Consider the following 50,627-nt stretch of genomic DNA (forward strand, 5'->3'; position numbering starts at 1 on the left):
AAAGCGAACCGTCTACCTGTACCAGTCCACAAACTTTTCCGTCAAGTACCGCGTCGCTAAGTTTAAAAAGGGCACCGTCTTTACAATTACAGGCAGCAAGTTGTCATTCACGGGCCTGCTGCGATTTAAGACAAAGAGCGGCCTCTATATCACGGCAAACAAGGATTATGTCAAGGTCTACTCAGTCGTTAAAAAGGCCACAAAAAAGATAGTCAAGAAGCCGTACATTGTTAAAAAAGGCGATTCGCTGTGGAAGATTGCTCAAGCAAAGAAAACTACGGTGAATAAGCTAAAAAGAGTAAACAAGCTGCACTCGGATGTTATCTATCCGGGTCAAAAGCTCAAATACTGAAAGGATGAGGAAAATCATTGAATTACATTAAAAAAATCTTTGTGAGTGTTTTTTGTCTGGCAATTATAGGAGTGCCTTTTTTCGTAATTGGTGATGGAAAGCTCGCAAAAGCAGCAGAAATTTCTCCGTTGATTACTTCTTATGCTCCTCAGGTCAAAAGTGCTGATACTAACGTTTCGTATGTTGATAATTCGGGAAATCGAAGAACAGCGATCATGCATCATCCGGGAGTAACGATGACGCAGCAGGAGCTGGATAATATGCGAGATCATGTGCGGGCGGGGGATGAACCATGGAGTTCAGCCTTTGCCAAATTTGCAGCAGATCCAAAGGCGTACAAAAATCCGCGAATTTATTATGAACCGGAAAATGATATTTTTATCCATATTCGTGGCCCATGGGCATATGAAAACTATCAAAATCCAAGTGAGTACGTAGGAGATCGAGCTAACATTGATGGAGCAACCGCCTTTAAACAGGCAATTATGTGGTATATTACTGGTGACGAGGCGTACCGTTCCAGTGCGATGTATATTATTAGATCATATTCAAAGATTCAGTCAGTGGCTCCTCATACGAACTTTCGTTTCGCCACATTGACTTACTTCTTAGCTGCAGCAGCCGATATTCTTCGTTATTCAGATACCCCCTCTCAGAACTTGAAGTGGACGTATAGCGATACGCAAAATCTCACACAAGCAATGAGTCTGCTAACGGTCACTTATGATCCACATACCTTTTTTATGAATCAACATAGTTTTTCAACCATGGGGACTATAGGGAAAGCCATTTTTACCAATGATTTAAAATTATATGAAGAGGCAGTTGAAGCAACAACCGTTAATTCTGCAGGTGATACGGGCGGAAGAAATGGATCGATAAAATATCAGATGCGTCTGATGACTAAAAATGAACAGACGGGTGAAGCATTAAATCCAGCGAATTATCATGTACAGGTCATAGAAATGGGACGTGATGTCGGCCATTCTTGGGATGATATTGGTGGACTGACAACACTTGCACAGACGATCTATGCACAGGGAACGAAAGTTGATCCGGAGACGGGGACTGTATCCACCAAACCAAATGCAGTTAATCCGTTTAACTTTTTAGATGATCGGTTATTGGCGGGAACCACTTACATGTTAAAGTACCATTTGGGATATGATGTTCTATGGACGCCGGCAGATAGCGGTAATGGTTATTATACAGCGATCAATTCTTCAGGAAGAGGAAGAATTGATCCATTCTTGGGTATTTTGTACAATTATTATAAATATATTGAGAAACAGGACATGACTCAAGAAAAATATAAATATTTAGCTACTGCTTATGAACAACACATGCCGGAGGGGACATCCAATGATTTTCCAGCTGCGGCAACCTTATTATTTACTCCAAATTCAGCTAGTCAATAACTGGTCAAAAGGGTAATGGTTGTTTTAAAGGAGCCTTATTACGGGCTCCTTTTTCATACATAAAAAATCCCACGCCCTCGCATGGGCAGGGGAAAGATTTGGTTATCTTGTCATCCTCCTCTATAAGCTATTAAACTCCCGTGTGATAATTTATCTTTGCAATGGTTTACCGCGTTAATGCGTGTTAATGTGCGGTTCGTGTGGCATAAGTTATGGTAATATTTTCATATAAAATGCAAGGGAGAAATGATTATGAAAAAAAGATTTAAAATTACTTTTTTAATAGGATTATTTTCACTAATGGCTTTTTTGACAATCCCGTCAATAACTTTTGCACAAGAAGACCCAAGTCAGATAAAGAGTCAAACCGGTGTTTCTACGACAAATGAGCAAGAATTAAGTTCAGTTAAAGAGTATCAAAACAAATTGATCGATGCTCTTAAAAAGAGTAATCCTAAAAATGACGATCAAGTTAATAGCGCTGAATTGTCATTTAAAATCGCAATATTATTTAGCACCAAGAGTGCTGAAAAATAAAGAACAGTCAATATTTGACGAAGGTGCATTGAGTAGAAAGAAAGCTGTTAGTTCACAAGGGATAGATCTTGATAAATATATATTAAAAAATGTAAAACTTGGAAATTTTCAATCTTACAAAATAAATGATAATGTATCAATTATTTTTACGGACGATTTGGGTTACTTTATTGAAGTAGCTAGTGAGGTTCCATCGTTACCCGTTACAAATAATGCTAGTCCGCTCTTTATTTCACTAGCATCGAGTTCGTATAAAAACACAAAAACGTATACCTATGGAATCACAAGATATGCCTATATTTTACACCAACCTCTCTATTCTGTTGGTGTGAAGGGTTATTTTTCGTATAATAAATCCAAAGTTAACGCGCATTTAGTTGATGGGTGGTATAAGAGGGCTACTGCTTCTATTTGGCAAGTAAGTGATTGGCATAAGGGATCACGAATTAATAGTGCAAAACATGGAGAAGTATACAGTGAAGGCAATTTTCATTTTGGAATAGAGTATGCAGGTATTGGACTAATTCTTGAAGAACAACATGTTAAGGTGTATATTAGGGCTGATAAAAAAGGAAAGCATTGGCATGGGTACAGCATGAAATAAGGAGTGAATAATCTTGAAGGGATTTCTTTTATCAAAGACGTACATTATAACGTTTGTTATTGTCACTTTTTTGTTCGCCTTACAGTTAGCGCAACCCCATTTAGTTAATTGGTTAGCACTTCTATTGGCAGCATTTGTTGTTTCGATTTTTGTCACACCAATTGTTAATTTTATTTTTAAGAAATGAAACGTTATTGCGATTGTACAATTAATTAAATAATAAAGAATACCCATCCACTGCCCCAAAGTGAATGAGTATTCTTTATGTTAATCTCACTACTGATCCCCTCGAAAATATTATTCATAATCTTCGTTGATCACGCAAATCGCACTTTTGCTGAAAATAGAGGTTACAACTACTATTAATATCAAAGGTCATTATAAATTTTGCTGAAACCTTTCTTTATTCATCGTTTTTTACTTATTGCTGTTTAGGAAAAGGGTTCACCACCTGGGTGACCGGGTGTACATACTTGAGTGATACGAAGATCGTTTAATAATGTGACTAATGTGTGAACATGAGATTTTTGTAGTTTACTAATTTTATAGGTTAATCAGACGGATACTTTGTCATATAATGTCGAACACTGTCGGAATCAGAGAATAACATGCGGGAGTGTGCGTGTTCACGCATCAAAACGTGCGGAATACCGCGTAAAATATTTCGGAGTCACGCATGAAAAATGCGGGTTCGTACAGCATAATTTATAGTAATATTTTCATATAAAATATACGAGGAGGACTGTATGCTTAAAAGCTTATTAATTAAATCAACTCTGGTATTAAGTGTTTTTGGTATCTCTGTAATTATTTTGGCACCAGCATCATCCACTTTCGGTTTCTCAAAATAAGCACGCTCAGTCGCAGACGGTCACCAGCAACCTTTCCAATTAATCGAAAGATGCTCAACAAAATACCTTGCAAATTACTAACCTTTCTTCAAAAAATATAAACGCACTAAAAAATTTAAATTCTGCTCCGGTCACCAAGTCGGTAAGAGTCGGCAACACTATTTACTCAGTTTCAACTACAGCTGACAGCAGCACCTCACCTTTATTCAGTGCACTCTATAAATCAAAAGGTGTTACCAAGATTACTCATGATGGAAGATATTCAACGATTTATCTCACAAAGCATGATGCCCAACTAGCTGTTGAAGGCGCAGGTATTGTAGTAGGTGGATATGTTGGTAGAGCACTGGGGGTGTTGCTTTTGGCTTTAGTGGGTTTAGGGACACGGGAGGCTATTAAGGGTGCTGTATGGATTAGATTGTTGACGATTCAGGGAACTGATGGCCTTTATCATACTGTGGTTGTTAAATGGGGCTGGCAATAATTCATTAATTTGTTCCATATTATTACGTGAACCAGTTAATTAAAAGTTAAGTTGCCGAGGTGACACTATGCGGAAATCTTTTTGGTTTCGGACGATTGCTATCGTAATATTGCTTTGTGTGTTGTTTTTAGTTCATGCATATACCCCACCATATTATGACCCCATCATCATTTTACTTGTTATATTGGGCATTCTTGTTGGAGTATTTGGCGACTATATAGATCGAAGGCACAAGTAAAACATGTGTATGGGCATTAAAAAGTTTTAAAATGTGTCTAAGCGTTCCTCAAAATGTAATATCAAAAGAAGATGCATAAAAATATCCGTCCCTCAACAAGGACGGGTATTTTTTTGTTAAAATAATTCCTGTGCTGTTGCACGGGGGAGAGGGATTAGTTTGATTTTACATCCATTATATCGTCAAAAGCATATCGTTCCTTTAATCTGTAAGCATCGAAAACAATCAGCAATTTATTAATCGAATTCAGCCGCTGCGGATAGCAAATTGTTTTTTTAATAAATCCATCCTCATAATAGGAAAGTTCTACAGGGCATCTTTTCTTGATCGCCTCCTGCAATGTACGCCCGATTTGTTCTAACTCATCTTCGGCTAAAAAAGGACGAAGTATTTTTTGTTCATTAAGTGCTTCTTCACGTATCCGTGCTATATGTTCCGGCAACATCATTCTCATGGATTCCCACCGCATATTACTTCCTTCGGTCAACTTGTTCATCCTAATCCTCCGTTCCGACTTGGTACCTGCTTTAACTTCTTGATTATGTGTTCGATTTCTTTCCGGTCATGACCAGTCCGCTGCTCCAAATCATTTAAGTTGATTGTTCGACCGAAGTTCTGGTTGTTTAAGATAATCCACCGAAGCTTTCGCTCAAAATCAGAGAGCATATGCATCACCCTTTACCAATAATTTACGAACATTTATTCTTATTATACATTGTTTTACAAATGAATGTTCAATATAATTTATGGAAAAAGGAGAGTGAAAAGCATGCATCCAGGGGACATTGTTGTGATCATTTATCAGGGCAGATCAGATAAATTTACGAAGAGACGTATTCGCGTCATTTCAGTTTCTGACCAATATATCCGGGCGTATTGTTTTTCATGCCGGCAGATCCGAACTTTTTCCAAAGCTCGCGTCTTTTCTTCGATGCGAGTAATTTCTGCCTAAAATATGGGGCAGAATTCGAGCATTAATGAATTTTGAATGGCTTTATAGAGACTTATAATTAATTATGAAATGTGTATAAAACAGTCATTTTGTTTAATCAATATGAACCAACTTTATACGTTTTCAGGCCTTCTAAGCCGTGAGTTATGGGTTAGAATCCCTTCTGGGACATAGTGGAAAGCCTTGATAGTTAAAGCCTTTTTGTTTTGCTTGTTTTTGTGTTGATGGTTGCGCAATAGCATTGCTGCAAAATCAGTTGCTTTCCTGAAATGTAATCATTGTACTACCTACCATTAAGGTGCTTTCTATCTGCAAGTTGTGGCAGTGAATGGACTTTATCAGACAGTTTTACTTTTATTCTTTTTTCGATCTATTCTATCCCAAATCTTATTCGTCACTGCGTACGCAATAACAGAAACGAATATAAACGTTGATTCATAAGGTCCAAGGTAAGGAAGAAAATAGGTTGCAATATAAATTATTATGAAAAGGATTGCCTAAAACACGAGGCGTTTTGAGGTGAACCGTTTTTTTTAATCATTAATCAATTGATCCATAGTTATCGCTCCGATCTAATAATTTATTTTACATCAAATCGTGGATGAATAATTAAGTAATCAATTAATTAAACAAGAAATTCAGTAAAATGTTAATAAAGACGAAATTGTGCGAAATCGTAGAGGATCAAAAACTTTTTTTATGGGAAGATTTCATTTCTGCATACAAACATAAAGAAATGTTTCGAATTCATATATCAAAGAATCAGATGATAATTCTTCAAATTTTGACAATGACTTTTTTGCGTTAACCGAAATGTTTCGGAGGAACACATGCTTTCTATAATACTTATTTATACACATGATCATAGGGCTTATCGCCCAATAAAGTGAATATAATAGACATAATTAGCTCTTTAGACGTGTGAATGTTACGATTGATTTATCGAATGGGGAAAATAGACTGGTTCTCAATAGGTGTAAAAATAGTATGGGCGGAGGAGCGGTTAACTCATGAGTCAGGAGTATCATTCGTTTATTGAATTGCTGAAGGATGCACATGATCGGTTAGATCGTGTGGAACGTGACTTGAGTCGTATCAATGAAGTCTGTGAACAGATTGAGCGTCGTAAACCCATGGAGTGTATAAAATAACCATTATTTCTTTCATCTTTTTTCCTTTTCAATGTCAAACATCACAGTAAAGTTATTTTTCTTTTTGTATACTAAAAAAAGTAGGTTTTCATTACTTATCGCTGTGTGAAGGAGAATTGTATGAAAACCGTGCTTTGACGATTAGATCGGGTAATCATGCAAACTCATGGATCCGGATTTTTTTTAAGATAACGAAAAGGGGTCATTTATGATGAAAAGAATCGTCACGTTGAACACGATGAATCTGAGAGAGTCAGCAAATCACGGCGGACACGGCGAATGCCAGACTTCTTGCCAATCCGCATGCAAAACATCTTGTGGTGTTGCCAATCAGCAATGTGCTGATCCGGCTAATCGATAAGAAAGAAAACTGTGTACCGCCCAACTGCTGATGCGGATGGGCGGCAATTTTTTGTGCGAAGGAGTCTGTCTGCATTATGATTCATCAATATAAATTAAACGGGTACAATATTGTTCTTGACACATATAGCGGATCGGTGCATGTTGTCGATGATCTCGCTTACGATGTGATTGCACTTTACGAAGATTCAAAACCTGAAGCCATTATTGCTCAAATGTTGAATAAATATGCAGTGCATGAAGATGTAACGGAAGAAAGTATTCGTGAAACGATCAGTGATGTTGCGAAACTGAAAAAGGATGGTCAGCTATACTCTGAAGATGAGTTTAAGGATCTGTCTTTTAATTTAAAGAAGAGAAAGACCTATGTAAAAGCGTTGTGCTTAAACGTTGCCCATACCTGCAACTTGACTTGTGATTATTGCTTTGCCAGTCAAGGTAAATATCATGGCGCGCGCGCGATCATGAGCTATGAAGTGGGCAAACGGGCGATTGATTTTTTGCTTGAGAATTGCGGCTTTCACCGTAATCTGGATGTCGACTTTTTTGGCGGCGAACCGCTGATGAATTGGAAAGTTGTGAAACAGATTGTTGCCTACGCACGAAGCAAAGAGGAGGAATACAACAAACATTTCCGCTTTACTTTGACGACGAACGGTCTGATGCTCAAGGACGAGGTCATTGACTTTCTGAATAAAGAAATGCACAATGTTGTTCTCAGTCTTGACGGACGTAAGGAAGTGCATGATCGGTTGCGCAAGACGATCACTGGGAAAGGAAGCTATGATTATATCGTTCCGAAATTCCAGAATTTCGTCAAGAAACGCGGGGACAAGGAATACTATGTGCGTGGAACCTTTACGCATAATAACGTCGATTTCACCAATGATATTTTTCATATGGCGGATCTTGGATTCGACCGTCTGTCGATGGAACCGGTAATCTGCGATCCGAAGGAACCTTATGCCTTGAAGGAAGAAGATCTGCCAATTATTTATGAGCAGTATGAGACGCTTGCAAAAGAAATGCTTAGGCGCGAAGAAGAGGGCAGGAGCTTTATCTTTTACCATTACATGCTTGATCTGTCGGAAGGGCCATGCATCCATAAACGGATCTCAGGCTGCGGTTCGGGTACAGAATATATGGCAGTCACGCCATGGGGCGAGTTGTTCCCGTGTCATCAATTTGTTGGTGATGAAGACTACAGCATGGGCAATATCTGGGACGGTGTGAAGACGCCGGAGATTCAAGATGAATTCAAGGAAACAAACTGCTATTCCAAACCGGAGTGTCAGGATTGCTGGGCAAAGCTTTACTGCAGCGGTGGCTGCCCGGCAAACTCGCTGCACGCGACGGGATCATTGACCGGAAATTTCGAATTCAGCTGTGACATTTTCCGTAAACGGATTGAATGTGCAATGATGATCAAGGTTGCTCAATCAATGAGAACAATGGATCAAGATAAAGAAGCTGTAAACAATTAAATAAAGAAAAGCTGCTCATCAAACGCGATGGGCAGCTTTTTTGATCCGCTTTTTTTATTATTTAAAGCAACTCAATTTGCATTTTGCGATTATTTATTAATTTGTACAACAGCCTTAGTGATTTTCTCTTGTATGCGTCCGTTCAGAACATCCGGAATAGTGTTAAGATCCAGCTCATGGGTAATCAGATCTTCCACATTCAGTTGCCCGCTGGACATAAGTTCAATCGCATCCTGCATGGCATGAGGATTGATAAAAGCACCTTTGATGGTCAATTCCTTAAAAAAGATGTCATAGGAGTTGACTTTGATGATATCGTCAGGTCGGGAAACACCGAACATAAGCACCTGACCACCGCGGTTTGCGGAAGCAATCGCCTGCTCCTGCGTTTTCGGCAAACCGACACATTCGATCACAAGATCGTAGGCTTCAGTATGCTCCACATTTTCCGGATTAAAAATTTCGTCAGCACCGATTCGTTTCAGTAATTCGACCTTTTTCGGATTGCGACCGCTGACTGCAATTTTCTTTAAGCCATTTGCTGCAAGCAGAGCAGTGAAAATCTGACCGATAAAGCCGTCACCAATAACCAGTGCAGTATAATGGGGTTTAATCACCAATTCATCAAGCCCGTGCACAGCGCAGCTGACCGGTTCAACCATCGCCGCAACCTTCAAGCTGAGGCTGTCCGGAATGCGATAGACATTTGTTTCCGGTACATTCACGAACTCAGCCATGCCGCCATGGCGCGTTACGCCGATTGCTTGATTGTGTTCACAAAGCTGCGGGCGGCCTTCATGACAATAGTGACAGAAACCGCAAGGAATATTCGGATCAAGGCCATTCTGTCGCCGACTCTCAGAGTGCTGTGTACTTCCAAACCAAGATCAGCGACAACACCGGAGATCTCATGACCGAGTACGACCGGCATATTTGCATCACCCGATCCTGGAAGGCCTTTATATAAGTGCTTGTCCGTACCGCAAATGCCAACATAACCTACCTTGACTTTAATTTCATGATTCTTAAGCGCAACATCGGGAAGATTTTGAAGTTCCAGACATTCCTTTTCTGTTAAAACGAGAGCTTTCATTACATGCAAACTCCTTTCTTAATCAAAAAAGCAAAAGATCATTCGTCAGAGCAAACAAGGCATCGTGGATTTACTCTTCATCCTCACTGTTTTGTTTTCGTCGATGCTGCTTTTTTCGCAGCAGGCCTAATTGAATAACAGAATCTTTCAGTACGGTTCGCGCTTGACTGACGGTATGTCTTACTTGTTTTTGTTTCAGTTCAAGCTCTTGATCTGAGTAGTGCGAAAGTTTCTTTTGAATTTCCACGGTATGAATATAACTGTCTTTAACGAAGTTGTAGGTGGATTTTCCAGCAAGATCGAAACCATGTCCAATTTTCTTGCTGGAAGGTTCTCTGCTGAAATCAGCAACCGAATCAATCAGTTTTTCGCTGAGCTTGTGATCCCAGAATGTAATCAGCGGACCGGCAAAGAATGAAATGATGATGGTTGCCAGACCAATTGGGCCGCCCATAATTAAAGCGGCAATCATGAAGACAAGATCCTGAACAATACGGCAATATTTATATTTGATGTGCAGACGTGTCGAAGCAATCGGCGCTAATGCATCATAGGGAGCAACTCCCAGATCTGCGGTCATGTACAAGGATGTTCCAAGTGTAAATAAAAGCAGTCCGAGCACCCCATTGACAATAGCGGTCAAAAGTGTCGGCTGATAGTGGAAGAGCGTTTCGTAGAGTGTTGAGAACCAATCGATCATAAAACCGGCAAAAACCATATTAAACACAGTACCAATACCGATTTTCTTGCGATCAAGCAATATGACGATAACAATAATGACAATGTTGGTAAGCAGTTGATACAAGCCCAGACCCATATGTACTTTGTTCGAAACGCCGATATTAAGCGCGGTGAACGGATCAAGACCAACGTTTCCCATTTTGCATAATGTTGCACCGGCAGCAAGAATGGCAACGCCTATAAGCGAAATTATTGACTTAATAAAAAACTCAAACTTTCGATGCGGATTAATTTCTCCTTCATTCACAAGCTTATCCCCAGTTTTGATACATCATGCTCTCGCCTACTGGGCAAGAGTATACGACTGTATCTTGATAGGCATGAAAAATATTTCCGAACGTTTAGACCCCGTATTTATTGTTTCAATAGCTTTTTCTTTTGTCAAGGACGGCTCATCACCTATTAACTGTATATTATGAAAAAAAATTTCTTTAAAAAAGGTTCCTTTGTTTATCTGCCAGCGGCTAGGATGCGCTTTTTAAGCAAATTCATTCAAAACAAATAATCGAGAAATCATTCACAATATTTTAAACAAACCGTATTATGTAAGCGCATACAAACGGATTTTTTGGAGGCGTGATGATGAAAATAGCGATTGCAGGGGCCGGAGCTATGGGCAGCCGATTTGGGCTTATGCTTTATCGTTCGGGAAATGATGTTGTACTTATTGATCAGTGGCATGATCATGTGGAAACCATCAAGAAAAACGGTCTGAAAGCTAATTATAATGGGCAGGAGATCACAGAACAAATTCCTATCTTTTATCCACAGGAAATGACGAGCAACAAGACACAGGTGGAACTCATCATTGTGTTTACAAAGGCGACACAGCTTGAACACATGCTGCAAGCGATTAAACCGCTGATTGGTATCAAAACAATGGTGCTTTGCCTGCTTAACGGACTAGGTCATGAAGATATACTACAACATTATGTATCCAAGAAAAACATTCTTCTTGGTATCACCATGTGGACAGCGGGTCTTGAAGCACCTGGAAAAGCAAAGCTGTTTGGCGACGGAGAAGTAGAGCTTCAGAATATTGATCCAGCCGGAGAAGCTGGTGCGCACCGAATGGTGAATGTATTAAAAAAAGCAGGGCTGGGAGGCATTTACAGCAGTAATGTTAAGTATTCAGTTTGGCGCAAAGCGTGTGTGAACGGTACGTTGAACGGTACATGTACCCTCTTGGATGCAACGATCGGAGCATTTGGTGCAACGACGGCCGCAATTCCCATTTTAAAAGCGATTATCAGCGAATTTGCGGCAGTGGCTCAAAAGGAAGGCGTTGTTCTTAATCAGAAGGAAATTCTCGATCATGTTGCGGCGACCTTTGATCCGAATGGAATTGGTATGCATTACCCGTCAATGCATCAAGATTTAATAAAAAATCATCGTTTGACAGAAATTGATTATATTAACGGTGCTGTTGCTCGTAAGGGCAGAGCGTACAATTTGCCGACCCCTTATTGTACGTTCTTAACAGAACTGGTACATGCAGAGGAGCAAATTCTCAAGGCACGATAGTCTTTGAGGAATAGTCATCCGTATCTGAAAAGGAGGAATTCCAAATGTCTGATCATGAACAACGATTAACATCAAAGGTCTTTATTAATAAAGTGCTCTCCGGAACCGCACTCGGAATCATTGTCGGCTTGATTCCAAACGCTGTCTTATGTGCCATACTTAAATTGCTCGGTGATAACAGTATTGCCCTGTTTATTTCTCATGCGGTTGTAATTTTTCAAGTGGCGACCCCGCTGCTTATTGGTGCGTTAATTGCTTTGCAGTTTGGTTTTAAGCCGATGAATATGGCTGTTGTAGCCGGAGCAGCGTATGTCGGATCAGGAGTCACGCAGTTCTCACCGACACTAACAAATAGTGCGACCCATACGGTCGGTGGTTATTTAAGTACCGGAACCGGTGATTTGATTAATACCATGATCACTGCGTCACTTGCTGTTCTCATGGTTCTATGGATTGGAAACAAATTCGGTTCGGTGGGCATCGTACTTTCTCCAATTGTAATTGGCGGTGGTGCGGGGACTATCGGTCTGATTCTTCTCCCTTATGTTTCTTATATCACCACTTCGCTGGGCAAACTTATCAATTCATTTACAACGTTGCAACCGATTTTGATGAGTCTTCTTATTGCATGTTCTTTCGCTATTTTAATCATCTCACCGATTTCGACGGTTGCAATTGGTATGGCGATCCAGTTGAATGGAGTGTCTGCCGGTGCCGCAGCGATGGGAGTGGCGGTTACAAGCATTGTATTAGTCATTCATTCTTGGAAAGTGAATAAATCCGGAGTAACGATTGCTATCGCTTTAGGAGCAATGAAAATGATGATGCCGAATTTGTTTCGACATCCGATTATTTTGCTGCCCATCTTAATGACAACCATTTTCTCAGCAATTCCGGTTGCATTATTCAGTGTTTCCGGAGTACCGACATCTGCCGGATTCGGACTCGTTGGCTTTGTTGGACCGCTTGCCTCAATTGATGCAGGACTTTCGCCATTGCTCGCTCTCATCATATGGATCATCATTCCAGTTGTGGTCGGGCTCATGATTCAGTTTTTATTTGCAAAAGCTATGAAGCTCTACAAAAAAGAAGATGTATTTCGTTATCTTGGCTAATATCTGGAAGATTGCTGTTCAATAGTCTTACGCAGGCAGCTGGAGAACGATTCAGCACAATTCTCCGGTTTTTTTGTGCACTTATATAAGTGAGATGAAATAGATGATATAATATATACTATATTATCTATTTTACTTTAATGTGATATACTTTATTTATTGATAATAGATAGACTAAATTGCTGAATTTTTTGAAACAAGTGCAATTGGTTGTTCAAAGAATAGCAAATAACATTTTTTTAGGCAAGGGGATGCCGATGGATACGAACTATTTGGATTTGCTTGCAGAGAAATATGACTGTGAGGAAAAAGTTGCAACTGAAATTATTAATCTTGAGGCAATTTTAAATCTGCCTAAAGGCACCGAGCACTTTGTCAGCGATTTACATGGCGAATCTCATGCGTTCCAGCATGTTCTGCGAAGCGGATCGGGCAATGTTAAACAAAAAATAAAGGATTTATTTAAGGATGAATGGTCACAAACAGAAGTCAACGATTTTGCGACACTTGTTTATTACCCTGAAGAAAAACTGCAATTGGTCAATGAATCGCTCGATCAAGAACAATTATTTGACTGGTATGCATCAACCATTAACAGAATGATAAAATTAACCTCCTTCTCATCAACGAAATATACACGCTCAAAGGTGCGAAAAGCACTCCCCAGCCAATTTGTATACATCATTGAGGAATTACTTTATAAGACAGATGAGCTTACGAATAAAAAAGAATACTATTCAAAAATAATTAATCGTATGATTTCTCTTGGACAGGCGAGCAAGTTAATTACAGGACTGGCTTATACGATTCAGCGTTTGGTAGTGGACCATCTTCATGTTGTCGGTGATATTTATGATCGCGGACCGCATCCTGAGCGCATCATGGATACTTTAATGAATTATCATTCTGTAGACATTCAATGGGGGAATCACGATGTCTTGTGGATGGGCGCCTTTGCGGGCTCAAAGGTGTGTCTTGCCAATATGATCCGTATCTGCGCGCGCTATAATAATCTTGATATTATTGAAGACGTATATGGAATCAACCTCATTCCGCTTCTCAATCTTGCGGAAAGGTACTATGACGATAATCCTGCATTCCGACCGAAAATGAGCGTGAATCAACAACTTTCAGAGCGGGAGCTGCTGCAAATTACGAAAATACATCAAGCGATCTCAATGATCCAATTCAAGCTGGAAATGCCGATTATCAAAAGACGCCCGGAATTTCAAATGAAGCATCGCCTGCTTCTTGATAAAATTGATTATGACAGTCAGACCATCAGATTTAAAGATAAGGTATACAAATTAACGAATACATGTTTTGCCACGGTAATTTCTGATCACCCGGAGCAGCTGCTGCTTGAGGAAGAGCAGGTGATTGAGAAGTTGATGTTTTCCATTCGGCACTCTGAAAAACTGGCGAGACACATGAATTTTCTTATAGGGAAAGGCAGTCTCTATTTAAAATATAATGGCAATTTGCTGATTCATGGATGTCTGCCGCTTAATAAAGACGGAAGTATGAAGCACATGGTCATCAAGGGAAAGGATTATTCGGGGAAGCGTCTGCTTGATGTATTTGAGTATTATTTGCGTTACAGCTGCGCGCATCGTCAGGAAACGGATGATTTTGCGACGGATATGGTCTGGTATCTATGGACCGGGGAAAATTCTTCTTTATTTGGAAAAAAGGATATGACAACCTTTGAACGTTATTTTATTAAGGATAAAGAAACCCATGCGGAACAGAAGAACTCTTATTATACGCTTCGCGAGAAAGAAGAGGTTTGCCGCCGGATGCTTACAGAATTTGATCTGGATGCCGAGGAAGGACATATCATTAACGGGCACACACCGGTAGAAGAAATTAATGGAGAGAATCCGATTAAAGCGAACGGTAAAATGATTGTGATTGACGGTGGATTTTCAAAAGCTTATCAATCGAAAACGGGCATTGCAGGCTATACGCTCTTATACAACTCCTATGGTATGCAGCTTGTTGCCCACCAACGCTTTCATTCAAAGGAAGATGTACTGAAAAATGGGACGGATGTACTCTCTGTGCGGCGGCTTGTGGATCATGATCTGCGAAGAAAAAAGGTACTTGAGACGAACATCGGTAACAATATATTGGAGCAAATTGCGGTTTTGAATGATCTGTTGGCCTATAAATATAAGAATTGATGGGTTGCGTGATTGATGCGAAGATGCTCTGGCAAGTAGCAGAGGGACGGATCACTGATTCGTTTCTCTGTTTATCGATTATCCTGCAAATTATTTGTCTGCTGCATATTTTCGGTAGATTACAACGATTGCCGTGATGCAAATGGCGATGATACCCAGAATAAGCAGAGCAGCATGCAAAAAGAATGTTTCCGGAAGAATGTTAATGATCGGATCTGTGTCTGGATCAAATATCCAGTAGTTGTTCCTAAAAAATAGTTTATGGAACATGATGAAGGTACGGTTAAAATCGATCGCGAACATAAGCAGCGGTACAACGGTGAATAAAGTAAGCACGATAGCCACCGGCTTTAAAAACGAATAGTTCCGATCGTTCATATTCTTCTTGATGCCGATGACACTGATTACTGCAGATAGAACGAACAAAACCTCGATTACCGTAAAAATTCTTTTGACATCCTGAAAATGGATGCGGCCGCCCGTTGAATAGGGGAGTGAGGGGAGATCAAACACATTTGAAAACGGATTCAACAAATACAAAATCGTGTAATTGTAATTTTCGACAATATGTGCGTTGCTGATGCCGGCTTGCTCGGCAATATTTAAGTACCGTATATCAAAATAATAAAGTGGTGTGAAAGCCAATGTGACAGTAATGGCGAAGCAAATGATGAATACGGCGACACTGATTGCAAGACCCCATTGAATGAAACGATAGTTGGTAAACGGCAAGCAGAAACACATCCTTAAGTACAAATCAATAATCGGTAGAGCGTATAATCATTATCCACTATTACAAACGAGAATTCAAAAATTTGGTGCGGATATTTGAATAATTGTGTCAGGTTAATGAAATAAAACAGTTTGCGGGAAGAACAGTTAAACAAAACTGCTATAATAAATATTAAAATCAGAATAGAGATGATTTTTCTGAACAAAGGGGAACTATTTCATGAAGAAGTTTGTTATAGCGGCAATTCTCTTGTTTCCTTTGCTTCTTTCTGCATGTGGATCAAACGCTTCTTCGGATCAAAAATCGAATACTAAGCCTTCAACGGCCTCGCAAAAAAGTAGCAACAGTGCAAATACGAACGAAACAGACTCGAAACGGAGCGGGAAAACTGCAATTGTGACTATTGATGGCAAAACATTTGAAATGGATCTCTACGACAACGCCTCAGCACAAGCATTAATCACGGCGATGCCGATAAAAATCACGGCAAGCCGTTGGGGTGACGGTGAATATTATGGCAAAATTCCAAAATCTATTCCGTCAGACGGCAAGAAAATAGATCTTTTTGATGTTGGCGAAATCGGTCTGTGGCCGGCCGGTAATTCTTTCTGCATTTTTTTCGGGCCTACACCAGTCAGTGAGGGAAACCAGCCAAAGATGGACTCTCCAGGAATTCCTCTTGGGAAAATAACCTCCGATGTCTCTGCCCTCCGTTCGATGGACAGCTCGGTCACTATTACAGTAAAATTGAAGTAATTCCGGTTGTAAAGGCTTGTGTGATGCGAGTCGCTTAACTTTGCGTATATAATAGAAGTGCTTGTAACTGCACGTTTTTTCGTGTGCACATTGAAAAGTGAGGCGGTTGATTGATGGATAATTTTATTTTTCACAACCCGACGAAATTGATTTTTGGCAAGGGCCAGCTCAAAAAATTAAGGGACGAGCTTCCTAAATACGGAACACGTGTTTTGCTCGTATACGGTGGAGGAAGCATTAAGCGCTCGGGTTTGTATGACCAAGTCAAGGCCATTTTGAATGAAATTGATGTGGAGGTTTATGAACTTCAGGGTGTGGAACCGAATCCGCGGCTGTCCACGGTTAAGAAAGGAATTGCTCTATGCGCGGATAAAGCGATTCAATTCCTGCTTGCTGTCGGCGGCGGGAGCGTTATCGACTGTACCAAAGCAATTGCCGTCGGTGCAAAGTTTGACGGCGATCCTTGGCAATTTATAACACGTAAAAAACAGGTTGAAGATGCACTGCCGTTTGGTACCGTTCTTACGTTGGCCGCAACAGGGTCAGAAATGAATCCAAGCTCGGTGATTACCAATTGGGAAACACATGAAAAATATGGATGGAGCTGTGCCTATTCCTATCCGGCTTTCTCAATCTTGGATCCGACATTCACCTTCTCGGTGCCTAGAAATCAAACAATTTACGGTATGGTGGACATGATGGCACATGTTTTTGAACATTACTTTCATCCGACAGAACATACACCGCTGCAAGACAGGCTGTGCGAATCCATTCTGCAAACCGTTATAGAGGCAGCGCCGAAACTTGTCGATGATCTTGAAAATTATGACCTTCGTGAAACAATCCTTTATTGCGGGACGATGGCGCTGAACGGCATGGTTTCTATGGGATTCAATGGAGACTGGGCTTCGCATAACTTGGAGCATGCTGTTTCTGCGGTTTATGACATCCCTCACGGCGGCGGACTAGCTATTCTATTCCCCAATTGGATGAAACATAATCTTGATGTTAATGTCGGCCGTTTCAAGCAGATGGCTGAACGCGTTTTTCATGTTCAATCAGAGGGAAAAACAGATCGCGAGGTTGCATGTGAGGGCATTGAATCCTTGCGGCTTTTCTGGTCGAGCATCGGTGCGCCGAGCAGGCTTGCGGATTATGGAATTGACGACAGTAAACTGAATCTGCTTGCGGACCGTGCGATGGCCAGAGGTGAATTCGGCCAGTTCAAAAAATTAAATCGTGAGGATGTGCTTGCGATTTATGAAGCCTCTCTTTAAAAAATAAGAACAATACCAAAAAGTCCGCCCGCTCAAGATGAACGGCGGATTTTTTTTGCCTGGTATGTGTCGCTTATTCTAAAAGCACGCTCAAGTTATGCGGCAGCTCTTAAAAAGGATTAACAGGTAAAGCCTGGGCGGCGTTTTGCAATCAATAGCAATAAGCTGCACCAATGATGACAAGCAAGATAAACAGAACAATCAGCAACGCAAACCCGTTGCCATAGCCCCATCCGCTCGTTTCGCAACCCATGGCAGACACCTCCTCATCACTTGATATCCTATTATATGAAGGGATGGGTTTTCGTGATTGAGCAGATGCCCATTTATCGCGGCCTTACATCTTCTTGATTAGGTAAGGCGCATTGTTGCGCACTGCATTCACGTCTTGTGTGACTTCATAGAATTGCATTTGTTCAGGATCGAAGGGCTTAAGCATGCGCATCAGTTCTTTGGTTTCTGTCGCGGGGTCCAGCCATTTTGCCTCGTCTGATTGAGTTAAAATAACCGGCATGCGATCATGAATCGGTTCCATTAATTCGTTTGCCTCTGTAGTAATAATGGTGCAGCTGTAAATGACTTGATGATCCTTAGTCGTCCATGAATCCCATAACCCTGCTATAGCAAAGAGTTCACCGGATTTCATCGTAAACCGGTAGGGAATTTTTTGCTTGACGTCACGATGATCCCATTCATAGAACGAGTCGGCGACAATCAGGCAGCGTCTTCTGCGAAAAGGATCTCGGAAGCTCGGTTTCTGTAAGAGGCTCTCGGCACGAGCATTAATCAGCTTATAACCGATTTTCTTATCTTTGGCCCAGGATGGAATCAGCCCCCACTGAAGATAACCCATCCGGTTTCCCTTGCTTCCTCTCACAACAGAAAGAATCTTTTGGCCGGGTGCAACATTATAATTCGCTTTATAGTCCTCATTTCCTGCGGCATGCTGTATTTGAAAACGATGAACTATGTACTCATAGGGCGCAATCAGCGTAAATCGACCGCACATCGAATCACCTCACCTTGTTCCTAAGTATAACAAATCCATTGATTTGAATTGAAATGATTCATTAAGGAAATACTGATTTATAAATGATTTCGTAAATGACAGTGTAGAATCTTCTACGGGGAGAAAATAAAATGAATGCATTCGTGAAAAATCTAGATTTAACATCTAAAGGCTTATGGGTTCCAATGACATTTTCAATTTTGCTTCTTTTATTTGCTCTTTTTATGAAAAAAAAACAACTGACCTGGCGAGAACTTTATTTGACCTACGGTGTATTCGGCTTCATTGCATGGATGCTGGATTCGATCACCGGGAACATGTTCGATTTTTATGATGTGGGCAATGCCTATATTCTAGGTTTGGGTGATTTCATGGCTTTTTCTTTTATCCCATCTTCCTTAGCCGTTATTTTTTTAAATTTTAGAACTGAAAAAAATAAATGGTTTATGGCTGTTCTGTTTATATTAATCTCAATGCTTTTTTATTGGGGTACCAAATGGGCGGGCTACTTTAGAAACAAGGGATGGAGTGATATCAGCTCACTTGTTGTCTTTATACTCGCCTATTGCCTGATCCTTCCACTGCATTTGCGGATAATGCGTCACCGTGACCGCAACAATTAAATGAACATTCAAACCGGCAATGGGCGTATCGCCGGTTTTTTAATTGAAGCAAATATCGATAATATCGCAAGGAGATATGCCATGGAGCATGCCCCATTGATGGCGGATATGAAGGCATCGCTTATTTTCATCGATTGATAAGTTACACTGGAGGAGCGTATGAACGGCTCCATCATAAAAGTAGTTAATGTCCACTGGTTTTTTGGTGTGAAATGCTTCACGAACAACCTGCTCTATTTTTTCGAGTTTTTGTTCATCTAAGTAGAACGCTCCGTTTTTGACTCTTCACGTGCTAACTTTTGGAGTGCTTGCATATGCTCCGGAAGCATCATTTGGCTTGATTCCCAGCGCATGTTCGATCCATCTGTCATTTTATTATTTTTCATATTTTTCTTTCCTTCCGTGATTTTTTTGTCCCGATTGCTGTAGAGCAGGGCTCTTTACGATCATTATACACGAATGTATGTTCTTGATGCGTTCTATTGCTGCTTTTAAGGCCAAATGTTTTCCATATGCGGCAATTTCGTTATAATAAAAAAATAGATGCGGAGGTAATAACATGGAACAATTTAACGATTCATTAAAAAAATTTGCGAAATTAGCGATAAAAACAGGTGTTAATCTGCAGCCGGGGCAAGGACTTTATCTTACTTCTCCGATTGAAGCCGCGCCATTTGCCAATCTTGTTGCTGAAGAAGCGTATAAAGTGGGCGCAAAGGATGTGACGATGCAGTGGGGTGATGACGAAACTCACCGTCTGCGTCTGGAATATGCACCGGAGCAGGCACTGAAACAAATTCCTGAGTGGAAATTCGTTGCACAGAACTCAGCGGTCAAAGATAATTATGCGGTACTGCATATTTACGGACCAAATCCCGATTTGCTGGATCAAATTGACGGAGCACGCGTTGGCGCATTCATGAAAGCAACGAGTAACGGACTCAAATCATATATGGCCTGCATTATGAAGGATGAGACACAATGGTCCATTATCGCTTATCCAACAAAGGCGTGGTCAAAAAAGGTTTTTCCGGATCAACCGGTGGAGAAAGCACAGGATCTTCTAATGAAAGAAATCCTACGCATCAGCAGAGTAAGCGGAAATGAAGATCCCATTGCCGCGTGGGATGTCCATAATGAAACCATACATAAGGCGAGCGATTTCATGAACCGCAAAAGGTTCAAACAATTGATCTACCATGCGCCGGGTACCGATCTGACAATCAGCTTGCCGGTCGGACATATTTGGAGCGGCGGTTCAAGCCCGTCAACATCAGGAATTCCTTTTAATGCAAATATACCAACAGAAGAAGTTTTTACGTTGCCTGATAAACGAGGCGTAAACGGGACGGTTTCCAGTACAATGCCGCTGAACGTCGACGGGCGTGTTATTGACCATTTTTCATTGACTTTTAAAAATGGCGAAGTCGTTGATTTCAAGGCGGAGAAGGGTGAAGAATCGCTGAAACATTTGCTGGACTCGGATCCGAATGCACGGCGTCTCGGGGAAGTCGCACTTGTACCACATCATTCCCCGGTATCTGAATCGGGGCTCGTGTTCTATAATACACTATTTGATGAAAATGCATCCTGTCACTTGGCACTTGGCAAAGCTTATCCAACCTGTATCAAGGGCGGAAATGATTTAGACGAAGCGGGTTTAGACAGAGCGGGCGTCAATGACAGTTTAATTCATGAAGACTTCATGGTTGGATCAGGCGAACTCGATATTGATGGAATAACGGAAGATGGTTCCCGAGTGCCGGTATTCCGAAAAGGTGCATGGGCATTCTCATTCGAATAAAAAGAGACGGGTCGCTTCCAAGTACTCATTGATAACCCGAGGGGAAACTGATATTCTAAAAAAAAGGTGATGGAAGCGGGACGGCAAGATGAAAAATAAAGGTAAGCGAAACAGCGGCAGCAATAAGCTGATTAAGTTTCCTAATCTGGAGGATCGTTTGCTTAGCAAGGCGATGTCGCTGGTTGAAGAGAAAAAATACGGAAATGCGCGCGAGTTGTTTGGCGAATTGCTTAGCCGAAACATGCATGACATTCGTGCACTGTACGGATGGGCGGTATGCTCTGTCGAGCTTGGCGATTATCAGGAGGCAGAAGAGGCCGTCGTCATGCTGCTGGAAGAGAATACGCCTTACTATTTTGACGTATTTCGTCTCTACCTGACGATTCTCATTGAACGAAAAGATTATACAACCGCGCTTCATAAGATTATGTCCGTGGGCAAAAAGAGGCAGCTTCCCCCGGAACTCAAGGAATTTCTTCGTCAAATGAAGAAGTTCTGTCAAATTCGTCTTCATGAACCTGAGTGGAACGATGACTCCTTGAGTGATCAAACGAAAAATGAGCCGAATCGGGAATATGCAGAGCATGGTGAAGGAGAATCGGTAGATTGGCTGGCTCTTGAAAAAGCGGATTCAAAAAGTCAGATGATGCTGCTTCATAATTTGGCCGATCAGTTAAAAGTATCTCACCTCCCGGAAATCAGGCGATTTCTCCTTGATGAAAAGCAGCATTCTGAGATAAAGACAATGCTTCTCTGCGCGATCAAAGAAGGCGATCTTGCAAAAGAGATCTCGGTTCGAAAGTTTGGACATATTTATAAGGCTCGATTAGAGAGTGAAGAATTTCTTCATAAGAATTTAGCTGATCAAATCGAAAAAGAAATCCGAAGTGAAATGGATTCGAATAATCCAACGCTTGCGGATCTTGCGGTTGAAATGGAACGAATGTTTACCATGAATCTCTATCCGAAGCCGCTTCTGCCGAATTCGCCAAATGTTTGGGCAGCAGTGTTCTGTATACGTGCGACGGCTGCAGAATCACAACATGAGATCGGCAGAATGCTTGAACGTTTTCATGTGAACGAAGATGATTATCAGTTGGCTGAACAGTTACTGCTCGAGGCAGAGGCACATGGTATTTGGTCCTAAAGTATTGAAACGGGCACTTATGTCGATAATTTGTTACAAATAAGTTTTTCACAGGAAACTCTTATGTTATAATAACAGGGTTGTCATTGCTTTGCTGAAGGGTGCCGCTTGCGGTACTCTCGAGTCGGCATAACAAATGGCGGGATGTTTGTGCGCAATTCAGGCAGAAAGCCAATATGCTGAAAAAGCATGAAGATAGATGGTGGAGGTAAAGAATAAATGACTGTAGAAGCAAAATGGGAAAAAAAAGAAGGCAATGTCGGCACGCTGACTTTTGAAGTGGATGCCGAAAGTTTTAGTCAGGCATTGGATAAGGCCTTCAAAAAGGTAGTTAAGAAAGTTAATGTACCCGGATTCCGTAAGGGCAGAGTACCACGTGTTCTTTTTGAACAACGCTTTGGTGTAGAAGCTCTTTACGAGGATGCTATTGATTTTGTTCTTCCAAATGCATATTCTGAAGCAATTGACAAAACAGGTATCGAACCTGTAGACAAGCCGCAAGTTGATGTCGAAGAAATCGGCAAAGGTAAGAAATTAGTGCTTAAGGCAGACGTAACGGTTAAGCCGGAAGTTAAGCTCGGCGACTATAAAGGGCTTGAAGTTGAAGAAAAGAGCACGGAAGTGACTGACGCGGATGTCGATCATGAGATCAAGCACCTTCAGGAACGTTATGCGGAACTTGTGGTTAAAGAAGACGGTGAAGTGGAAAAAGGTGACACAGTTGTTATTGACTTTGACGGCTACGTCGACGGAAAACAATTCGAAGGCGGAAAAGCGGAAAATTATTCACTTGAAATCGGCTCCGGATCGTTTATTCCGGGGTTTGAAGACCAACTGATTGGTGTCAAAGCAGGCGCAGAAAAAGATGTTGCGGTAACCTTCCCGGAAGATTATCATGCTGAAGAATTGAAGGGTAAAGAAGCGACCTTCAAGGTTACTGTTCATGAAATCAAACAGAAACAGTTGCCTGAACTTGACGATGAATTCGCCAAAGATGTTGATGAAGAAGTCGAGACACTGGCGGCACTGAGAGAAAAAATCAAGAATCACGAAAAAGAGCATAAAGAAGCAGATGCAGTGAACAGCAAACGTGACAGTGTGGTTCAGCAAGCTGCCGATAATGCTGAAATTGATATTCCTGAAGTTATGATTTCCAACGAACAGGACAACATTCTTAAGGAATTCGAACAACGTCTGAAGGGTCAAGGGATGACACTTGACATGTATACTTCGTTTTCCGGGAATGACAAAGACGCACTTCGTGATCAGATGAAGGACGATGCAGAAAAACGTGTACGTGCCAATCTGACACTTGAAGCAATTGCCAAAGCGGAATCAATCGAAGCAACAGAGGAAGAAGTTGAAGAAGAGCTGAAAAAGATGGCTGAGCAATACAAAATTGGTACTGATCAGATTAAAACAGCAATGGGAGGCACCGATTTCATTAAAGGCGACCTTCAACTGCGCAAGGCCGTTGACTTCCTTGTTGAAAACAGCAAGCCGAAAGCAGCAGCCGAAGAAAAATGAGCTAAGTCATAATAGATCGTTGGCGGGCGGCCGATCTCGTCCCCAATGATTCTTTTTTTAAGAAGAAAAGCAATTTTTTCTTTCTTTATAAAAAGGAACAAAAAAGCTCATCGGTAGTTAGTATAAGAAAAACTAAGGCTTGGCCGTCGTCTGGCGACTAGGCTTCGCCAAGTTTTTCTTTATTATACATAATTTATGGGATAAGGCATATGGCTTATCGGAAGCATTTTTTTATGTTACAATGCCTACATAAGAAAACTTGCTGAATGGCGAGAAGTCGGAGTGCATGAGGTGCCGGTACTTTGATCTGGTTGTGAAAACTTACCATGGCCTGATTGCACGTTTTTTTGGTTGGCTGGTTAGCCTTAAACTAATGATGAAGGCAGCTGAACCGACAATGGCTTCGACATGAAATGCTTTTCCATCGGTAATACGATTTATGTGAAAAAGGGAAAGCTATAGAATATGGCTTTCGATAACTGATTGATTAAATTGGTTAAAGCTTCGCTCTTGTCTGAAACTTCGGTAATGAAAGCATGAATAGGGGTGAAAGGATGTTCAAATTTAATGAAGAAAAAGGGCAATTAAAGTGCTCCTTTTGTGGAAAAACCCAGGATCAGGTACGCAAACTCGTGGCTGGACCCGGCGTCTATATTTGTGATGAGTGTATTGAGTTGTGTACGGAAATCGTGGAAGAAGAATTAGGTACGGATGAAGAAGTTGAATTTAAGGATATTCCGAAGCCGCAGGAAATTTGCTCCATCTTGGAAGATTATGTAATCGGCCAAAATGACGCGAAGAAAAGTTTGTCTGTAGCCGTATATAATCACTACAAACGGATTAACAGCAAGCAGAAGCCGGATGATGTCGAACTGTCAAAGAGCAACATTATGATGATCGGACCGACCGGCAGCGGGAAAACCCTGCTTGCTCAAACGTTGGCGCGCATCTTGAATGTGCCGTTTGCGATTGCGGATGCGACTTCACTTACTGAAGCCGGTTATGTCGGTGAAGATGTGGAAAATATTCTGTTAAAATTAATTCAAGCAGCTGATTATGATGTTGAGAAGGCAGAAAAAGGCATTATCTACATTGATGAAATTGATAAAATTGCCCGCAAGTCGGAAAATCCTTCGATTACGCGTGATGTTTCCGGTGAAGGTGTACAGCAGGCTCTGCTGAAGATTCTTGAAGGAACAGTAGCGAGTGTACCGCCCCAAGGCGGCCGTAAGCATCCGCATCAGGAATTTATTCAAATTGATACAACGAATATCCTGTTCATTTGCGGCGGCGCGTTTGACGGTGTAGAGCAGATCATCAAACGTCGTCTCGGCAAAAAAGTAATTGGATTCGGAGCAGGCAGCAAGAGTCAGGAAATGCATCGTGATGATGCACTGAAAAATGTGCTTCCGGAAGACTTGTTGAAATTCGGCTTAATTCCTGAATTCATCGGACGTCTTCCGGTGATCAGCACATTAAAACAGCTTGATGAAAAGGCACTTGTTGATATTCTGACAAAGCCGAAGAACGCATTAGTAAAGCAATACAAGAAATTGCTTGAACTTGACGATGTCGATCTGGAATTTACAGATGATGCGCTTGAGGCTATTGCTAAGCTGGCCATCGAGCGCAAAACGGGTGCCCGCGGTTTGCGTTCGATTATTGAAGGCATGATGCTTGATGTTATGTACGAACTTCCTTCGCGTGATGATATTGAGAAGTGTGTGATTACAAAAGAAACGGTTGAAGACAAAGTACGGCCAACCTTGATTTTGACGGATGGAACTGAAGTTAGTGTTGAAACACCGAAGGAAAGTGCCTAAGCTCATCTGAATAATAGCTGAAACACAAGATCCCTAAGATTAAATTAGGGATCTTTTTTTGCGTAAATAAGAAAAGTAAAAAAATTTCGCAAGGTTAGTTTGAACGGTTCAACAAAGATGGCGTGGCCTGGTTTTTCTTGAACACCAGCTTTAACCAAGTTTTTCATTGTATTGGTTTAACTCGCTTCTGTCTTGGAAATAATGCCTTGTAAAGATGGACAATCAGGCAGGTCGGCTTTCAAGGGCGATTGTTATGGGAGGCAGAATGACTATGAGTTGGATGTTACTGTTAATTTTCACACAAATTTTTTTTGGCGCGATTATTGGACTGTATTTTTGGAGTTTGCTGCGCAATCAGCACGTGCAAAAAATTTCGATTGATAAGGAATCAAAAAAGGAAATGGACGAATTGAACAGGATGCGTCGTCAATCACTGTCCGAACCGCTTTCAGAACGTATTCGTCCGAAAGAGCTTGACGATGTGATCGGACAGCATGATGGAATTGTTGCTTTACGCGCTGCCCTATGTGGCAAGAATCCGCAGCATGTGATTATTTATGGACCACCTGGTATCGGCAAGACAGCTGCAGCACGACTTGTCCTTGAAGAAGCGAAAAAGAATGCGGATTCGCCATTTAAACCGTCCGCTCCATTTGTGGAATTGGATGGGGCGACCGCGCGTTTTGACGAACGCGGAATTGCTGATCCGTTGATCGGTTCCGTCCATGATCCGATTTATCAGGGGGCGGGCGCAATGGGCCAGGCGGGTATCCCGCAGCCGAAAGAAGGTGCTGTAACGCATGCACATGGCGGTGTTCTTTTTATTGACGAAATCGGTGAATTGCATCCGATTCAATTGAATAAGCTTTTGAAAGTACTGGAAGATCGTAAAGTTTTCTTGGAAAGTGCTTATTACAATGAAGAGAATCGCCAAATTCCCGCGTACATCCATGATATTTTTAAGAACGGATTACCTGCAGATTTTCGCCTAATTGGCGCGACAACACGTCGGCCTGAAGAAATTCCACCGGCTATTCGTTCACGCTGTCTTGAGATTTTCTTCTCTGACTTAAGTCGTGCGGATATTCGTTTGATTGCAAAGCGGGCCGCCACGAAATTAAGCCTTGATGTGTCCGATGAATGCTTAGAGAAAATTGCAGATTACGCGAAGAGTGGACGAGAAGCCGTAAACATGATTCAGATTGCTGCCGGTGTAGCCGCATCAGAAAACGCGAAACCGGGTACCATTGATCTGGAACAGATTGAATGGGTTGTGCGTTCCAGCAGACTCACACCGAAGCCCAATCATAAGGTTCCTTCTGCACCTGAAATCGGGCTTGTCAACGGATTGGCTGTTTATGGGCCGGGATTAGGTGTTCTGCTGGAGGTTGAGGCTTCCGCAGTAAAAAGCCGCCATGAAGGCAGCTTAACCATTACCGGGATTGCAGAAGAGGAGTCACTCGGTTCGTCATCACGAACAATTACGAGGAAAAGCATGGCACGGGCATCAGTCGAAAATGTGCTCACAGTGCTTAATCGAATGGGCCTTTCTGCGTACCGTTATCATATTCATGTGAACTTTCCCGGCGGCGCACTTGTTGATGGACCGTCTGCGGGAATCTCGATGGCAGTTGCGATCAGTTCGGCAATTCTACGCCGCAAAGTCCACCCGGACATCGCTATGACGGGTGAACTCGGTCTTCACGGACAGATTAAGCCGATCGGCGGCGTGATGGCGAAGATTGCTGCGGCGGTAGAAGCGGGAGCAAAACGAGTGATTATACCTGTCGAGAATATGCAGGCAACCTTGAAGCAGTATGAAAAGGCAGAAATCATTCCGGTTGACTCGTTGCACCAGGTGCTTGAACTTTGCCTCTATCCTGAAGAGGTACAAATCAAAAAAGATCCTCATGCTTCGTTTGCCGATATTCTGAGTAATCATACACTGTCTGCACGTTCGATTGATGCGGGAGTGGAAAAGCAGGGATAACCGAACGCGCCGTTGTGACTGCCGACTTTATGAGTCGACAGTCTTTTTTTCTGAAGCGAGCTGTTTAAAGGTATAGTTCACTTCTTTTTTCGTGTATAAAGCCTGATTTTGACCCATAGCCACGCGGTGTCTCGCAAAGTTCAATCGTTTTCAACGCATAACCAATATCCTTGATCAAACCTGCGTTTTTAATTCGTTTACCATTGGACAGCACCAGGAGAATTAAGATAGAATGTGTATACATGAGCAGATCGCCGGAATGGCGGCCTGAGGAGAGATGATGTTGAAGATTACACAAGCAGATTATTTGATTAGTGCGGTAGGACCGGCGCAGTATCCGACGAACGGATTGCCTGAAATAGCGCTTGCCGGACGTTCCAATGTCGGCAAATCATCCTTTATTAATAAAATGCTGAACAGAAGAAATCTTGTCCGAATCTCTGAGAAGCCTGGTAAAACTCAGAAGCTGAATTATTTCATTATCAATAATGCGTTTTATTTTGTCGATGTGCCTGGCTACGGATACGCAAAGGTATCGAAAAAGGATAAAGAAGCATGGGGACGGATGCTTGAGGCTTATTTTACTGAGCGCGAAGCACTGAGCGCTGTTGTTCACTTGGTGGATTTACGGCATCCACCGTCCAAGGAAGATATTCAAATGCATGAATTTCTCGCTTATTATGGCCATCCGGTGATCACTGTTGCAACGAAGGCGGACAAGATCCCCAAAAGCAAGTATCAAAAGCATAAACAGATCATTGTGCATGATCTGGGATTAAAAGCAGATGATCTGCTGATTCTGTTTTCCTCATTTAACGGAATGGGAAAAGAAGATGCATGGCGTGCACTTGACCCGTTTTTGAATTAAAATAGACGTGGCAAAGTCGCATGCGGCGCATTTTTGATAAATAAATTGGCATTTTTGCAGTCACTATGAACGGCATCGAGCGTGCATCTCCGGTATTGATGCATGCTTTTTTATTCGGAAAAAAGATGCACTTTTTGAACAAGGGCTCCATCATTCAGCGCCTTTTGACTAATGAGAACTACTTGCCGAAAGATACATAGATCAGGAAACGACCGAGAGGAGAAAAAGAACATGAATTTCAGTAAATCAATTGCCGCTTATGAAAGGGCGAAACCGCTTATGCCCGGCGGGGTCAACAGTCCGGTGCGTTCCTTTCCGTCTGTTGATTTAAGTCCGATTTTCATGGATCACGGAAAAGGATCAAAAATTTATGATCTGGACGGGAATGAGTACATTGACTATGTATTAAGCTGGGGACCGCTCATTCTCGGTCACGCCGATGAAAAAGTGATTGACACTATCAAAGAAACCGTTGAAAAAGGGACGAGTTTCGGTTCCCCGACGCTGCTTGAAACGAAGCTTGCAGAGCTTGTTGTTGATCGTGTACCATCAGTGGAGAAAGTCCGATTTGTCAATTCAGGAACCGAAGCAACGATGAGTGCGATTCGACTTGCACGCGGGTACACAGGCAGGGATAAGATTTTAAAATTTGAAGGCAGCTATCATGGCAGTGCCGACTCACTGCTTATAAAGGCCGGTTCCGGGGTCGCAACGCTTGGACTGCCCGACAGTCCCGGTGTTCCAGTGCAGCTGGCCAAAGATACCTTAACCGTTCCTTATAATGATGCAGAGCGGGTCACGGAGGTCTTTAAACAATATGGTCATGATATTGCTTGTGTGATTGTCGAACCGGTCGCCGGGAATATGGGTGTTGTTCCGCCGGTTGCAGGCTTCTTGCAGGCGCTTAGAGAAATAACTCAAGAATACGGGTCTCTGCTGATCTTTGATGAAGTGATGACTGGCTTTCGAGTCGCCTATAACTGCGCACAAGGCTATTTCGGTATTACACCGGACTTAACAACGCTAGGAAAAGTAATCGGCGGCGGTATGCCTGTTGGTGCATACGGCGGCCGCATGAATATCATGAGTCAGATTGCTCCGGAAGGGCCGGTATATCAAGCAGGAACACTGTCGGGCAATCCGATTGCGATGGCAGCAGGGTATATGACGCTCAGTCAGCTGACACCGGAAGACTACCCGGAATTCCGCAGGAAAGCGGATCGGTTGGCAAAGGGTTATAAAGCCGCCGCGGTAAAATACGGCATCCCGCTTACCGTTAATCAGGCAGGCGCAATGATGGGGATTTTCTTCACAGATCAAAAAGTCATTAACTATCAACGTTCGAAGTCATCGAATCTTGATCATTTTAAAACGTATTTTGCGCAAATGATTAAACAGGGAATCTCGCTGCCTCCGTCTCAGTTCGAAGGTGTCTTCCTGTCAACGAAGCATTCGATGGAAGACGTCGAGAAAACGATTCGTGCCGCAGAGCATGCGTTTAAGAAAATTGCGGAATCAAAATAATCAGGTGAAATGGCCGGAATGCATGCATTCCGGCTTTTTCTTTATCTGGCACTTATAAAAAATGAAAGGCTGAGAAACACTAAGCATGAGTTTGAGATTGTACGATCTGAGGGTGATCGAGTTATGCATTTTGTTCGTATTGCAATTGAGTTGGTCATCGGGTTCACAGCCCTTTTTTTCATGACCAAAATATTGGGCAAGGCAACGCTTGCTCAGATCACGGCTTTTGATTTTATCTCTGCCATTGTTCTTGGCGAATTAGTCGGAAATGCGTTGTATGACAAGGAAATCGGAATTGGATCCATTTTGTTTGCGGTTGCACTGTGGGGATTGATGATCTATGTTGTTGAATGGTGTACGCAGAAATTCCGCGGTTCTCGCAGTTTTCTTGAAGGTCAGCCGTCGATTATCATTCGAAACGGTCACATGGACAGGGAGATGATGAAGAAAGAGAAGCTGGATATCGATATGCTCCAGAATCTGTTAAGAAGAAAGGATGTCTTTTCTATTCGTGAAGTCGATTATGCAATTTTAGAGACCGACGGGACTGTAAGCGTATTGAAAAAATCGCAGTATACCCAACCGACAATGGAGGATCTGCAAAAACCGAGAAAACCGGTTTATTTACCCGTGACTATCATTGATGATGGCGAAGTCGATTGGGGCAACTTAAAGGCAGCGGGACTTAATGAGGATTGGCTGTTGAAGAACCTTCGCTCGCATCATATTCACAGTTACAAAGAGATCTTTTATTGTGAATGGAAAAAGGATGAAGGGGTATACATTGAAAAAATGTGAGAAAGAAAAGACCGTCTTCCTTTTCGAAGCGGTCGATCACTTTGAAAAAAATTCTAACAAGTTCCAATGTGTGCGGCGAGCGTTTATGTTTCGGTCAGGGAAATCTGGACAGTTATGTCCGGTTTTTCTTTTTTTTAAATTAATTACTTTTTTGTTAGGTGTTTACAGAGAGATGCAGTCAATCGTCTGAACAAACCCTACCTGTCCTATTTATGATCAGAAACGATTGGGCATAATTCCATACTTCATGCATAGAACAGTATTAAGAACGGATGAGAGGGTGGAAGGGATGTCTCAATCTTCGAATGATCGCTTGCAATTTTCAATAAATGAATCGGTGTGGCTAAGAAATGACGCACCTGCTGAAGAAATACTATCCATGGCTCTAGAGCCGGACATTACAGTGGAAGAAAATTGGAATGATGTCACCATTAAAGGCTTTCTTCGCCTCACAGGAGAATACAAACCTGCCGAGATTTCGAATACGACCGGCGATGCGGATCATCATTCAGCACCTTTTCGAACCATCGACGAAATTATGGACACGGGAAATGGCACGGATACGCTTGAACATCACTTTCCAATCGACATTACCATCCCGGCTGATCGCGTGCCCAACTTGGAGAACCTGTTTGTTGTCATTGATTCGTTTGATTACGAACTGTCCGAGCATCGGCATATTCAGCTTCAAGCGGATATCGCAATCACCGGTTTGACAAATACGAATTCGGGTGATCGAACTGAAAAACCAAAGACTCAGGCACCGATCGAGCAGCCTGTCGCACCTCAACCGGAAGCATCGAAAGAAAACGCACCAACGAAAAAGTCTAAAGTAAAGGCACCTGTAAAAAAAGAAACAAAACCTGAAGCAAAGGCGCCGGCAAAGAAGCCTGAGGAGAAAGTATCTGCAAAAAAAGAAGCGAAACCTGAAAACAAAGCACCAGCGGAAAAAGAAGTTAAGCCTGCTAAGGTGGAAAAGAAAGCGGCGGAAACAAAGTCTGAGACAAAAAAACCTGCAGTTGAAAAAAAGCCTTCGTCCAAAGTCGAGGAAAAACATGAGCAAAAGGATGCAGAGAAAAAAACATTAAAACAAATATTTAAGAGTAAAAGAACGGTGGACGATGATCTGTCCGATGAATTTGAGGAAATGCCGACAGACCAATTTAATGAAGATACGGATGTGGATTTTCAATATGAGGCATTCAGGAAGCCTGAGGACGAACCTCAGGAAGACGGTGCACCGCTCGTTGCCTTTAAAGGACAGTCCTCGGGTCGTTCGGAAGCGGCTGCCCCAGGCACGCAGCCTGCCGCTCCGCCAACTCCGGCTCCCGCAGCTCAGAGCGATACTCCTGAGACAGAAAGTGCACAAGATGCTGAGAACACGGAAAAAGAGAAAAAGGCCGATACGACCGGTCTGTTTTTAACCAAAATGCTTGCCGGTGATGAAGCAGAACAAAAAACCCGGTTGAAAATATGTATTGTCCAATCCGGCGATTCGCTAGAAAAAATTTCGGAACGTTATCATGTTCCGGTAACCAGTCTGCTGCGGAAAAATGATTTGACTTCAGGAGACATAGAAGCAGGCGAACTCCTCTATATACCGAAGACGGCTAAGGCGACACAGGATGATAAATGAGCAAGATGCCCTTTTGTCTGCCGTGCAGGCCAATTATTATTTTGGAAAATTGCGGGTCGTTCAGGATCGGCCGCTTCTTGTAGAAACAGAAAGAGGCAGGAAGAAGATAAGAATATGGCAAAATGAGGCTTTGCTGAAGCTGCATCTGAAATGGCGCGAGCGCTTGATCAATGATGCGTTTTTCATTGATCGAATGTATGTGACTCGCTCGGGACTGCCGTCGATTCGGATCGGCCGCTTTTCGGTAACCTGTCATGACGCGCCATCAGAGCCGACTGCTTTGGAAGGAAATGAGGCACTATGGGCATCGGTTGTGGGCCAGCTCGTCCGACATAGCCGCGATGTTCCGGCTGAAGTGCTTCCGCACGCTACGTCGGTTCACGTGCGCAGCCTGTATGAGCAGGCGAAGCAGATCGGAGTCCAAGATCAGGATGCATGGAAAATCATTTCTGCCTGCTTTTCATCAGCGTGTGCCCGCGCAAAGGATGCGGATCGATTGAGAGAACCTTATCAGAACCGAAGTTCAGCATTTATTCTGCCGGAAGATTTCTCCGGCCGGTCATGCAGCGCGCTTTTTGACACGTTATTCCTTGAACTTGGACAGTCGCGACCGGTGGATGGGTGTGGATTACTCGCTCGTTTCTTTATGGCAGAGAGCATGGAACATGGAAAGCAGTCAATGAACAACCTGTTTCAGGCATTAAAGAACCAAAAGTTTTTTGACCGTGAAACCATCGATTTGCTTCAGGCGGAGTGGCTGGAACCCGACGAATGGATGCGACTGCTTGAATACGGGATCAACAAGGAACAAATACCACAAATACAAAGCGACCAGTTTTCAGTCCGGGAGTTTAAGCAGATATGGGATCGAAAGGTTAAGCTGATTCATTTATTCAACTCCGTTTTTACGCAATCCGAGGATGCGGGTGGAGGTGCGGCACATGGAGCAGACGGACAACAATCGGATTAATCGAATACTTTTTCAGTATGATCTCGTACCTTATAATCTTTCTGTTCGAGGGAATTTGATTCGTGTCGATACTCCGGCAGGCTCATTCGCGTTAAAGCAAAAAGCGTTGAATGATCGGCAGATCCGCAGTCTTCAAACTGTCTATGCATTGATTCGAAGGATGGTCATCGATGCGGTCTGCCCACTTCCTTCTAAGTATGGCGATCTGGTAATTCGCGGAACAGAAACAAGCTATTATTTGCTGCCATGGTTCAATGAAACCGTTGACTTGTCAAATCTTCAGGAACGATACAGGCACCTTTTTATCAAGACGGGCCAGCTGCATCGAAAAACACTTGAGAAGAAAGCGGATTGTTCCGGCCTTTATCAAGACATGGTGCGTGTGCTGAATCAGCGGCAAATGGTTTGGGAGCAGTTTCTTTATAAAGCGGAGCACCACGTCTACCCCTCTCCATTTGAGCAAGCTGTGCTTAAGTCTGCGTTCATTTATCTTGAGAATATGCAGCGCTCGCATGACTTTTTTTCGCATGACAAAGATGATGAAGGCAAAAATAAGACGATGAGGCGCGCACTCTGTCATGGACGCCTGAGTCCACTCCATTTGCTGATTGAAAATGAAAGAAGCTGTCTCACGAATTTTGAAAATAGCGAGGACGGCTTTTTTATTGTGGAAACCGCGATGCTTTTTGAACAGGCGAATGTAATGCTTGGATCGGAGCAAACGAATTGGCGCGACTTTTATGAATCGTACAGCTCAGTTTGTCCGTTGACTGATGAAGAGAAAGACGTTCTCGTCCATTTTCTTTTATTTCCAAGTGCACATGCTGAATTGCTCAGCCGATACCTATATTCAGGACAATTAGATGAGCAATGGTTTGTTAAGCGCTGGACAGATCTTTGTCAAGCGCATCGGAACATGTTCACATCAATAAAAGAGAATATGGATGAGGAGCAAAAAAGAAAAGAAGAGCGGCAGGCGAAAGAAAAAGCCGTGGATGAAAAGAAAGAAAAATAATTTTCTACGTGTTAAAGCCATTTCTTTAAATAGCCCACATAAAGAAAGAAGAGCAGGGCGGTAAGCATCACGTCCATGGATGTCGGCAGGAAAATGGTACGAATGAGCTGGAAAAGGGCAAGCGGCAGCACAATAACACTCAGTCCTTCACGACACTTTTTAAAAAAGGGCTGAAATCGATTATTTTTGAACACGTGTGTCATTCCCTTCGTTTATACAGACTTCAACTTGGCTATGCTATAGTCTATGAATCCTTTTTTGCGTCTGTGATCAAATTTTTTTCCTATTGGCATTGACGAGCAGAACAGTAACTATATATAATGATTACAAAACACAACGAGTTCTGTGTCAGAATGAAAATGCTGGGACAGGGAGTAGTACACATTGTTAAGCTAGAAGAGGAGTCCAGACTTGTTGAATATCCTCTATAAGAGAGAGAAGCTGGTGCGCTGAAAAGCTTCTTTAGCGGCAGATGTTGAAGTAGCCCTTGAGCAGTCTTTCTGAACGACCCTGACGGTCAATTAGGAAAGTCCGGAAATCCGTTATCGAATGAATGAGACGCGACTCGTGCGCGTGAATATAGGTGGTACCACGGAGCTTTCCTTCGTCCTTTTGACGTAGGAAAGCTCTTTTTTACGTTTATCCGGCTCATGTGACATGAGCATGAAAATAGAGATTCAAGGGAGCGGTCAATGATGGATAAAGAATTGGCGACGAAATATGATCCGAGCCAGACTGAAGAAAAATGGTATAAAACCTGGCTGGAAAAAGACTATTTTAAAGCGGAAGGCGATCTGGAAAAGAAACCGTATTCGATTGTTATTCCGCCGCCCAATGTCACGGGAAAGCTTCACCTCGGCCACGCATGGGATACGACCATGCAGGATCTGCTGATCCGTTTTAAAAGAATGCAGGGCTATGACGCACTTTATCTCCCGGGAATGGACCATGCCGGTATTGCAACTCAGGCAAAGGTTGACGCGAAGCTGCGCAAGGAAGGAAAATCCCGTTATGATTTGGGGCGTGAGAAGTTTCTTGAGGTCGCCTGGGAATGGAAAAAAGAGTATTCGATGTTTATCAGGAAACAGTGGGCAAAGCTCGGTTTGTCTCTCGATTATTCAAGGGAACGCTTCACCCTCGATGAGGGATTGTCCAAAGCGGTACGCAAAGTCTTTGTTCAGCTTTATGAAAAAGGGCTGATTTACCGCGGGGCCTATATTATCAACTGGGATCCGGCCGCACGCACTGCGCTGTCCGATATAGAAGTTATTTATAAAGAAGTACCGGGCTTCCTGTGGCACGTGAACTATCCGCTTGCCGACGGATCAGGATCCATTCAAATTGCGACAACTCGCCCGGAAACGATGCTCGGTGATACGGCTATTGCTGTCCACCCTGATGATGAACGCTATAAAGGCATCGTTGGCAAAAAGGCAATTCTGCCGCTGGTAGGACGCGAGATTCCGATTGTTGCCGACAGCTATGTGGATCAATCATTCGGAACTGGAGCGGTAAAAATCACACCCGCGCACGATCCGAACGACTTTGAGGTGGGCAACAGACATGATCTGCCACGCATTCTGGTTATTGATGAAACCGGAAAAATGAATCAATTTGCAGGCAAATATCAGGGGCTTGATCGCGACGAATGCCGCAAGCAGATTGTGAAGGATCTTGAGGCGTCCGGAGCGCTTGCCTACGTTGAAGAGCATACGCATGCGGTTGGACATTCAGAACGGACCGGTGTTGTCGTAGAGCCAATTTTGTCAACACAATGGTTTGTTAGAATGAAGCCGCTTGCTGATGCATCGCTAAAAATGCAAGAGACTGATGATAAAGTGAACTTTGTTCCTGAGCGTTTTGAAGGCACATACAGACATTGGATGGAAAATATTCGCGATTGGTGTATCTCCCGGCAGCTGTGGTGGGGACACCGGATTCCTGCGTGGTACAACAAACAAACAGGAGAGGTTTACGTCGGCTTGGAGGCACCAAAGGATATTGAAAACTGGAAGCAGGATGAAGATGTGCTGGATACTTGGTTCAGCTCGGCGCTCTGGCCATTTTCAACAATGGGCTGGCCGGATGAAAAGGCAGCGGATTTCAAACGCTATTTTCCGACAAACGCGCTTGTGACCGGCTATGATATTATCTTTTTCTGGGTAGCGCGCATGATGTTCCAGTCCACGGAATTTACCGGTAAAAGTCCTTTCAGAGATGTTCTCATACATGGTCTCGTTCGTGATGAGCAGGGACGTAAGATGAGCAAGTCACTTGGCAACGGGATCGATCCGATGGATGTCATCGCCAAATACGGTGCGGATGCGCTCCGTTATACATTGGCGACGGGCACGACCCCGGGTCAGGACTTAACGTTCCAATGGTCGAAGGTAGAAGCGAATTGGAACTTTGCCAATAAGATCTGGAATGCTTCACGGTTTGTCATCATGAACCTTGATGGATTTTCGTCGAACGATATGGATCTCTCCGGAATCCAGTCCGTTGCCGACCGCTGGATTTTGACTCGTCTGAACGAAACGATTGAAAAGGTCACAGCACTTTATGAAAGCTATGATTTCGGTGAAGCCGGTCATCATCTCTACCAGTTCATTTGGGATGATTTCTGCGATTGGTATATTGAGATGGCAAAGCTGCCGCTCTACGGTGATGATTTGGCTGCCAAGCAAGCAACGAAATCAATTCTGACGTATGTCCTGGATAAAATTCTTAAGATGCTTCATCCGATTATGCCATTTGTTACGGAAGAAATCTGGCAGCATATTCCACATGAAGGCGAAACAATCATGCACAGCAGCTGGCCGGAAGTGAAACCGGATTGGAATGATGCTGAAGCGGGTAAGGAGATGGCTGCGCTGCAAAATGTGATTCGCTCCGTACGCAACATTCGTGCAGAAATGAATGTTGCGCCGAAGAAGCCGGTCGCTATGCTGATTAAAACTGTGTCGAATCGCGAAACCAAAATTTATGAAGCAAATCAGAGCTATATTGAACGCTTCTGCAATCCGGCTACTCTGGAGATCGGAACGGATATTCAGGCTCCGGATAAATCCGTCTCCGCCGTTATCTCTGGGGCTGATATTTATCTGCCGCTGTCCGGTCTGATTAATATTGATGATGAAATTAACCGTTTGAATAAAGAACTCGATAAGATGAACGCTGAAGTAGAGCGCGTTGAAAAAAAATTGAGCAATCCGCGATTCGTTGCCAAGGCACCGGAGCAAGTCGTTGCCAAAGAAAGAGAGAAACAAGCGGATTATATGCAGAAACGCGATAAATTACAAGCAAGAATTGCTGAATTGAACGCCTGATTGAGACATAGAGCGTTCAATCATTGAGACATAACGGTGGTGGGATCCTTGATCCGCCGCCGTTTTCTCAATTTATTAAATGTGCAGGAGTGTTATTCGGAGGGTCGGAAAATGTTTGAAACATATAACGAAGCATTAAAATGGATTCAAAGTCTGATTCCTTTTGGAATCAAGCCGGGCATTGAACGAATGAAATGGATGCTGGGCAAACTGGGGAACCCGGAACGCCGCATGCGAACGGTTCATGTCGGCGGAACGAATGGGAAGGGGTCAACCGTTTGCTATCTGTGGCATATTTATGAAGCAGCCGGCATGAAAGTCGGAACCTTCACCTCGCCTTACATTACTTCTTTTAATGAGCGTATGATGGTGAATGGTCATCCGATCAGTGATGAAGATTTAATTAAAGCAGCAAACATGGTGTATCCATTGACGCTCGCCGTTGATCGTGAAACTGATTTTGGCAGTCCAACTGAATTTGAAGCGGTGACGATGATTAGTTTCGTTTATTTTGGTTTGCTTAATCCATGCGATCTCGTCATTTATGAGGTCGGACTCGGCGGACGATTGGATTCCACTAATGTGATTCATCCGCTTGTATCCGTTATTACGAATGTTGCCATGGATCACATGAAGGTGCTCGGCGATACAATTAAACAGATTGCTTTTGAAAAAGCAGGGATTATCAAGCAGGATACAGGTATTGTGACAACAGCAGAACATCCCGAAGCACTCGCCGTGATTCGGGAGAAAGCAGCGGCAAAGGAATCGAAGTTATTTATTCTGAACGATGCATTTGTTTTCCACCCACTTGGACATAACAGCAAAGGGGAGCATTTCAATTTTGATACAGGGTCGATACATCTTCATCAACTAACCATCCATATGAAAGGCGAGCATCAGTTGAAAAATGCTTCTGCTGCTTTGATGACCATCTGCTATTTATCGACCTATTGCGGCATGAAAGTGAGTGTGGAAGCGATCCGTATCGGGTTGAAGAAGGCGGCCTGGCCGGGGAGATTTGAGCGAATAACGAATCATCCGTTGATTATCATTGATGGTGCCCACAATGTTCAAGGGACAAAAGCACTGGTTCAAACCGTGAAAAGATACTATGACGGCAAGAACATTCATCTTTTATACGCAGCGCTTAAGGATAAGGAATACAAGACAATGGTTCAGCTGATTGAAACCGCAGCCGATGACATAACGCTTACCTCATTTGATTTTCCGCGGGCTGCAAGCAGCGATTTGCTGTATGCCGCTTCGCATCATCCAAAGAAAAGGCAGGATCCAAATTGGAGCACAGCGCTTCACCGAATGATTCAAGAAACAGATGAAAACGATCTTTTGATGATTTGCGGCTCACTCTATTTTATTGCGGTTGTCCGTGAAGCATTGCTCACGGCTGATCATCTGCGTTAAATCATTGAATTTTACGGAAAATAATGATGAAAGGTACATGATTGCAAAAAGTTGAGAAGGTTTTGAAAAACCATTTTCAACTTGTTTTTGTTTTGCTACAATTAACATTATTATTATATTAGTAGTAAAATAGTATTAGGATAATAGAAGATTAATTTCCAAAATCGCACAGATTAGCATAAAGGAGGAAGTGCGATTGTCGAAAATGAAACAATGGGCAGTTACTGCCATTTGGATCTTGACATTCTTTTTTTCTCTGCCGATCATTTATATGATCGATCCGCCGCGGAACATCATGCCTGCTTCTCTATTAACTGTAACGATTGTTTTTGTACTCACCGCACTTTTTAGTTTTAAAGTAAAAGGAACAGATATTATTGTTCTTCAAGGAATTGGACTTGCAACGTTTTTGATTTTCGGATTATTCGTTGAAACGTTACTGACACAATTTTGTATTATGGTCTATCTGCTCAGTCAGAGAATTGGAAAAACGGATGCCTACCGCATTCCGATCAATTTGACCATGTTTCTTCTTGTTTCCATTGCATCGGGCTCTACTTATTACACACTGGGCGGAAGAGCAACCGAAGTGACAAATAATGTTCTTGAGCTGAGTTTGCTGCCGATTTTCGGTTTTTACTTCTCGGCCTATTTGGCAAATACAATTGTGCTTATGTTCATTCGCAAATGGCTTTTAAGCATTCCGTTTAAAGTTAGACTGTTTGACCGGGATTCCGTTTGGGAAATCATCATTACCTTGTTGATGATGCCGCTTGGTATCGCTTTTTACTTGATGTATGCGTCGCGTGGCTGGCTCGGTATGCTGATGATTGCGATACCAATGGTCGCACTTTCGATTATTATGCGTCAAATTAATAATAATCAGGAATTAATTCAATTCTTGCAGAGTGTCAATCATTTTGGTCAGCAGCTTACAGAAGAACTGTCTGTCAAGCACGTGTTTGATCTGCTTTTTGAAAAAATGCCGACGATGCTTCCGGTCGATTATCTCTATGTGGTTTTGTATACGCATCCTGAACGGCCGAAACTGGTTCGGATGTACAGAAAGGACCAAGGCGAGTCCTTTGTCCCCTTTCAGCAAGAAGCCGATGTAAGTTTGAGTGTGTTTCGACAGGCGAAGGCGATCATTGGATCAGGAAACACAGGGAGTTTATACCCTTTTCTTGACGCGCTTTCAAATGGACAAGCAAAATCATACCTGTCTGTGCCCATGATGCATCGCGGGCAAGTCATTGGTGTGTTGACACTGGCATCCCACGTGTCCCGATCTTATACGAATACGAGTCGAATTGGTATCGAAATTGTTGGAGATTTTCTTGCAATCAGTCTTGAAAATGCTAAAAACTTTGAAATTCGCAAGAAGGAAAGCGAGCGCTGTCCGCTCACCGATCTGTTTAATTATCGATATATGATGAAAGTTATTAATAAAATGTACAATGACCCGTCATTAGAAGTGTTTTCAATTATTATGATGGATATTGACAATTTTAAGCAAATTAACGACACATACGGCCATCAGAATGGCAACGCTATTTTGATCGGTGTCGCCAATCGCCTGCGAAAAACGGTTGGGCATAAAGGCATAGTGGCACGATACGGCGGCGAAGAGTTTACCGTCCTTTTGCCGGGAATGGATCGAAACATGTGTTTTGCAGTTGCCGAAACGATTCGTCTTGCGGTTGCTGCTGAGACATTTATGATTTTCAACGAAACAGAGAACCGCTACGACAAAATTTTTGTAACGATTAGTTTGGGTACATCGACGGCACCGGTTGATGCAACAGATCCTTCTGAGTTGATTTACAATGCGGATCACGCGATGTATAAGGGAGCGAAGCAGCAAGGAAAAAACCGCGTTGCTCGATATATCTGATTATTAAAAGAATCCGATTCGTGAAAAAAACAGCGAAAAAAATTGTGGACAAGACGACAAATGTCTTGTCCATTTTTATGTTCGCTGTGCTAAGCTATTCGGAAGCAGAGTTTCGTTTCGTGTAAGGGGGATCGATGATCGATATGCCCGAAAAAAACAAAAAGACACCTCAAGTGACGATTATATTCAATGGGAAAAAACATACGATGGAAGAATGGACAAGGCGTGAAACTGCGGCAGATAAAGAGAAATCTTTGGACTGGAATGCCGCGTTTTCTGAAGATCATGTACCGGCGGATCACCACGCGCAACCGCTTGTCGATGAGGAAGCGTTTGTGAAGCAAAAACGTCTTATCTTAAAAAGAAAAAAGAAATGGCATCCGTCATCGAGAAAATCAGCAGGTCCGTTACCGACCATTCGTTTCATCTGGCTTCCGGCAGCAGCTGCTTTAGTGGTCGGCCTTGTGATCGGTCTGACAATGCTTATGATTTTCAACGAACAAAATCCGAAATCGAAAGACACATGGACAAGTGGCAACAATCAAGCACAGTCCAGCACAGACAGCTCAAGTGCTGTGTCGAAAAACGATCTGAATTTGTCGGTATATGTTGTTCAGGCAGGGCTTTTCAGTTCAACAGCTAAAGCAGAGCGGATTGCAAGTGAGCTCCGCAGCCATGGACCGGCTGCAGTGATGCCGGTTACAGGTGGAACGGCAATATTAGTCGGTGTCGCTCAGACAGATGCCGGAGCGACTCGTTTGCTCGACCATTTTAAGGATCAGGGCTTGACTGTGTTCAAAAAGAAAGTACCCATTGAAGCAAGTCAGGCGATTCTAAAAAAACAATCGCAGGCAGAGGCAGCGCTACACTATAAGAAGTTGATTTTGGAATTACTTTCCTTGATGGAACAATCGAAGAACGGCGCACATGCGGCAAATGCCGGCTCATTGAAAACAGCGGACAAGCTTTATCAACGCGCATCAAAAAGTGCGGACAATACAAAAGCAAAATCCTTGCTGAACCATGCAAGGATGGCACGCCAAGCGATTGGAAAAGTGTCAAATGAGAATTATGGCGCTCAATTTCTTGCGCTACAGCAGGAGCTTTTGAATTCACTTATTGACTATAATCATTTCATCCATCCATAATGTTGGAAAAATTTAATTTACACGGTTTTTCTATTTTTGTGACATAAACGTGGAGTCTATGTCGAAAATATTGAGCGACAGCCTGCAAAACCTTCACATTTTTACTGTTTTTTATTCTGCAGAGTTTTTAGAAACAAGATATGCTGTATCTTAACAGGCATTGCGATGCAGAATGGAGGAATTGAAAATGGTCAAGAATATAATGATGAAGGATGTACCTCAGGAGGATCGCCCGAGAGAACGTTTAATCCGTGAAGGTGCGTCTTCTCTTTCCAGTCAGGAACTGCTGGCCATTCTTTTACATTCGGGCACAAGGAACGAATCCGTTATGCAGCTTGCTGAACGTCTTGTCTGCCGTTTTGAGGGTTTGGATCTGCTCCGGGAAGCGAGCATTGAAGAATTGAAACAGGTCAAGGGTATTGGCACAGCAAAGGCGGTTCAGCTGCTGGCAGGATTTGAGATCGGACAGCGCATGGCGAGAATGGTCCACGATTCCCGCTACGCGATCCGCTCACCGGAAGATGGTGCAGATTATGTCATGGAAGAATTGCGTGTTTTGAAGCAAGAACATTTCGTCGCATTATTCCTCAATACAAAAAATCAGGTGCTGTATAAGAAAACGATCTTTGTCGGCAGCTTGAACGCGTCAATCGTTCACCCGCGCGAGGTGTTCAAGGAAGCAGTCAGACAGTCAGCTGCGGCGATTATTTGTTTTCATAATCACCCAAGCGGCGATCCGACGCCCAGCCGTGAAGATATTGATGTTACCAAGCGTCTTGCTTCATGCGGCAAGATGCTCGGTGTCGATGTTTTAGATCATATCGTAATCGGTGATCAGTGTTTTGTCAGTTTAAAACAGAAGGGCTTACTTTAATGACTAGGAAGTGAACAGATTTTCCGGTCATTTCGCTTCCGCCCCTATAAATTCAAGTTCAATTAAGATATAATCAAGTGTATGAGTTTTGCAACCTGAAGGGAGATTACATAGATGTTTGGCGGATTTTCTAGAGATATGGGCATAGACCTTGGTACGGCGAACACTTTGGTGTATGTAAAAGGAAAAGGTGTTGTCGTCAGAGAGCCGTCTGTTGTTGCTCTGCACACGGATACCGGTTTGATTGAAGCGGTAGGAACTCCGGCTAAGAATATGATCGGACGTACGCCGGGCAACATCGTAGCGGTTCGTCCGATGAAAAACGGTGTCATTGCGGATTTTGAAACAACAGCGACGATGATGAAATATTTTATAAATCAAGCGCAAAAACAGCGCTCAATATTTTCGCGCAAGCCTAATGTCATGGTGTGTGTGCCGTCGGGAATTACAGCCGTTGAAAAACGCGCGGTAGAAGATGCAACGAAGCAAGCCGGTGCACGCGAGGCCTATACAATTGAGGAACCATTTGCGGCCGCAGTTGGAGCAGATCTTCCCGTTTGGGAGCCGACAGGAAGTATGGTTGTCGATATAGGCGGAGGAACGACCGAGGTCGCGATTATTTCGCTCGGCGGAATTGTGACCAGCCAGTCGATCCGAATTGCCGGAGATGATATGGATGAAGCGATTATTCAATACGTAAAGAAAACCTACAATCTGATGATCGGCGAGCGTTCAGCGGAATCATTAAAAATTGAAATTGGTTCTGCCGGAGGATCAGAAGAGATGGAAAATACAAAGATGGAAGTGCGAGGCAGAGATCTTTTGTCGGGACTTCCGAAAACGATCGAAGTATCAGGTAAGGAAATAGCTTCAGCATTGCATGATTCAGTAAATCAAATTGTTGAAGCAGTTAAAGTCACTCTTGAAAAAACACCGCCTGAACTTGCCGCAGATATTATGGACCGAGGTATTGTTTTAACCGGGGGAGGAGCACTTCTGAATAATTTGGATCATGTGCTCAGTGATGAAACCAAAATGCCGGTTATTGTAGCGGAAAATCCGCTTGATTGTGTTGCAATCGGTACTGGTCGTTCATTAGAAAACCTGCCTTTAATTCGTTCAAAGGCGAATTCGATTTCCGCGGCCAATAGAAAATAATTCAGCTCAAAGTTAATGATTAAGCAGGTGTCTGTATGCCTTCATTTTTTTCAAATAAAAAATTAATTGTCCTCTTGACCAGCCTGATTGTTCTTATTGCGCTCATCAGCTATTCATTAAAAGAAGGTACGCGCGCAACATGGATCGAACAATTTGTTCAGGATGTCGTTGGAGGGTTTCAATATGTTGTCAATGTGCCCGCTCGCTATGCAGCGGGTTTCTTTCAGAATGTCAATGATATTGAAAATGCTTATAAAGAGAATAAACGCTTAAAAGAAAATCTGGCAAATTATGCAAGTGTTGAACAGGAAAACAGAGATCTGACTTCGCAAAACAAGGAACTGAAAGCACAGCTGGATTTGAAGAATGATCCGTCTCTCTCTGATTATACAAAGTATTCGGCTACATTGATCGGTCGTTCGTATGATCAATGGAATCAGCTGCTTACGCTTGATAAAGGAAAAGTGAACGGAATTAAGAACGGCATGCCGGTCATTACTTCCGGGAAGCGCCTGATTGGCAGAATCTCCAAGGTTGGCAATTTTACAAGCAAAGTCTCGCTTATTTCCAATGATCAAAATGTCAATCAGATATCAGCGATGATTCATCCGAAAAATGGTGGCGCAATCTTTGGTATGATTGAAGGCTATGATCAGAACAAGGGAACACTTCTTTTCGGCAAAATACCGATCAAAGCAAAAGTTAAAAAAGGACAAGAAGTTACGACATCGGGCCTGAGCGGTAAATATTCACAAGGACTTGTGATCGGCACCGTAACAAGCGTGTCGACCGATCAGTATGGACTCACAAAAACCGCTCAGGTGAAGCCAGCGGCTGATTTGGATCATTTAAACTATGTGCTTGTTATTGATAAAAAAACACAGGTCTCCTTTGACGGGGGGAAGGGGAATTGAAGCAGAGCAAAATCTTCATCCTTCTCTTCCTTCTTTTTCTCATTCAGGGGACTGTGATGCCGCTCTTCCCTTTTAACCGTGTTGGAACAAATATCCAGATCGTTCCTGAATTTGTCTTCATTGTGCTACTCATGCTTACCTTTTTCGGATCACCGAACTGGGGATTAAAATATGCTGTTTTGTTCGGTTTTTTAACTGACATTGTTTATGCTTCGGTGCTCGGTGTTTATGCATTCTGCCTAACACTCACTGTATACTTGGTGTATGCGATTTCCAAATGGGTGAATATGAACATTGCCATGACTGTTCTTCTTACTGTTGCCGGTGTCTGTATGTTGGAGTTTGGGGTTTACGTGGTTTATCTAATGATTGGCGTGACCGATCAGCAGTTTGATTTATTCCTTCAATTCCGTCTTCTGCCTACAATATGCTTAAATGCAGTTTTTACTATGCTTATTTATTATCCGTTCAGGCGTTTTTTTGAGAAACTCTCGGACGGGATTGGAAAATGAATCCGATAAAGCCGATACATTAATCGTCAGATCTTTTTTATTTTTACTTTAATTGTTTTGAATCTGTTCCATTTCTATGAAGGATTTTGCCCTTCTCATATTGAATATCAAACATATCGAGGTGAAAATCCCGATGTCAGCCACTCAGCCACTTATAACGATGAAAGGCAGGAAGGACGGCCTTGTACTCGTTATGGATGAAGCTTGTGCTTATCGTGATTTGGTGCGTGAACTCAAAGAAAAACTAGCGGCGAATACCAACCTATATAAAGAAGGTCCCGTTATTTCAGTTAAAATTCAAGCGGGAAATCGGTATATCAGTGCGGCTCAACGCGATCAGTTAAAAGAGATTATTCATTCTTTTGACCATCTGAAAGTTGACGATATTCAATCGAATGTGATTACTCTTGAAGATATTGCAAAGAAAAAGGCACAGGAAAAGATCGTACCGATCGCTCGAATTATTCGATCCGGGCAGGTGCTTTCGATTGAAGGGGATCTGCTTCTTATCGGCGATGTCAACCCGGGAGGAACAGTTTCAGCAACCGGAAACATTTATATATTCGGAGCGCTTAGGGGTGTCGCAGCAGCCGGATCAGCCGACGACAGAAAAAGTGCGGTGATTGTCGCTTCAATAATGAAACCGACACAACTCAAAATCGGACAGGTCATCAGTCGAAATGAAAACAATACGATTGACGAAATGAAAGAGGATCACTTGCTTGAATGTGCCTATTTGGATGAAAAAATCGGAAAAATTGTTATCGACCGAGTGCATGCTGCATTAAAGAAGCGGAATCTGTCATTCGCACTTGAGAAGTTGTAAGATTTATGAAAAAGGGGTGTAAACGATGGGGGAAGCAATCGTTGTGACTTCAGGCAAGGGCGGTGTCGGGAAAACGACGACATCCGCAAATGTCGGCACAGTACTGGCCTTGCAGGGAAAAAAAGTCTGTCTGGTGGATACGGACATTGGTTTGCGCAATTTAGACGTTGTTATGGGGCTGGAAAATCGTATTATTTATGACCTTGTCGATGTGGCGCAAGGTCGCTGTAAGCTGAATCAGGCACTGGTCAAAGATAAGCGGTTCGAGTGTCTCAGCATGCTTCCTGCAGCTCAAACAACAGACAAGACAGCGATCAAGCCAGCTGAGATGAAGAAAATGGTTGATGAATTAAAATCAGATTTTGATTATGTAATTATTGATTGCCCGGCCGGAATCGAACGCGGTTTTAGAAACGCAGTTGCAGGTGCAGATCACGCGATCGTTGTGACAACACCGGAAATATCATCGGTACGTGATGCAGATCGAATTATCGGGTTGCTGGAGCAGGAGAAGCAGATTACACCGCCGCGATTAATCATCAATCGCATTCGACAGCATTTGCTGAAAAGCGGAGAAATGTTGGAAATTGATGAGATCATGAACATTCTGGCCATTGATTTGCTCGGTATTGTTGTCGATGACGACGGTGTGATTTCATCGTCAAACAAAGGTGAGCCTATCGCACTCAATCCATCGTCAAAGGCTGCTCAAGCTTATCGAAACATCGGCAGACGCATTTTGGGCGAGACGGTGCCGCTCATGGTGCTTGATGAGAAAAACAGCTTTTTCCATCGCTTTAAATCGTTGCTCGGCATGAGATAATTGTTAAATAAAAAAGCGACTGGCATGCGGATATACATCTGCGCGTCAGTCGCTTTTTTCTACAAGAAAAGTATCGAGAATCAGCGGATGCCTAGTATAAAAAAAGCTTGGCCAGCATCAAGAATCGGCTTTGTCAAGCTTTTCTTTACATGCTCATAATTTCTCCTTTGCCGGCATACAGTTCTTTTAGAAGGCAAGTCCAAAGAGATAAAATCTATTGAACTGTGTACCATCAGCCGTATCCGAACATATCGATTAAAAGAAAAGCGGACAAGTGCGGAAAGGAAGCCGACGATGAAGGACTTTATGGATTATAAACGTAGACATGAGCAACGTAAACAAAGAAAATTAATGATGATGCAGGCTGCACCTAAACCTTATATGGAGTACAAGCATGGGAGCGGCAGGCGCAATGACGCAGCGTCTTACTATGAACCATTTGACGAGCAAAATCAAACGCCCGTGCATCATACGCGCCGATTCCTGTTCCAATGTGTCATCTCTGCTTTGCTTGTCGGTTCCGTATATGGGATAAATAATCATCAGGGAAGTCAATTTCAGGCCGTTAAAGGTTCAATTAAAACGGCGATGACGCAGGAATTTCAGTTTGCTGCTGTTTCTGATTGGTATGAGAAGAATCTAGGCGATCCGATCAGCTTTTTACCAAATTTTAAAAGTGACTCGGTCAAAACTGCAAACGGAGGAAGCACGGGTACGGATGAAGTGAGTAAAACATCTTCTTTTGCTGAGCCGGTTGTCGGTGAAGTGAAATCACCCTATAGCAGTCAATCAAAGGGTGTTACCGTTGAAACCACGTCGCATTCTGAAGTCAAGGCAGCAAAAGATGGTCTCGTTGTTTTTGTCGGGAAAAAGAAAAATATTGGCGAAACGGTCGTTATTCAGCATAAAGATAGTGATGAATCATGGTATGGAAAATTGGACAAAGCAAACGTAAAGGTGTATCAGGAGGTGAAAAAAGGTCAGAAAATCGGCATTACCTCCGAAAAAAACAAAAAAGGAACCTTCTACTTCGCATTGAAAAAGGGTGAAAAATTTATCGATCCCATTCAGGTGATGTCCTTTGACTAGTTTACTGCCGAAAATTAGAATACATCCGGTGTTTTGGCTGGTTATTGCTGCCGGCACACTGACTGGTCATTTATGGGAAACAGCGATCGCGTTTCTTATTGTCTTTATTCATGAACTCGGCCACGCCGTTGCGGCAAAAGGGTTTGGCTGGAATGTCATTGAAATCGAGCTTCTGCCTTTCGGCGGTGTTGCAAAGCTTGATGAGCATGAGGCACATCCGTTTTATCAGGAATTTGTCGTTTTTCTTGCTGGTCCGCTTCAAAATGTTTGGCTGCCGTTGCTCTCATACGCAATGCTTCGTCTGCCGTTTTGGGGAACGGAGCAGCATCAGTTGTTTTTGGCACAAAACAGTGCATTGCTTCTTTTTAACCTGTTGCCGATTTGGCCCTTAGACGGCGGGCGGCTTTTGCATGTATTGCTGGAGATTGTTTACCCGTTTAAACCTGCCTATAAAAAAATGCTTTATTTTTCAGCTGCTGCTTTATTACTCTTCAGCATCCTTACCTTTTGGCGTTATCCGTTTTCGATTAACCTTTGGGTGATCGTACTCTTTATCCTGATTGCGCTCTATAAAGAGCGGCGCGTGCTGCCGCTTCGGTTTATTCGCTTCCTGCTCGCGGTTTCAAGTACAAAGTATCGATTTGCTCGATTAAAGCGACTGCGGGTATCAGGAGACACACCGCTTTCTAACGTTTTCTCTCTCTATTACAAAAATGCGGAGCACCATATTCATATTACGGGGATAAAGGATTCCGATATTGATGGGAAAGAACTGGTAGATAAATATTTCAAAGGCGGCTGCGATGGTGATACAATCAGTGACTGCCGCTAACCGCTTCGATTTGCACCGCTTAACCGCATTTGCGATAATGTGAATGAATGCGGAAAGATGGTGTTATTGTGTCTGAGAAAACCGTGACTGTAGTATTGGAAAAAGAAAATAATGGCATACGTGCTGCTTTTCTCGAGAACGGGATTGTTGTTTCCTTTTATTTTCAATCGAATGCAAACGATGTTCGAGTCGGTGACCTTTTCATCGGCCGGGTGCTGAATAATCGTTTTAGCCAAGTAGGCTGGTTTATCGACCTTGGCGATGGACAAAGCGGTTTTTTGCCGCATCATAAACAGCGTCCGGATCACACTGTGAAACCAGGCGATCGGATCCTTATACAGGTTGATAAGGAGGAGCGGGACGGGAAGGTGCCGGAGTTGACGGAGCAAGTCCAGATTAAAGGGAAAAGGCTGATCTTTCTGCCCTTTAGCCCTTATGTTGCTGTCTCAAGACGTCTCCCGGAATATCTGCGCGAGCGTTTAAAAAATATAGTGTCGGATTGGTGTGCCACCGGTGAAGGTGCTATAATCCGCACACAAGCAAGCGAACAGAATGTTGCCGCAATTCAAAAGGAATTTAATTCATTAAAAGAAAAAGCGCGTGTCATCCTTCGCGCTGCCGAACATGTATCTTCGGAAAAAAGAATCTTGCGCCAGTATTCATTTGCTGCTGCGCTTTTAAATGAAAATCATTTTCCACCAAAGAGCACGGTTATTGCCAATTTTTTAATTGATCAAGACGAGCTTCCGCCAAATACGACATTTATGTATAAAGAACATCAGGATCTCTTTCGTTACTTTAATCTTGAATCAGCCTACAAAGCTGCGCTACGGCCCTATGTTCCTTTTGAATCCGGGGCATCATTAATGATCGAATATACAGAGGCACTCACGGCAATTGATGTGAATTCAGGTTCAATGGCTATCCGCAGCAATTGGGAGGAAACAGCGCTTCATATTAATCTGGCGGCGGCTAAAGAAATCGCCAGACAGCTGCGGCTGCGACAGATCGGTGGAATGGTCGTCGTTGATTTTCTTCGTATGGAAAAGGATGAAAATCGGCAGCAATTGCTTCATAAACTTGAATGCTTAACGAAAAACGATCCGAACGCCGTACACGTATTCGGATTCACCCGGTTGGGCCTTGTAGAGCTGGTTCGCAAAAGACAGCGCTGCGGTGTTTGTGATCGATTCATGAAGACAGAGTAGTAAGT

The 50,627-nt window shown here is 42.8% G+C and carries 46 protein-coding genes and 1 pseudogene; 38 read left to right on the forward strand and 9 right to left on the reverse strand.

Features of this window, described 5'->3' with window-relative positions:
* The 5 genes from NIE88_RS22505 to NIE88_RS19415 form a co-directional block, all read left to right on the forward strand.
* Nucleotides 1-352 (forward strand): LysM peptidoglycan-binding domain-containing protein (locus NIE88_RS22505; RefSeq protein ID WP_290446604.1); only part of this gene is annotated, 352 nt, incomplete at its 5' end.
* A gap of 17 nt (nt 353-369) precedes the next feature.
* Nucleotides 370-1,770, forward strand: coding sequence for a hypothetical protein (locus NIE88_RS19400; RefSeq protein ID WP_253064939.1), 1,401 nt, complete (start codon nt 370-372; stop codon nt 1,768-1,770).
* A gap of 252 nt (nt 1,771-2,022) precedes the next feature.
* Entirely contained in the window at nt 2,023-2,307 is a 285-nt protein-coding gene (locus NIE88_RS19405; RefSeq protein ID WP_253064941.1) for a hypothetical protein, read from the forward strand.
* Nucleotides 2,231-2,911 carry a hypothetical protein gene (locus tag NIE88_RS19410; protein ID WP_253064943.1) on the forward strand — a complete coding sequence of 227 codons (681 nt, stop codon included), beginning with the start codon at nt 2,231-2,233 and terminating at the stop codon, nt 2,909-2,911. The genes NIE88_RS19405 and NIE88_RS19410 overlap by 77 nt, the downstream gene beginning before the upstream one ends.
* Before the next feature lie 918 nt (nt 2,912-3,829).
* Nucleotides 3,830-4,246, forward strand: a complete 417-nt coding sequence (locus NIE88_RS19415; RefSeq protein WP_253064945.1) for a hypothetical protein — start codon at nt 3,830-3,832, stop codon at nt 4,244-4,246.
* 392 nt (nt 4,247-4,638) lie between these two features.
* Here the strand turns inward: NIE88_RS19415 and NIE88_RS19420 are convergent, their stop codons facing one another.
* A complete protein-coding gene (locus tag NIE88_RS19420; RefSeq protein ID WP_253064947.1) occupies nt 4,639-4,980 on the reverse strand; it encodes a YolD-like family protein in 342 nt (113 codons plus the stop codon).
* Nucleotides 4,981-6,446: 1,466 nt separating this feature from the next.
* Here NIE88_RS19420 and NIE88_RS19425 point away from each other — a divergent pair.
* The 3 genes from NIE88_RS19425 (at nt 6,447) to scfB (ending at nt 8,431) form a co-directional block, all read left to right on the forward strand.
* Nucleotides 6,447-6,587 (forward strand): hypothetical protein, encoded by a 141-nt coding sequence (locus tag NIE88_RS19425; RefSeq protein WP_253064949.1) that lies wholly within the window; start codon nt 6,447-6,449, stop codon nt 6,585-6,587.
* A gap of 211 nt (nt 6,588-6,798) precedes the next feature.
* Nucleotides 6,799-6,948: a six-cysteine ranthipeptide SCIFF gene (gene scfA / locus NIE88_RS19430; protein ID WP_093670163.1), complete on the forward strand. Its 150-nt coding sequence runs from the start codon at nt 6,799-6,801 to the stop codon at nt 6,946-6,948.
* A 76-nt stretch (nt 6,949-7,024) separates the two neighbouring features.
* Nucleotides 7,025-8,431: a thioether cross-link-forming SCIFF peptide maturase gene (scfB, locus tag NIE88_RS19435; RefSeq protein WP_253064951.1), complete on the forward strand. Its 1,407-nt coding sequence runs from the start codon at nt 7,025-7,027 to the stop codon at nt 8,429-8,431.
* 89 nt (nt 8,432-8,520) lie between these two features.
* Here scfB and NIE88_RS19440 read toward each other — a convergent pair whose 3' ends face one another.
* The 3 genes from NIE88_RS19440 to NIE88_RS19450 form a co-directional block, all read right to left on the reverse strand.
* Entirely contained in the window at nt 8,521-9,258 is a 738-nt protein-coding gene (locus tag NIE88_RS19440) for a zinc-binding dehydrogenase (RefSeq protein ID WP_253065037.1), read from the reverse strand.
* A complete protein-coding gene (locus tag NIE88_RS22650; protein WP_253064953.1) occupies nt 9,183-9,524 on the reverse strand; it encodes an alcohol dehydrogenase catalytic domain-containing protein in 342 nt (113 codons plus the stop codon). Before NIE88_RS22650 ends, NIE88_RS19440 begins: the two co-directional genes overlap by 76 nt.
* A gap of 70 nt (nt 9,525-9,594) precedes the next feature.
* Complete coding sequence (locus tag NIE88_RS19450; RefSeq protein WP_253064955.1) at nt 9,595-10,512, reverse strand: YczE/YyaS/YitT family protein; 918 nt, start codon at nt 10,510-10,512, stop codon at nt 9,595-9,597.
* 335 nt (nt 10,513-10,847) lie between these two features.
* On the opposite strand from NIE88_RS19450, the gene NIE88_RS19455 reads away from it, so the two are divergent.
* The 3 genes from NIE88_RS19455 to NIE88_RS19465 all read left to right on the forward strand — a co-directional run bounded on the left by NIE88_RS19455 (nt 10,848) and on the right by NIE88_RS19465 (nt 15,090).
* Nucleotides 10,848-11,789: a 2-dehydropantoate 2-reductase gene (locus tag NIE88_RS19455; RefSeq protein WP_253064957.1), complete on the forward strand. Its 942-nt coding sequence runs from the start codon at nt 10,848-10,850 to the stop codon at nt 11,787-11,789.
* Between the two features lie 44 nt (nt 11,790-11,833).
* Nucleotides 11,834-12,904 (forward strand): PTS sugar transporter subunit IIC, encoded by a 1,071-nt coding sequence (locus NIE88_RS19460; protein ID WP_253064966.1) that lies wholly within the window; start codon nt 11,834-11,836, stop codon nt 12,902-12,904.
* Between the two features lie 257 nt (nt 12,905-13,161).
* Nucleotides 13,162-15,090: a fructose-1,6-bisphosphatase gene (locus tag NIE88_RS19465; protein WP_253064968.1), complete on the forward strand. Its 1,929-nt coding sequence runs from the start codon at nt 13,162-13,164 to the stop codon at nt 15,088-15,090.
* A 90-nt stretch (nt 15,091-15,180) separates the two neighbouring features.
* Here the strand turns inward: NIE88_RS19465 and NIE88_RS19470 are convergent, their stop codons facing one another.
* Nucleotides 15,181-15,822, reverse strand: coding sequence for a TIGR01906 family membrane protein (locus NIE88_RS19470; RefSeq protein WP_253064970.1), 642 nt, complete (start codon nt 15,820-15,822; stop codon nt 15,181-15,183).
* A gap of 220 nt (nt 15,823-16,042) precedes the next feature.
* Here NIE88_RS19470 and NIE88_RS19475 point away from each other — a divergent pair, with 220 nt between their 5' ends.
* Entirely contained in the window at nt 16,043-16,579 is a 537-nt protein-coding gene (locus tag NIE88_RS19475; protein ID WP_253064972.1) for a cyclophilin-like fold protein, read from the forward strand.
* Between the two features lie 113 nt (nt 16,580-16,692).
* Entirely contained in the window at nt 16,693-17,856 is a 1,164-nt protein-coding gene (locus NIE88_RS19480; RefSeq protein WP_253064974.1) for an iron-containing alcohol dehydrogenase, read from the forward strand.
* Nucleotides 17,857-18,007: 151 nt separating this feature from the next.
* Here NIE88_RS19480 and NIE88_RS19485 read toward each other — a convergent pair whose 3' ends face one another.
* Complete coding sequence (locus NIE88_RS19485) at nt 18,008-18,109, reverse strand: YjcZ family sporulation protein (protein ID WP_253064976.1); 102 nt, start codon at nt 18,107-18,109, stop codon at nt 18,008-18,010.
* An 84-nt stretch (nt 18,110-18,193) separates the two neighbouring features.
* Nucleotides 18,194-18,865: an SOS response-associated peptidase gene (locus NIE88_RS19490; protein ID WP_253064978.1), complete on the reverse strand. Its 672-nt coding sequence runs from the start codon at nt 18,863-18,865 to the stop codon at nt 18,194-18,196.
* A 131-nt stretch (nt 18,866-18,996) separates the two neighbouring features.
* Between NIE88_RS19490 and NIE88_RS19495 the strand changes: the two genes are divergently transcribed.
* Nucleotides 18,997-19,488: a hypothetical protein gene (locus tag NIE88_RS19495; protein WP_253064980.1), complete on the forward strand. Its 492-nt coding sequence runs from the start codon at nt 18,997-18,999 to the stop codon at nt 19,486-19,488.
* Nucleotides 19,489-19,527: 39 nt separating this feature from the next.
* Here NIE88_RS19495 and NIE88_RS22900 read toward each other — a convergent pair.
* Nucleotides 19,528-19,737: pseudogene (locus tag NIE88_RS22900) on the reverse strand (YolD-like family protein); the annotation flags it as partial.
* Between the two features lie 310 nt (nt 19,738-20,047).
* On the opposite strand from NIE88_RS22900, the gene NIE88_RS19500 reads away from it, so the two are divergent.
* From NIE88_RS19500 to NIE88_RS19550, 11 genes are all read left to right on the forward strand, one after another.
* The gene (locus NIE88_RS19500; protein ID WP_253064982.1) at nt 20,048-21,292 is read left to right on the forward strand and encodes an aminopeptidase; all 1,245 of its coding nucleotides are present in this window, start codon (nt 20,048-20,050) and stop codon (nt 21,290-21,292) included.
* A gap of 88 nt (nt 21,293-21,380) precedes the next feature.
* Complete coding sequence (locus tag NIE88_RS19505) at nt 21,381-22,439, forward strand: tetratricopeptide repeat protein (RefSeq protein WP_253064991.1); 1,059 nt, start codon at nt 21,381-21,383, stop codon at nt 22,437-22,439.
* 219 nt (nt 22,440-22,658) lie between these two features.
* A complete protein-coding gene (gene tig, locus NIE88_RS19510; RefSeq protein WP_253064993.1) occupies nt 22,659-23,966 on the forward strand; it encodes a trigger factor in 1,308 nt (435 codons plus the stop codon).
* Nucleotides 23,967-24,520: 554 nt separating this feature from the next.
* Nucleotides 24,521-25,789 (forward strand): ATP-dependent protease ATP-binding subunit ClpX, encoded by a 1,269-nt coding sequence (gene clpX, locus NIE88_RS19515; RefSeq protein WP_253064995.1) that lies wholly within the window; start codon nt 24,521-24,523, stop codon nt 25,787-25,789.
* 271 nt (nt 25,790-26,060) lie between these two features.
* The gene (gene lonB, locus NIE88_RS19520; protein WP_253064997.1) at nt 26,061-27,779 is read left to right on the forward strand and encodes an ATP-dependent protease LonB; all 1,719 of its coding nucleotides are present in this window, start codon (nt 26,061-26,063) and stop codon (nt 27,777-27,779) included.
* 283 nt (nt 27,780-28,062) lie between these two features.
* Nucleotides 28,063-28,647: a ribosome biogenesis GTP-binding protein YihA/YsxC gene (gene yihA, locus NIE88_RS19525; RefSeq protein WP_253064999.1), complete on the forward strand. Its 585-nt coding sequence runs from the start codon at nt 28,063-28,065 to the stop codon at nt 28,645-28,647.
* A gap of 231 nt (nt 28,648-28,878) precedes the next feature.
* Entirely contained in the window at nt 28,879-30,171 is a 1,293-nt protein-coding gene (gene hemL / locus NIE88_RS19530) for a glutamate-1-semialdehyde 2,1-aminomutase (RefSeq protein ID WP_253065001.1), read from the forward strand.
* Nucleotides 30,172-30,294: 123 nt separating this feature from the next.
* The gene (locus tag NIE88_RS19535) at nt 30,295-30,969 is read left to right on the forward strand and encodes a DUF421 domain-containing protein (protein WP_253065003.1); all 675 of its coding nucleotides are present in this window, start codon (nt 30,295-30,297) and stop codon (nt 30,967-30,969) included.
* A gap of 289 nt (nt 30,970-31,258) precedes the next feature.
* Nucleotides 31,259-32,605: a LysM peptidoglycan-binding domain-containing protein gene (locus tag NIE88_RS19540; RefSeq protein WP_253065005.1), complete on the forward strand. Its 1,347-nt coding sequence runs from the start codon at nt 31,259-31,261 to the stop codon at nt 32,603-32,605.
* Nucleotides 32,595-33,575 carry a hypothetical protein gene (locus tag NIE88_RS19545; protein ID WP_253065007.1) on the forward strand — a complete coding sequence of 327 codons (981 nt, stop codon included), beginning with the start codon at nt 32,595-32,597 and terminating at the stop codon, nt 33,573-33,575. The genes NIE88_RS19540 and NIE88_RS19545 overlap by 11 nt, the downstream gene beginning before the upstream one ends.
* Nucleotides 33,547-34,590 carry a protein kinase family protein gene (locus tag NIE88_RS19550; protein ID WP_253065009.1) on the forward strand — a complete coding sequence of 348 codons (1,044 nt, stop codon included), beginning with the start codon at nt 33,547-33,549 and terminating at the stop codon, nt 34,588-34,590. Before NIE88_RS19545 ends, NIE88_RS19550 begins: the two co-directional genes overlap by 29 nt.
* A gap of 11 nt (nt 34,591-34,601) precedes the next feature.
* On the opposite strand, the gene NIE88_RS19555 is transcribed toward NIE88_RS19550, so the two are convergent.
* Complete coding sequence (locus NIE88_RS19555; protein ID WP_253065010.1) at nt 34,602-34,784, reverse strand: YszA family small membrane protein; 183 nt, start codon at nt 34,782-34,784, stop codon at nt 34,602-34,604.
* Between the two features lie 501 nt (nt 34,785-35,285).
* Between NIE88_RS19555 and NIE88_RS19560 the strand changes: the two genes are divergently transcribed.
* The 13 genes from NIE88_RS19560 (at nt 35,286) to NIE88_RS19620 (ending at nt 50,622) form a co-directional block, all read left to right on the forward strand.
* Nucleotides 35,286-37,919 (forward strand): valine--tRNA ligase, encoded by a 2,634-nt coding sequence (locus NIE88_RS19560; RefSeq protein ID WP_253065026.1) that lies wholly within the window; start codon nt 35,286-35,288, stop codon nt 37,917-37,919.
* Between the two features lie 111 nt (nt 37,920-38,030).
* Nucleotides 38,031-39,344 carry a bifunctional folylpolyglutamate synthase/dihydrofolate synthase gene (locus NIE88_RS19565; protein ID WP_253065027.1) on the forward strand — a complete coding sequence of 438 codons (1,314 nt, stop codon included), beginning with the start codon at nt 38,031-38,033 and terminating at the stop codon, nt 39,342-39,344.
* Between the two features lie 205 nt (nt 39,345-39,549).
* Nucleotides 39,550-41,238, forward strand: a complete 1,689-nt coding sequence (locus tag NIE88_RS19570) for a sensor domain-containing diguanylate cyclase (RefSeq protein WP_253065038.1) — start codon at nt 39,550-39,552, stop codon at nt 41,236-41,238.
* A gap of 134 nt (nt 41,239-41,372) precedes the next feature.
* Nucleotides 41,373-42,386, forward strand: a complete 1,014-nt coding sequence (locus tag NIE88_RS19575; protein ID WP_253065028.1) for an SPOR domain-containing protein — start codon at nt 41,373-41,375, stop codon at nt 42,384-42,386.
* Between the two features lie 187 nt (nt 42,387-42,573).
* On the forward strand, nt 42,574-43,260 hold the full coding sequence (radC, locus tag NIE88_RS19580) for a RadC family protein (RefSeq protein WP_290446606.1): 687 nt from the start codon (nt 42,574-42,576) through the stop codon (nt 43,258-43,260).
* 114 nt (nt 43,261-43,374) lie between these two features.
* The gene (locus NIE88_RS19585; protein ID WP_253065029.1) at nt 43,375-44,418 is read left to right on the forward strand and encodes a rod shape-determining protein; all 1,044 of its coding nucleotides are present in this window, start codon (nt 43,375-43,377) and stop codon (nt 44,416-44,418) included.
* Nucleotides 44,419-44,453: 35 nt separating this feature from the next.
* Nucleotides 44,454-45,332 (forward strand): rod shape-determining protein MreC, encoded by an 879-nt coding sequence (mreC, locus tag NIE88_RS19590; protein ID WP_253065030.1) that lies wholly within the window; start codon nt 44,454-44,456, stop codon nt 45,330-45,332.
* On the forward strand, nt 45,329-45,844 hold the full coding sequence (mreD, locus tag NIE88_RS19595; RefSeq protein ID WP_253065031.1) for a rod shape-determining protein MreD: 516 nt from the start codon (nt 45,329-45,331) through the stop codon (nt 45,842-45,844). The genes mreC and mreD overlap by 4 nt, the downstream gene beginning before the upstream one ends.
* Before the next feature lie 133 nt (nt 45,845-45,977).
* Nucleotides 45,978-46,670: a septum site-determining protein MinC gene (minC, locus tag NIE88_RS19600; protein ID WP_253065032.1), complete on the forward strand. Its 693-nt coding sequence runs from the start codon at nt 45,978-45,980 to the stop codon at nt 46,668-46,670.
* 25 nt (nt 46,671-46,695) lie between these two features.
* The gene (minD, locus tag NIE88_RS19605) at nt 46,696-47,493 is read left to right on the forward strand and encodes a septum site-determining protein MinD (RefSeq protein ID WP_253065033.1); all 798 of its coding nucleotides are present in this window, start codon (nt 46,696-46,698) and stop codon (nt 47,491-47,493) included.
* A 294-nt stretch (nt 47,494-47,787) separates the two neighbouring features.
* Nucleotides 47,788-48,582 carry a M23 family metallopeptidase gene (locus NIE88_RS19610; RefSeq protein ID WP_253065034.1) on the forward strand — a complete coding sequence of 265 codons (795 nt, stop codon included), beginning with the start codon at nt 47,788-47,790 and terminating at the stop codon, nt 48,580-48,582.
* Nucleotides 48,575-49,414, forward strand: coding sequence for a M50 family metallopeptidase (locus NIE88_RS19615; RefSeq protein WP_253065035.1), 840 nt, complete (start codon nt 48,575-48,577; stop codon nt 49,412-49,414). The genes NIE88_RS19610 and NIE88_RS19615 overlap by 8 nt, the downstream gene beginning before the upstream one ends.
* A 68-nt stretch (nt 49,415-49,482) precedes the next feature.
* Nucleotides 49,483-50,622 (forward strand): ribonuclease E/G, encoded by a 1,140-nt coding sequence (locus NIE88_RS19620; protein WP_253065036.1) that lies wholly within the window; start codon nt 49,483-49,485, stop codon nt 50,620-50,622.
* Nucleotides 50,623-50,627: the final 5 nt, after the last annotated feature.

Origin of the sequence: Sporolactobacillus shoreicorticis (assembly GCF_024125445.1) — a bacterium.
GTDB classification, from domain to species: Bacteria; Bacillota; Bacilli; order Bacillales; family Sporolactobacillaceae; genus Sporolactobacillus; species Sporolactobacillus shoreicorticis.

Bases quoted from the DNA above. Each gene is read 5' to 3' on its own strand.
- NIE88_RS19405 (WP_253064941.1), top strand. From the start codon at position 2,023: ATGAAAAAAAGATTTAAAATTACTTTTTTAATAGGATTATTTTCACTA.
- NIE88_RS19410 (WP_253064943.1), top strand. From the start codon at position 2,231: ATGACGATCAAGTTAATAGCGCTGAATTGTCATTTAAAATCGCAATAT.
- NIE88_RS19420 (WP_253064947.1), bottom strand. From the start codon at position 4,980: ATGAACAAGTTGACCGAAGGAAGTAATATGCGGTGGGAATCCATGAGA.
- NIE88_RS19425 (WP_253064949.1), top strand. From the start codon at position 6,447: ATGAGTCAGGAGTATCATTCGTTTATTGAATTGCTGAAGGATGCACAT.
- scfA (WP_093670163.1), top strand. From the start codon at position 6,799: ATGAAAAGAATCGTCACGTTGAACACGATGAATCTGAGAGAGTCAGCA.
- scfB (WP_253064951.1), top strand. From the start codon at position 7,025: ATGATTCATCAATATAAATTAAACGGGTACAATATTGTTCTTGACACA.
- NIE88_RS22650 (WP_253064953.1), bottom strand. From the start codon at position 9,524: ATGAAAGCTCTCGTTTTAACAGAAAAGGAATGTCTGGAACTTCAAAAT.
- NIE88_RS19455 (WP_253064957.1), top strand. From the start codon at position 10,848: ATGAAAATAGCGATTGCAGGGGCCGGAGCTATGGGCAGCCGATTTGGG.
- NIE88_RS19460 (WP_253064966.1), top strand. From the start codon at position 11,834: ATGTCTGATCATGAACAACGATTAACATCAAAGGTCTTTATTAATAAA.
- NIE88_RS19465 (WP_253064968.1), top strand. From the start codon at position 13,162: ATGGATACGAACTATTTGGATTTGCTTGCAGAGAAATATGACTGTGAG.
- NIE88_RS19475 (WP_253064972.1), top strand. From the start codon at position 16,043: ATGAAGAAGTTTGTTATAGCGGCAATTCTCTTGTTTCCTTTGCTTCTT.
- NIE88_RS19480 (WP_253064974.1), top strand. From the start codon at position 16,693: ATGGATAATTTTATTTTTCACAACCCGACGAAATTGATTTTTGGCAAG.
- NIE88_RS19485 (WP_253064976.1), bottom strand. From the start codon at position 18,109: ATGGGTTGCGAAACGAGCGGATGGGGCTATGGCAACGGGTTTGCGTTG.
- NIE88_RS19490 (WP_253064978.1), bottom strand. From the start codon at position 18,865: ATGTGCGGTCGATTTACGCTGATTGCGCCCTATGAGTACATAGTTCAT.
- NIE88_RS19495 (WP_253064980.1), top strand. From the start codon at position 18,997: ATGAATGCATTCGTGAAAAATCTAGATTTAACATCTAAAGGCTTATGG.
- NIE88_RS19500 (WP_253064982.1), top strand. From the start codon at position 20,048: ATGGAACAATTTAACGATTCATTAAAAAAATTTGCGAAATTAGCGATA.
- NIE88_RS19505 (WP_253064991.1), top strand. From the start codon at position 21,381: ATGAAAAATAAAGGTAAGCGAAACAGCGGCAGCAATAAGCTGATTAAG.
- tig (WP_253064993.1), top strand. From the start codon at position 22,659: ATGACTGTAGAAGCAAAATGGGAAAAAAAAGAAGGCAATGTCGGCACG.
- clpX (WP_253064995.1), top strand. From the start codon at position 24,521: ATGTTCAAATTTAATGAAGAAAAAGGGCAATTAAAGTGCTCCTTTTGT.
- lonB (WP_253064997.1), top strand. From the start codon at position 26,061: ATGAGTTGGATGTTACTGTTAATTTTCACACAAATTTTTTTTGGCGCG.
- hemL (WP_253065001.1), top strand. From the start codon at position 28,879: ATGAATTTCAGTAAATCAATTGCCGCTTATGAAAGGGCGAAACCGCTT.
- NIE88_RS19535 (WP_253065003.1), top strand. From the start codon at position 30,295: ATGCATTTTGTTCGTATTGCAATTGAGTTGGTCATCGGGTTCACAGCC.
- NIE88_RS19540 (WP_253065005.1), top strand. From the start codon at position 31,259: ATGTCTCAATCTTCGAATGATCGCTTGCAATTTTCAATAAATGAATCG.
- NIE88_RS19545 (WP_253065007.1), top strand. From the start codon at position 32,595: ATGATAAATGAGCAAGATGCCCTTTTGTCTGCCGTGCAGGCCAATTAT.
- NIE88_RS19550 (WP_253065009.1), top strand. From the start codon at position 33,547: ATGGAGCAGACGGACAACAATCGGATTAATCGAATACTTTTTCAGTAT.
- NIE88_RS19560 (WP_253065026.1), top strand. From the start codon at position 35,286: ATGGATAAAGAATTGGCGACGAAATATGATCCGAGCCAGACTGAAGAA.
- NIE88_RS19565 (WP_253065027.1), top strand. From the start codon at position 38,031: ATGTTTGAAACATATAACGAAGCATTAAAATGGATTCAAAGTCTGATT.
- NIE88_RS19570 (WP_253065038.1), top strand. From the start codon at position 39,550: ATGAAACAATGGGCAGTTACTGCCATTTGGATCTTGACATTCTTTTTT.
- NIE88_RS19575 (WP_253065028.1), top strand. From the start codon at position 41,373: ATGATCGATATGCCCGAAAAAAACAAAAAGACACCTCAAGTGACGATT.
- radC (WP_290446606.1), top strand. From the start codon at position 42,574: ATGGTCAAGAATATAATGATGAAGGATGTACCTCAGGAGGATCGCCCG.
- NIE88_RS19585 (WP_253065029.1), top strand. From the start codon at position 43,375: ATGTTTGGCGGATTTTCTAGAGATATGGGCATAGACCTTGGTACGGCG.
- mreC (WP_253065030.1), top strand. From the start codon at position 44,454: ATGCCTTCATTTTTTTCAAATAAAAAATTAATTGTCCTCTTGACCAGC.
- minC (WP_253065032.1), top strand. From the start codon at position 45,978: ATGTCAGCCACTCAGCCACTTATAACGATGAAAGGCAGGAAGGACGGC.
- minD (WP_253065033.1), top strand. From the start codon at position 46,696: ATGGGGGAAGCAATCGTTGTGACTTCAGGCAAGGGCGGTGTCGGGAAA.
- NIE88_RS19610 (WP_253065034.1), top strand. From the start codon at position 47,788: ATGAAGGACTTTATGGATTATAAACGTAGACATGAGCAACGTAAACAA.